Here is a 57,671-nt window from a genome sequence, read left to right on the forward strand (position 1 = left end):
AATACCCTTACAGGGTTAGTGCAAACTGCGCGTTGAACGCGCAGTTATGATTAGACGAAATAAAAAAGGTTCGCATTTTTTAAAATGCGAACCTTTGATCTTGTGGTAACAGGATTATTCCCCCTCGGGTACAACCGGGGGTTCCGGCACTGGTTCTGTCGGCTCGTCCGTCGGCCCCGGGTCGGGGGTTGTCGGCGGCAGCGTACTGGGCGTGCCGGGGAGCGCGGGCGTTGGCGTGGCAACCGGGAGATGCGGATCGGTACAGTATTGCGTCGGGTCTTCGGCGACGGAACCATCCTCGTTGAGCGTGGCGGAAACGCCGCCGCCCGAGCGCCAGCCATAGTAGGGCGAGCCCTCCGCAAAGGTGCGGTAACTGACAGGGTAGCTATATGCAAATTCTTCCGGGCACTTGCCCTCCACAAAACGCATATGCGATACGCCGCACATTTTGATGCTTTCGCTTGTCGAATACTGGCATACGTCGCATTCCTCGTTAAGGAGCGGGCTGTTCGCAGGCATGCGCGCCGTGACCGCTTCACAGGCGGAACTGGATACCCTCTTGTTTGAATATTTACATACTGTGACCTCAATAATCCCATAGTCCTCGTCGGTACCGGAAGCCGCCGCAATTTCCTTATCCTCGAGGTTTTCGTGGATTTTTTGCATATAAGCCTTCCAAAGCGGGGCGCTGATGCGCGACGCGGACGAGCCCATGGAGATGTTGTTGATATCATTGCCCACCCACAATGTGGAAGTATAATAGGGCGTATAACCGGCGAAATAAACGCCGTAGTTATCCGCGTTTGTCCCTGTTTTACCCGCCGTGGTCATGCCGTCGAGCCTTGCCCGGCTTCCGGTTCCGGATACCACGGCTTCCTCGAGGGCTTCGGTCAGCATATAGCAGGTCGCCGGCGTAAACGCTTCGTGGACCTCGCGGTCGGTTTCCGTATCGATCACAACATTGCCATCCGAATCGAGCACCTTGGTGAAGGAGACGGGCTGCTTATACTCGCCGCCGCGCGCGATGGTTGCGTAACCGCCCGCCATTTCGATGGGAGTGATGTTGGAACCGCCCATTGCAAGGCCGGAACCTGTCTTCGTGCTGTAGCCGGTTTCGGGATCGACAAGGCTTTCTTCCGAAACACCGAGCTTATACAGATAATTCACGGAATTATCGATACCTACATAGTTTGTGATCGTTTGCGCGGCAGCTACGTTCATCGAATGGACGATCGCATCCTTGATCGTTACCGGTTCGTCGCCGTAGGTGTGACTGGGACTGGAGTCTTCACCGTTCTTATCAAGCCAGCCATGAATGGGCATATCAATATTGGGAACATAGGAGGTAATCCCGTAACCGAGCTCGAACGCAGGACCATATACGGAAAGCGGCTTGATGGAAGAACCGACCTGCTTTTTCCCTTCATATGCGCGGTTAAACGTCAGCATCTGGTCGGGCGCTTCGCGCGAACCGATAATCGCCTTAAGCTGGCCGGAGGAATTCTCAATCACCACGGCGGCAGCCTGCGGCTGTGGGATACCGATGGTTTCACCGGCTGAATTGGTTTCCATTTTGTCTTCCATATCCGGATAATCATCCCAGGTAGCGAGGGTATCCTGCACGGTTTGCTGGATATTTGGATCGATCGTCGCATAAATTTGATATCCGCCCGACCGCAGTTCCTTATCCACCTTCTGGCGGTTTGCCTTGGTATGCTCAAGCCCTTCCTTATCCATCATGAAATTCTGGACGTCGTAAATCATATATTCAATAAAATGCGGATAAGGATACATAGAATTCGCCGGAGATTCCTCGAGAATGTTCATTTCCGCTTTCCACGTATCGAGATACCCGTCCCGAAGGACCATATCCGCGCCTTCCTTCAGCTTCCAGGCGCCGCTGCTGTCCTGCTCGAGGCATGAAGGCGCGAGGTATTTCTCGGCAGGAGTCACAACCCCTTCATACTGTTCCTTGGTCAGCTTGCCGTTCCAGTACATACGCTCGGCAATGATATTCATGCGGTTAATCAGGCCGGGCAGGTTTTCCGGCTTGGTATACGTCGCCCGCCGCGGGCTGTATTTCGTCGGATTCTGGGTGATGGCGGCAATGCAGATCATCTCCCGCAGGTTAAGCTGCGAAAGCTCTTTGCCAAAATAATCCTTTGCGGCAGCCTTCACGCCGTAAACCGTTCCCCCCAGGGGAATTGCGTTCAGGTATGCCTCGAGGATTTCATCCTTGCTGTACGCCTTCTCAAGCTCCGTAGCGAGGTAGGCTTCCTGCAGCTTGCGTTTATATGACCGCTCATTGGTCAGCAATTCGTTTTTCACGAGCTGCTGTGTGATCGTACTGCCGCCCTCTGTTTTGCTGGACGAAAGGTTGGAAACGAACGCGCCCAAAAGACGTCGGAAATCGACGCCGTTGTGATCGTAAAAACGAATATCTTCCACGGCGATAACCGCGTTCTGCAAATCCGTGGGAATTTCCTCGAGGTTGGCCCATTCCCGGTTTTCAAGGCCGGTGTAGGTTGCAAGCTCTACCTGGTTGGAATCATAAATTTTGGTATTTTCACTCTGGTTCTCAATTTTGGAAACGTCGAGCTCGGGCGTTGTCCCGAGATATGCGTTCGCAACGCCCATCACAGAGCCGAACACAATTGCGACGGCTACAACGATGGCGACAAAAGACATTTTAATTGTGGTAAGAATCACGCCGAGCGCAAAATTCGGTTTCTTTTCGCGCGGCTTGAAAATAGAACGTTTTCCCGCAACCGGAACCGGCTGTGTCAGTTCTTTTTTGGGAGTCGGCTTTTTGCCCTGCAGCGGCAAAGGCTTTTTCACCTTGTCAGGGGAAAACTGGCGGGTCATATCGTCCGTGAAAACAACGGTTTCCTCGGATGGCGCTTCCGCCGCCTTTTTCACAGGAGGTTGCTGCAGCGGCTTTCTTTTCGGCTTTTCCGTCGGCTGCTTCGGCTGCGCCGTTTTTTTCACAGGCTGCCCCGATTGTGCGGGCTGCAACGGTTTCTTTGCCGGTTGTTTCGGCGGCTTTGGCTGCTGCGGCTTTTTGTCCGGCTGTTCTGACGACGACTGCAGCGGTTTCTCTGCCGGCTGCTTTGGCTGCGGTGGTTTCTGCTTCTTGGCCTTTTTATCGTCAGGAACGGAAAGGATATTGATCGACTGTGTTTTTTCCCTGTCGGCGGCCTGTTTTACTTCCGGCTTTGATGCGGGACGAACAGGCCTGGTTTTTACAACGGGTGGTTTTTCCGCCTTTTTCTGCGCGCCGGATATACTGTCGCCCGTTTCTTTTTCGTCCAGCGCAAAGAAGCCCTTTATCTTCGAGCCGAACCCGCCGAGTTTTTTCCCGACAGATTTTACCGTATCTTTGGCTTTGCCGCCTAATTCTTTTGCTTTATCCTGAAACTCTTTTTTCGGAGCCATAAAATTTGTTACCTCCATAGCATGGGAAAATGCATGGGCCATGCCTATACATAAAAACATTTTAGCATAAAACAGGGTTTAAATAAATGATTTTCACAAATTATTCATAGATGCATGCGGCGCAACATTTACAAGAAACCGAAGTTATGGTACTATCATTAGGGTAATAAAAAGGGAGGTTTCCCTTATCAGATTATATTTGAGGTGAATTTTATGTCCGGACATTCCAAATGGTCAACGATCAAAAACAAGAAAGGCAAGGCCGACGCGGCGCGCGGCAAGGTCTTTACGAAAATAGGGAGGGAGCTTGCGGTAGCGGTTAAGCTGGGCGGGCCTGATCCTGCGAGCAATTCGCGGCTGCGTGATGTTATTGCCAAGGCAAAGGCAAACAATATGCCGAATGATAATGTGACGCGCTCGATAAAAAAGGCGTCGGGCGAGCTTGGCAACATCAATTATGAAGAGCTGACCTATGAGGGCTATGGGATCGGCGGAGTTGCGGTAATTGTTGAAACCATGACGGACAACAAAAACAGGACGGTTGGCGAGGTTCGGCATGCGTTCGATAAGTTTGGCGGGTCCCTTGGCACCAACGGAAGCGTATCGTTTATGTTTGATAAAAAAGGCGTGATTGTCATCGACGCGGAAGCGGGCGACGAGGATACCGTGATGGAAGCGGCGCTTGAAGCGGGTGCGGAGGATTTTTCGGCGGAAGACGGCGCGTATGAGATTACAACGGCTCCGGAGGATTTTTCGGCGGTTCGCGAAGCGCTCGAAGGACAGGGCTATGAATTCCTCTCGGCGGAGATCGATATGGTCCCGCAAACCACCACCGCGCTCAACGAAGAGCAGCAGGTGAAGTTTGAAAAGATGCTCGATATGCTCGAGGATAACGACGACGTGCAGAACGTTTACCACAATGCGGATTTGCCGGAGGAAGAGTAAAAACCGCACAGCCATGCGGGTTATAGCCGTATGATGCGCAAGTGGTACAGCGTGGGCTATGGTATACCGCCAACAGGCGGCGACGTGCGCCATGCGGTTGGGGCTTACTGAACTACGATGTGCAATAAAACCTTCTTAATATCTTGTGTGTCTGCAAGAAATGAGGAGGTTTTTTATTATGGATGCAAAAGCGGTATTGAAAGAGTTTATTCTGGATTGCGCTTATTTCATGGCGTCCCAAAGCGTCATGACCGAACTTGCGGGAAGGATTTTTGCAAAAAACAGGTGAAGCTTGTTGAAAATTCCGTATACGGAAAGCTCGCGGCCTTTCTGCGCATCCTTTAATGCCCGCGCGACAACATTTTGAGGCAGGGAGGGGAACAAGAAGTTCCGCACCGCGCCTGCGTCCGCATCTTTTTTGGCAACGTCAAAAAATTCGGTTTTTGTCCAGCCCGGGCACACCGCCGTTACAGTGACCCCGCGCTTGCCGATCTCGCGGTTCAGGGCGCGGGAATAGCTTAATACAAACGCTTTTGTGGCGGCGTATATATTCATATCGGGGAGCGGCTGGAATGCGGCTGTGGAAGCGATCTCGAGGATATGCCCGCCGGATTCCATATAGGGAACCGCGGCAAGGGTCATTTGTACAAGGGCGCGTACATTGAGGTCGATCATCGCGAGGGAGTCCGCTTCGCTTATTGCGTCGAAGGCTCCAAATTTGGCAAAGCCGGAGCAATTCGCAAGATAGCGGATATGCGGGCGTTCCGCAGAGAGCGCGGCTTTGACTTCGCCGATCCCGGCGGGCTGCGTCAGGTCGCATGCGAAAATACGCAGGGGCGTCCCGACCTCTCGGGCGAGCCCTTTCAAACGTTCTTCCCTGCGCGCGGCCACCCATATCTGGTCAAGGCCGCCCATGCCGGAAAGCTGTTTAACAAATTCCTTTCCCATGCCGGAAGACGCGCCCGTTACCATTGCGATTTCCAATGCCTGTCCCTCCATTGCTTTTAATTTATATTGTACTGATAAACAAAGCCCAAACGGAAAAACTTATTTTCCCTGTTTTCCTTTCTGGATACCGTATGCCATTTTCGCGACGACGCTGTCCGGCAAAAGCTTTGCGAAAAAGCGTGTCACCTTCATAACCGCGCCGGGGACGATGACCGTTTTCCCACTGAACATTTTTTTGACAGTGTATTCCGCGACATATTCCGGGGAAAGCCCGTGCATACCAAACTGCACGCCTGCCGTGTCGTTGAATTCCGTATTGACCGGACCGGGGCACAGGGCGCCGATATAGACGCTGCGGCCTGCTTTTTTAAGCTCTTCGCGGATTCCCTGGGTAAGGCGCAGGACGTATGCCTTGGAAGCGTAATAGGAAGCGAAAAGAGGGCCGGGCATAAAACCGGCCGAGGAGGCGACATTCAGGATATATCCGCTGTTTTTTTTAATAAAATCCTTCAGGAACAATTTGGTGAGGATATGCACGGAAAAAATATTGACGTCGAGCATACTGATTTCCTGCGCGAGCTCTGTCTCGTCAAACGCGCCGAATACGCCGTAGCCGGCATTGTTGACCAGAATATCGATATCCTCCCCGCGTGCCTCCTCATAAAGGCGCATGCATTCTTCCCGTCCGGATAAATCGGCGGTAATGATACGGACATCCGTTTTGATTTCTTCCCTGAGCGCAAGGAGGCGATCTTCCCGCCGTGCGCTGATAATCAAATCGTATCCCCGTTTGGAGAGCTCCCTGGCGATATCCCGCCCGATTCCCGAGCTTGCGCCCGTAATAAGTGCTTTCATTCAAAATACCATCCGATCCGTTTTTATTATAGTATAACATACTATAAAAGGCCTGTTTGCCCATGAAATAAAAGCCATTGCGAGCCCATTCAATCTAATGCGGACAACTACCGGTACAGACGCATCAATACCTGCCGGAAGGCATTTAGAATCATTTCCTCATCACGATGGTTTTGCCAGAGCATTTTTTTTGGATCGTCTTGTCGTGATCACTTGAGCCAGATTTTTTGTGAAAAGAGAAAGCCCGAATAAGTAGAATAACGACAGTAAAGGAACAAGGCCGATGCTATAGAATTTGAGAATCCAATCATCCATGCCGGCGCGCAGCCAGACAAATTCCGAGAACCAGGCGATTGAGAAGGCATACATGAAGCCAATGCCGAAGAGTACGAACATTGTAAGAACAGACCCGAGAAGCAAGTTGCAATCTGTCTTTTTCATTTTGTTCTTTTTTCTACGTATCAAACGGATTATAGCAGTAACGAAGCCGATAGCGGCAAGTACGAGAAGCAAAGGATTAAGAACAGAATATATTTTGAAAATGAGAGAAATGACCCGATTGGCAGTTTCCGTCTCCGCAACTTTGATCGTAGTGTCATTGAGCCACAAAAGGTTAGTATGAGTCAGCAACGTAGCATATTCGCAGGATGCAGGATCAGTATAGTCGCTCTCAGCTTTTCCGCCGGGTTCATAGGCGTTAAGGAAAACAGCGCTTTCGTATTCTCTCTTAATAGGCGTTTTGAGCTGCAGGATTTCATCGAAGGTTCTGCCGCCGCCGGAAGCGCTTATCTGGAAAGAATTGTCCTTTTGCAATTCACCATTTTCAAAAGCGGCCGCAAGTTCAGTATTCACTTTTGCAAAAAGATCATTCATCTGTTTTTCCGATTGCCAGATACCGGTATCCTTGAGGGCCGTACGCAATACCCATGTCAGGAAATCCCCGGGAATCGGGTCCTGGACAATATCGTTACTAAACCACGGTGTGTGCATAATCTGATCTTCCAAATCCGGGTATTCCTGCAAGGTTGGAGAAGCATCGAAGGCTTTTTGAATTGCGTCATAAGGAGCCCAAATTTGCGTCGTCCGTTTTTCGGATTCGATTTTATAAACATTGGAAACGAATTTCCCCAGTTCACCCTCCGTACGCGTATTAATTTCTGCAACGCCGAAATAGCGGAGATTAATTGCTTTGTAGAGTTCCGTTCCCGCAGAAAAAATAATTAACGGAACCAGAAAAGTGGCTGTCAGGCGGACAAAGCTATTTGTTCGCCGACTGCCTTTTTGTTTTTTTGCAAAGCGGATTACGGAGATCAATATAACAACAAATATTGCGAGACACAGGCAGGGCAGAAGCCAGATGCCATCTTCTTTTATATAATATGTAAAGAGAAAAAAGAACCCAAGAAAAATGGAAGGGCAAAGAATATCCTTGGCTGTTAAATTCTTATTTTGGATAGTTTTAAAAAGGATGATTAGCATTAACAAAAAGCAAATAAATACAAACGGGACGATGATTGCGTTGCGATAGAGCCGCGTTCCCGTCATCACATCGAACGCGGCCGGAGTGAACAAAATAAACAGGTAGGTAAATAGTAAAAACCATCTGTTCGAGTTGATTTGTCGAAAACAGTATACAGCCAATACGGCTGCAACGATCCAGAATATCGTAATAACCGTAGAATAAGTCATACCTGTCAGGTGAACAAAATCCAGAAAAAGAGGAAACGACATCGTTTTGACCAGAGACATAATATTGGGGGCGCCGAAGTGACCGGGAAGGATAGCATATTCTACCAGTAATCTGTCATCCTCGCCGGCGGAAGACGGGAACCAGATACCGGCCATATTAGCGAGAATGATCCTCAAAACAGTCGCAATTAAAATAATGATAACCTCTGGACGGCAAAAAAAACGAAGCAGTTCCTTCTTGATATCATTCACCATGAACGTTCCCCCGATATATGTAGATATAAGTCCTGTTTCTTAAAAATGATAACAGAAAAAATGAATAGGAGCAAGTGGAGGAAAAGGACTGGAAATACATAAGCGCGGCATTGTGTAATCGGCGAAGTGTGGCTATAATAACGATATACGAAAGGAATGTGAAGCAATGAGGAAAACCTGGATCATATTGATTTGTATGATATTATGCATGGGAATCGCCGCGTGCGCGGCCCAGCCGGAGGAAACGGCTCCGGTGCAGCCCGGTGCGGCGCAGACGGAGGCGCAAAAGACACAAACGCCGGAGGTCTCGCCTGCCCCTGCCCCTGTGCCGTCGCCTTCGCCTTCGCCGACCCCAACGCCCGATCCGACGCTTAAAAGCGGGATGGAAAGCGATGCGGTGAAGGCGCTGCAGCAGCGCCTGGGCGAGCTTGGGTATTTAAAGATCGGGGAATATACCACGAAGTTTGGCCCGGCGACCGAGCGAGCGGTTCGCCTTTTCCAGAGGCAGAACGGAATTGCCGAGGACGGTATTGCGGGAGAGGAGACGCTGGCGCGGGTTTATGCGGACGATGCAAAGGAATGTACCCTGCCGCTTTCGGGGGTGAAAATCGGGCTCGACCCGGGGCACCAGAGGAAGGGGAATTCAGGTCAGGAGGCCGCCGCTCCCGGCTCGTCGACAACAAAAAATAAGGTTACCTCGGGCGCGGACGGCAAAAATACCGGCACGCCGGAATACCAGGTGAATCTCGAAGTGGCGCTGAAGCTGCGCGACCTTTTGGAGGAAAACGGCGCGGAGGTTGTCATGACGCATGAGACGGCGGACGTCGATATTTCCAACCAGGAACGCGCCAAAATGATGAACGACGCAGGCGTGGACCTTGTGCTCCGGCTCCACTGCGACGGGGTGGACGATTCGTCGGTGCGCGGCGCGATGATGCTTGTCCCCACGGGGGAATATGCGGAGGGCTTTGAAGAACAGAGCCGGGCCGCGGGAGAGGCGATTTTCAGGGCCTACCTTGAAGCCACGGGCGCGCGCGACCGCGGGGTTGTCGCGCGGGACGACCAGACGGGCTTTAACTGGAGCACCGTTCCCGTGTGCAATATTGAAATGGGATGCCTCTCGAATGGCGACGAGGAGGCGCTGCTCGTTTCGGACGATTACCAGAATACGTGCGCGCAGGGGCTTTTGAACGGCATCGTCAACTATTTTGCGGGCTGAGGCAATGAACGTTAGTCTTGATTATTACAAAACCTTTTACTATGTGGCGAAGCTCGGCAGCATCACATTGGCGGCGGAGGCCCTCTATGTTTCCCAGCCCGCGGTGAGCCAGTCTGTCCGGCAGCTCGAGGAAGCGCTTGGATGCAGCCTGTTTTTTCGTACGCGGAGCGGCGTGCAGATGACGCCGGAGGGCAAGGCGCTGTATTTCCATGTGGAAAAGGGATATGAGCAAATCCTGCTGGGGGAAAAGAAGGTAGAAGGTATGCTCGACTTTGAAGCGGGCGAGGTTCGCATCGGGGCGTCCGATATGACACTCCAGTTCTATTTGCTGCCTTTTCTTGAAAAATTCCACAAAAAGCATCCTAAAATAAAAATCAGCGTGACCAATTCCTCCACTCCGGCAACGGTTTCCGCCCTGCGGGAAGGAAAGATTGACCTTGGCGTGGTGGGTTCGCCCGTGGAGAACTATAAAGACCTTTCCGTGCGTGAGGTCGCCGAAATCAGGGACATCTTCATTGCCGGGGACGAATTCCGCGCCCTGAAGGGAAAAACATTATCCTTAAAGGAGCTTAAGGAATACCCGATTGTGTGCCTTGGACGCGAAACGAGCACAAGGCGCTACCTCGATGAATTCTTCCATTCGCACGGCGCGCTGCTGGAACCCGATTTTGAGGTTGCGACCTCCGACCTTGTCGCGCCGTTTGTGGAACGCAATATGGGCATCGGAATCGTCGTGCGCTTTTTTGCGGAAGACAGTATCCGCAAGGGGCGTGCCTTTGAGGTCCAGACAGAGCATTCGATTCCCGCGCGCAGCATTTGCATTGTTTCGGGGAGCAGGGGCCAGATTTCACATGCGGCGCAGGAATTCCTGAACACATTAAAATAAGCAAAAATTATATACGATATAAATATTATTGAGTTTACTTATGCAAATTTCCGGCGTATCATAAACGATAGAGTTTATGACGGAAGGAAGTTGTTTTTTGAAAAAGGGCTGGATTTATATCGTTATTTCAACCATTCTTTTCAGCACGATGGAGATCGCGCTCAAGGAAATTGCGGGGGATTTCAACCCCATGCAGCTTACCATGACGCGTTTTTTGGTTGGCGGCGTGTTCCTTATTCCATTCGCGGCCAGTGCAATGAAAAAAAGAGGCGTGCATATAGAAGCAAAAGACCTTCGCTTTTTCGCACTGCTGGGCCTGCTTGGAATTGCGGTCAGCATGACGTTTTACCAGCTTGCCATTGCGGATACCAACGCGTCGGTGGTTGCGGTGCTCTTCTCCTGCAACCCCGCGTTTGTGATGCTGCTTGCGGCCCTGCTGCTGCATGAGCTGATCCGCCGCCGCAATGTAATCGCAATTATGCTCGAGGTCATCGGCATTATTGTCATCATCAATCCGTTCCATGTGCAGATCGGCGTTTCGGGAATTGTGCTGACCCTGCTTTCCGTGCTGACCTTTGCGCTTTACGGCGTCCTCGGGAAGAGGAAGTGCGCAAAGTACGGCGGCGTTGCCGTGACCTGCATGAGCTTCCTGTTCGGGTCGCTCGAGCTGGTTGCCTTCGCGGGCCTGAGCCACATTCCCGCCTTTGCCGGCGTGATGGCGGCAAACGGTCTCGGTGCGTTTGCCAATATTCCGTTCTTTACGGGCTACAGCCTGGAAAACCTTGGCTTCGTACTGTATATCTTTATCGGAATCACGGGCGCGGGCTTTGCCTCCTATTTCACGGCAATGGAAAAGACCTCCGCGAACAGCACCTCGCTGATCTTCTTTTTCAAACCGATGCTTGCCACCCTCCTTGCTTTCTTTGTGCTGCACGAGGTTATCCCGTATAATATGGTGCTGGGGATCGTGCTGATCCTGGCCGGCTCCCTGGCAAATATCCTGCCCGGGCTGGTAAAAGCGCGCCGGGAAAAAAGCAGGATACGTGACGCCGCAGAGGCGGAAGCATAGGCGCGGCGCTCCATATTCGGCTTCACCCGGAGAAACAGGGAACCATGGGAATCTGCTATGGTTCTTTTTTTGCAGGTTGACAAAAGAGGAAAAGAGGAATAGAATACATACCGTTGGTATGTATCGAGGAGAAAACAAATGGCGCGCAACAAATATCCGGAAGAAACGGTCCAGAAAATTTTAGATATAGCAGGCAGGCTGTTCATGGAAAAAGGTTATGACAGGACCTCCATACAGGATATTGTAAACGAGCTTGGCATGTCCAAAGGCGCAGTTTACCATCATTTCCAGAGCAAAGAGGAAATCTTCAACCGGATTTGCAGCGATTTTTACGACGACGGCTGCTGGTACGAGGAAATCAGGAAGGATAAAAGCCTGAACGGGCTGCAAAAGCTGCGCAAGCTGTTCCTGGATTCGCTTGGAAACGAAGCGAAGCTGAAAATGGACCGGGCGTTTCTTTTACCGATGCTCGAAAATCCCCGTATCGTCGTTGCGCAGCTGCGGGAATCCGTCTTTGAAACCGGCCCCATGGTCGCGCAGGTGATCGAAGAGGGAAACCGGGATGGTTCCATGAACGTATCGGACCCCTTGGAGGCGGCGGAGCTGTTGATGCTGCTCACGAATATTTGGGTAAATCCGGCGCTTTTTAACTGGAGCAGGGAAGAGTTCATGAACCGGGTGCGTTTCTCGAAGAGGCTGGCGGACGGGATTGGAATGCCGGTCATCGATGAAGAGGTGCTCGGGATATGCGAACATTATTATGACGCCGTAATGCAGGAGGGGGAATGACAAATTTTTTTGCATAAATACATACCAACGGTTGGTATGAAAACTGGAAATTAGGAATATGGCTACAGGAAAGGATTACGGCAGCATGAAAAATAAATTATTCAGCAGGGATTTTACAATTATGATTGCAGGGCAGATTATATCCCTGTTTGGAAACGCGATCCTGCGTTTTGCGCTTTCGTTATACGTGCTGGACCAAACCGGTTCGGCAACCGCCTTTGGAATCATCCTTGCAATTTCCATGATCCCGATGGTTGTGGGAGCGCCGTTCGGGGGCATCCTTGCCGACCGCGTAAGCCGCAAACGGATTATGGTCGCGCTCGATTATATTACGGCGGCGGTGATCGGCGTCCTGGGGCTTTTGATTCAAGCGGGCGGCGTTACGGTTATTGCCGCATTGATGTTTGTCATGGTGTTGATACAGGCCTTTTACCAACCGGCCGTGCAGGCAAGCGTGCCGCTGCTGGCGAGCGGGGAGAACCTGGTGCGGGCCAATGGGGTCGTGGTCCAGGTGAACGCGCTTGCCAACCTTTTAGGGCCGATCATCGGGGGCTTCCTGTATGGTTTTTTCGGGCTGTGGCCGATCCTTGCGGTTGGCTTCGGATGCTTTCTGGCTTCGGCAACCATGGAGCTGTTTTTGCATATCCCGTTTATGCCCAGGAAAAGGGAGCAGGGAATTATGGATATGATTAAAAGCGATACGGGCGGCGCGATGCGTTTCCTGCTGCGTGAAAATCCCTCCATGCTAAAGCTCCTGCTGCTTGTGGCGGCGCTCAATTTATTTATGTCGGCGATGTTCACCGTGGGCCTGCCTTATCTCGTCAAAATATTTCTGGGGCTCAGCAACCAGCTTTACGGGTTTGTGGAAGGCGCGATGGCGGTCGGGTCCATCATGGGGGGCGTCCTTGCGGGAGCGGTGGTGAAACGCGTGCGTTTTACCGCCGCCAGCAGGTTTTTGTTCGGCGCCACGCTGTGCCTCGTGCCGCTCGGCTTTGCCGTTGCCGGGAACGGGATGCCGCTTATGTCCTATGGAGTAATTATTGCTTCCGTGGTGATCTGCCTGTGCTGCACGACGCTCTTTTCGGTCATCGCGCAAGCCTTTATCCAACAGATTACGCCCAATGAAATGCTGGGGAAGGTGATGTCGTTTGTGACGATGTTCTGCACCTGCGCCTACCCGCTCGGGCAGGCAATGTACGGCTTCCTGTTCGGCATAGACAGCCTCGCGCCGGCAGTCGTTGTGGGAATGGCGGGCGTCGCCAGCCTTTTGATTGCATTTGCCGCCGGAAAGACGCTGAAACGCTTTGCAGAAAATGAAGGGGACGGCATAGCGCCCGAAGGCCTCGCCGAACCCGCGAAGCTCGGTTGACACTGTTTGGGGAATCTCTTACAATTATGTTATGGAAAGGGAACAATTCAGGGTCGTAATCGTGGATAACGATCCGATGGTATCGTATATCAGCCGGGAATACCTGGCGCGTGACCGCCGCTTTGCGGTGGCGGGCGAATTTGCGGACGGACGGGAAGCCCTGCGCTTCCTGCGCGGCGGCGGGGCGGACCTTGTGCTGCTCGAGCTTCGGATGCCCGGATATTCCGGGGAAGAGCTGATGAAGGATTTACTTGAAAACGATATCCATGCGGACGTGATCCCGGTGACGGCCGAACGGAGCGGGGAGAGCCTTGGAAGGGCGCTCCGCCTCGGCGCGGCGGATTACCTGATTAAGCCCTTTACCTACGAACGCTTCCGGCAGTGCCTCGAGCGGTACGCGCAGCGTGCGCGGATTGCGGCGGGCCTCAAAACCGCGGACCAGGAAGCGGTGGACCACCTGCTTCATATGGCGCAGGCCGCCGCGCCGCCCGCGGACGCGGGCAGCGGCCGGGAACAGCGCATTATGGATTGCTTCCGGGAAACGCCGGGACGCAGCCTTACCGTGCGCGAGGTCGCGCAGGCGCTGAAGCTTTCGGATGTTACGGTGCGGCGCTACCTGAAACGGCTTGTGGACGCCGGGCGGATTGTAAGCGATATCGATTATAACACGGGCGGTCATCCCCGTATCCTTTATAAGCTACCGTGAATCGGTTTATCCCAGGGAGGGGTTTATGAAAAAAAGGGTTCCGGCCTATTATGAAAAGGGCAGCGCGACGGATATCATGTCGGACATTTCCAGGGCGAAAAGCATCCTTGACGTGGTGATCGGCGGTTCGTACGACGGCATCTATATTACCGACGGCAGCGCGAACACGATTATGGTCAATGAATCTTACGAGATTATTTCCGGCCTGAAACGCGAGGATGTGCTCGGGAAAAATATGCGCGACCTTGTAAAGGACGATATTATCAACGTCTCGGGAACCCTGATGGCAATCGAATCGCGCGAACCCGTAACCCTGGAGCAGGAATTCCAGACGGGCAAGCGCGCGGTCATTACCAGCACCCCGACCCTCGACGAGTCGGGCGAGGTTGTGCTGGTGATTACCAATGTGCGCGACGTAACCGAGCTGTACGAATTGAAAAACAAGCTTCGCCAGAATGAAAAAATGTCGGAAAAAAACGTGTCGGAGCTGGAAGCCATGCGGCGGCAGATCATCGGCGACGGCGAGCTTGTTGTCCATGATCCGGCCATGCTGTCCGTGATGCGAATGCTGGGCCGTGTGAGCAGGCTCGACACGACGGTGCTCCTGACGGGGGAAACGGGCACGGGCAAGGACAGGATCGCTTCTTATATCTACCGGAACAGCAGCCGGAGCGACGAACGCTTTATCAAGGTGAACTGCGGCGCGATCCCGGCCCCGCTGATCGAAAGCGAGTTGTTTGGCTATGAACGCGGCGCTTTTACGGGCGCAAACCGGGAAGGGAAAATGGGCCTTTTCGAGGTTGCGGACAAGGGAACGATTTTCCTTGACGAGGTGGGGGAGCTTCCGCTCGATATGCAGGTCAAGCTGCTGCGCGTTTTGCAGGAACAGGAGATCGAACGGATCGGCTCAAACAGGCCAATTAAGGTGGATGTGCGCGTTATCGCGGCGACCAACCGGAATTTGCAGGACATGCTGCGGGAAAAAACCTTCCGCGCGGACCTTTACTACCGCCTCAATGTGTTTCCCGTCACGATCCCGCCCCTGCGGGAGCGGAAGAAGGACATTATTCCCCTCGCGGAACGTTTTCTGGACGAACTGAACCGCCGGTACAACATGAACAAGTACCTGACCTCGTCCGGACAGGATGCGCTGCTTGAATACCGCTGGCCGGGTAATGTGCGCGAGCTGAAAAATGTGGTAGAGCGGGCGATGGTCATGAGCAGCACCGAGGATATCTCCGCCGGGAATTTTTTCCTGCATACGCCGCCCGCGGCGGGGCTTCCGCAGGAATACGGGGAAGTGAACCTCAAGGCAGTAACCGAGCGCCTCGAGCTCGATTACATTGAACGCGCCTATGGAAAAGCGGGCAATGTGCGCGATGCGGCGAAAAGCCTTGGCATGGACGCCGCGACCTTTGTGCGCAAACGGAAAAAGTACCGGGAAAAATACGGCACGTTGCAAAAATGAAACACGTTGCAGAAATGAAACAAGAACTGGAAAAGAGCGCCTTCACGGCGCTTTTTCTTATATGCAATTTTAGTGCCAACCAAAGCTTGTTGCGAAAATGCAACGGAACTGGAAATTGCCGGGGGATGCGGGCGTTTGGGAAAAAAATACAAATGGAAAATCGGGATGGAATTCACAATTTTTTTGAGGGAAAGCCGCACTTTTTGTTGAAAACCTGCCTTCGCACCGGAAAAAAATATTTTTTTACAAAAAATTGATAAAAAAATCACATTTTCCTATCGCTTGGCACGATAATTGCATGTATAATAGTAGAGGAATCAACCGGCGCAAGCCGGAGGGGTAATAGGAAAGAATGGAAAGGGAGACAAAATTATGGCACTTATGACAGGCGAAGAATACATCGAGAGTATTCGCAAAATCAACATGGAAGTATATATGTTCGGCAAGAAGATCGACAGCCCGGTGGACGATCCGATCCTCCGTCCGTCGCTTAATTCGGTCCGCATGACGTATGACCTGGCGCAGATGCCGGAATATGAAGACCTGATGACGGTTACGCTCGAGGATGGAAGGAAAATCAACCGTTTTACAAACATCCACCGCAACACGGACGACCTGATTAAGAAGGTAAAAATGCAAAGGCTGCTCGGCCAGCAGACGGCGGCCTGCTTCCAGCGCTGCGTCGGCATGGACGCGTTCAACGCCATTTACAGCACGACCTATGAAACGGATAAAGCGTGCGGCACGAATTACCATGAAAACTTTTTGAAATTTATGCGTTACTGCCAGGATAACGACCTCACGGTGGACGGCGCGATGACAGACCCGAAGGGCGACCGCTCTTTGGCCCCGCACGCGCAGCCCGACCCGGATATGTACCTGCGCGTGGTGGAACGCCGCCCGAACGGCATCGTTGTCCGCGGCGCGAAAGCCCACCAGACGGGCATGCTCAATTCCCACGAGGTAATCGTTATGCCTACGGTTTCCATGAAGCCGGAGGATAAGGATTATGCGGTTTCCTTTGCGGTGCCGCTCGACGCGCCCGGCCTGTTCATGATTATCGGCCGCCAGTCCTGCGATACGCGCAAGCTGGAAGGCACGGAAATGGATGTCGGGAACGCGGAATTCGGCGGCGTGGAAGCACTGACGATCTTTGACGACGTGTTCGTTCCGAACGACCGTATTTTCCTCGATGGGGAAACGGAATTCGCGGGCATGCTCGTAGAGCGTTTCGCGGGCTATCACCGCCAGAGCTACGGCGGCTGCAAGGTCGGCGTGGGCGACGTGCTGATCGGCGCGGCTGCGGTTGCCGCGGACTACAACGGCGCGGCGCGCGCTTCGCATATCAAGGATAAGCTGATTGAGATGACACACCTTAACGAAACGCTGTATGCGTGCGGCATCGCGTGCTCGGCGGAGGGGCATCCGACGGAATCGGGCAACTACATCATCGACCTGCTGCTGGCAAACGTATGCAAGCAGAACGTCACGCGTTTCCCGTATGAAATCGTGCGCCTTGCCGAAGATATCGCGGGCGGCATCATGGTTACGGCCCCGTCCGAAAAGGACTTCCGCGACCCGAAGCTCGGCAAATACGTTGAGAAATACCTGAAAGGCGTGGAGGGCGTTTCCACGGAAAACCGCCTGAGAATCCTGCGCCTGATCGAAAACCTTGCGCTTGGCACGGCGGCGGTCGGCTACCGTACGGAATCCATGCACGGAGCGGGCAGCCCGCAGGCACAGCGCATCATGATCGCGCGCCAGGGCAACCTCGGTATGAAAAAGGAGCTGGCGAAGAAGATCGCCCACATTTCTGAGTAGGGCGGGCACGCCTTTTGGCGCATCTTGAATTTTTCCACAGCACGCGCAGACCTCGATGAACCTAAGCGTTCTATCTCGCCCTGCGCAGCTTTGAAAAATTCAACCTGCATCCAAAAATCGCACCCTGGGCACCATATCTTAGGGTGCAAGGAATGGGAACATCCTACGGCTGCATCCATCCTGTGCACGCTTGAAATGGAGCAAGGCACCCGAATGCGGCGCAGACCGGCGGGCACGCCTATTTACGGAACAAGCAGAAATCGGCTTTCATAGGGGGCGGCATACCGTGCCGCCCGCCTGCGGAGGCCGGGTCATGAAGAAGGGAACCTTATGTCCAAGGAATTGCTCAAAAAAATTGAACGGGTGCTGGAAGAAAAGGTGCGCCCGGAGCTTGGCGGCCATGAAGGCGATATCGAGGCCGTCTCCTTTGAAGACGGCGTTCTGAAGGTGCGTTTCCTCGGGAAGTGCAGCAATTGTCCTTCCGCCACGCTGACGCTTGAATCGGTCGTCGCGTCGGCGGTAAGGGAAGCGGCGCCGGAAGTAAGGGAAGTCGTGCTCGTAACGGGCGTGAGCGACGAGACCTGGAGCATGGCAAAGGAAATATTGAAACAGAGAAGAGAGCAGCGTGAGAATCGGGATTAAATACTGCGGGGGGTGTAACCCGCGCTACGACAGGACGAATATTGCACAGCGGCTCCGGGAGGATTTTCCGGAGGACGAGGTGGTGCCCGCCGCATCCGGCCCCGATATGGATTATGTGGTGGTGGTATGCGGCTGCAAAAGCGCGTGCGCCCTCGTGGACGGCCTGACGGGAAAATATGGCAGGACGGTCCTCACGGAATCGGACGCTTATGACGGACTTCTGAAAACATTGAAAGAATTACAAAGGAGATAGGGCCAGATGGGTTGGAAAGAGATTTATAAATCGAGACTTACGACCGCGGAAGAAGCGGTGAAAAAGATTAAGTCGGGCGACCGTGTCGTTATCGCGCATGCGACGGGCGAGCCGGTGCATGTGACGGACGCGATGGTCGCAAATGCGGACGCGTATGAAAACGTGGAGATCATCCACATGGTATCCATGGGCAAATCCGCCTATTGCGCGCCGGGAATGGAAAAGCATTTCCGCCACAACGCGTTTTTCCTCGGCGGGACGACGCGCGCGGCCTGCGCGGAAGGGCGCGCGGATATCACGCCGGTCTATTTTTCCAAGGAGCCGGAGCTCCTGCGCACCAATTGCAAGCCGGACGTGGCCCTCGTGCAGGTTACGCCGCCGGACGAACATGGCTACGTGAGCCTCGGCATTTCGGTGGACTACACGATGGAAGCGGTGAAGCAGGCGGAAACGGTGATTGCCCAGGTGAACAAATATATGCCGCGCATCCACGGCGATTCCTTTGTGCATATGAGCGAGATCAGCGATTTTGTGGAATTTGACGAACCGATCCTCGAGCTGCCGAACCCGAAAATTACCGACGTGGAGGAAGCGATCGGCCGCAACTGCGCGTCACTCATCCATGACGGCGACTGCCTCCAGCTTGGCATCGGCGCAATCCCGGATGCGGTGCTGCTGTTCCTCAAGGATAAAAAAGACCTCGGCATCCACAGCGAAATGATTTCGGACGGCGTGGTGGAGCTTGTGGAAGCCGGTGTGATTACCAATAAGAAAAAGACGCTGCATCCCGGCAAGAGCATCCTGACGTTTGCCATGGGGACGCGCCGCCTGTACGATTACCTCGACGATAATCCGGCGGTGGGAATTTATCCCGTGGACTATGTCAACGACCCGGTTGTGATTGCGCAGAACGACAACATGGTATCCATTAACTCCTGCGTGCAGGTGGACCTGATGGGCCAGGTGGTTTCCACCTCTGTCGGCCACAAACAAATTTCGGGCGTGGGCGGCCAGGTCGATTTTGTGCGCGGCGCGGCAATGAGCAGGGGCGGCAGGAGCATTATTGCAATGCCTTCCACGGCGGCAAAGGGCAGGGTTTCTAAGGTCGTCAGCATCATCGACGAGGGCGCGGCGGTCACTACGTCGCGCTACGACGTCCAGTATGTGGTGACGGAGTACGGCATTGCGGATTTGCGGGGCATTACGCTGCGGGAACGCGCGGTGCGCCTGATCCGGATTGCGCACCCGGATTTCCGGCCGCAGCTGATCGAATTTTTCGAGAATAAATTCAAATGCAAATATGAGGACCAGGACTAATAAGGAGAAAAACCATGAAAGAACTTTCAATCAAACCGGAAATATTTTCGTTTGACACCTGCAAGGAGTTTTGCGAGGAATATAAAATCGGAGAGGGCGACCTCATCATCACCAACGAATATATCTTCAACCCGTATTTTACGGACCTTGGCATCAAAGCGGATGTGCTGTACCAGGAAAAATATGGCGCGGGAGAGCCGTCGGACGAGATGGCGGAAGCGATGTATGCCGACATGAAGGGCGATTATAAGCGCATTATCGCCATCGGCGGGGGAACAATCATCGATATTTCCAAGATTTTCGCGCTGAAAAATGTGAGCCCCATCCTGGACCTTTACGACAGGAAGGTGGATATCGTGAAGGATAAGGAGCTGGTGCTCGTCCCCACGACCTGCGGAACGGGCAGCGAGGTCACGAACATTGCCATCCTCGAATTAAAGAGCCGCCACACCAAGCTTGGCCTTGCGGTTGACGAGATGTATGCGGACAGCGCGGTGCTGATTCCCGAGCTTTTGCGGGGCCTGCCCTTCAAGTTTTTTGCGACAAGCTCCATCGACGCGCTGATCCATGCGCTCGAGTCGAGCCTTTCGCCCAAAGCGACGCCCTATACGGAAATGTTCGGCTATAAGGCAATCGAGATGATCCTCAGGGGCTATCAGGAAATTGCGAAAAACGGCGAGGACGCGCGCATCCCGCTCCTGAAGGATTTCCTTTTCGCCAGCAACTATGCGGGCATCGCGTTTGGCAACGCGGGTTGCGCGGCTGTGCACGCCATGAGCTATCCGCTCGGCGGAACGTACCACGTGCCGCACGGCGAAGCGAATTACTGCCTGCTGGTCGGCGTGTTCAAGGCATATATGGAAATTGACCCGAACGGCAAAATCAGGAAGCTGAACAAGTTTATCGCGGATATCCTTGGATGCGGCGAAGATGTGGTATATGACGAGCTCGAAAAGCTCCTGAACCGGATCATCCAGTGTAAGCCCCTGCATGAATACGGCGTAAAAGAGGAAGAGCTTGAAACCTTTACCGACAACGTTATGGAGAAGCAGGGACGCCTCATGGCCAACAACTATGTGGAGCTTCCGCGGGAAAGGGTTTACGGCATCTATAAGAAATTGTATTGATTGGCTTTGCCGTGCAGGGAAACGTATCGGCGGGAACGGCGTTTGAGGAGAGGTAATATGTATCGTATGACGGTTTTAAAACAGGGCCTTACGAGGCTGCATACACCGATGACGGACACGATCAAGGGATGCGAGTTCACCACGGAAATGATTCCGCTTGAAGAGGGGATTTCCGCAGGATATTTTGTGGCCCACCCGGTGGATTTGCTTCTAATCGACCTGTGCAAGAATCCGCGGCTCGGCCTTTCGCTCCTGAAACAGCTGCGGATATTGGGCGCGCAGGGCGAGGCAGTCGCCTATATCGCGCGCGACGACTGCGACACCCTCCGCAGTGTGCTCCGCCTCGGCGTGGTAGACTGCCTTGTCGATCCCTTCGATACAAACCGTTTCGAGCAGGCTGTGGAGCGCTTTTTGCGGAGGAAACGCCTGTTTGCGCGGGAGGCGGTCACGCAGGAGCAGGCGGACGGGCTTTACCATGGGCTGGAAGCGCTGCCCGAGCTTCCCAAGGGCTTGCAGAAAAAAACCCTCAATACGATTCGCGCGGTTCTCTCGAGCAGGCCGGACACCAGCTTTTCCTGCGAGGACATTGTGGGCACCGTCAATCTCTCGCGCATTACGGTGCAGCGTTACCTTTCCTACCTCCGGCAGGCCGGAGAGGTTACCGAGGCGGTGAATTACCGCACCGGCGGCAGGCCGTGCTCGTTATACCGCTGTAATCCGGGCGTATTTGCCTGAACGGCTGTACGCAGAAACGGCGTGGAATTTTGGTTCCATGCCGTTTTTTTGTACCGCGAAAACCTGCGCCCCGGTGTCGCCGGAGACGCGGCCGCAGCAGGGCGGCCCAAAAGAAAAAAGGGAAATGCTATACGAAAAATAAGGCGTATCGCATTTTTTAACAGAAAAATTGCAAATTTCGTGAGAAAATATTACCCGAGGGGTTGGGGATGGTTCGTTCGCAATGCAAGGCTTCCATAGGCCGGGACAACGATGCAAGCAAACGCGGGCGGACCATATCCGGATCAGCAATCCGGCATATCTATGGAAGCGGCCGCAAAGCCAAATACAACAGATGATTGGAGATGAAGGAAATGGCGATCTATGGATATATGCGGGTATCGACACGGGAACAAAACGAGCAGCGCCAGCGGGATGCGCTCGCAGCATACGGAATCCCCCCAAAAAACCTGTATATAGACAAACAATCCGGGAAGGACTTTGTCCGGCCCGCGTACAAGCGCCTGCTGTGGCGCATAAGGGAAGGCGACCTCCTGGTCGTAAAGAGCATCGACAGGCTGGGCAGGAATTACAGGGACGTAATGGAGCAATGGCGCGTCATCACGAAAGAGAAGGGCGCGGACATCAAGGTGCTGGATATGCCACTGCTCGATACGACCCAGGCAAAGGACCTGCTGGGAACGTTTATCGCGGACATGGTTTTACAGCTGCTGTCCTTTGTGGCGGAAAACGAGCGGGACGCGATCCGCCAGCGGCAGGCGGAGGGCATCGCCTCGGCGAAAGCGCGGGGCGTAAAGTTTGGCCGCCCGGCGCGTCCGCTGCCGGAAAATTTTGAAAAAATATGCGAAAGGTGGCTGCGCGGCGGGATTTCCCTGCAGGATGCCGCCTATGCGGCGGGCATGCCGCGGAGCACGTTTTACCGCAAAATGCGCGAACAAAAAAAAGCGGGGTCCGCAGACGCCGCAAGCAATTCTTTTTAAATTTTAACATTTCCCTAAAAGTATAAGTTATGGGAACCGGAAACAATTCTCATATATCTATATATTACTCAAGAAGAATTAAAAAATCAACCCCTTTTTTTGCAAAAAACCGTTTCTCTAAAAATATACTTTTAGAAAATGCCAACAGGCAAAAGGAGGACTCAATGAAGAAGTTTAGGAAAAGGATGGGTGCATTGGTGATCGTCGTATTGATGATCGTCAGCCTGATTCCTGTTGCAGCACTTGCGGCTACTCCGGCTGAGGTGACGGCCGATCCGGTAAATGCAACAGTAAATGTGGGCGACAAGGTCACGTTTACAGTGACAGGCAGCAGCTTTGCATGGAACGTGGATAAGCATGACGGCAATGGCTTCGTGACGGCCGACAGCAGCGCGGTAACAGGCGCGTCGGGCGAAACGACAGGCACGCTCACGATTAACGCTGCGGAAGCGGGAATGAACGGCTGGGATTTCATGTGCACGACCGATGGCGGAGACAGCGAGATCAAGACGCTTACGGTGAACACAAACACCACGCCGCAGATAAATGCGCAGCCGACGTCCAGCGCGAGCAGCCCCGTGGAGGAAGGAACGAAAGTAACCTTCACAGTGACCATGAAAGCCAATGGGAATATTGAAAACATGCTGTACCAGTGGCAGGTTAAAAAAGCCGGGACGGACGCATGGGTGAATTCAACGGACAAGGGCTGCCTGACCACGGAGCTGGTGGTTTATCCGGTCTATGCGGACAACGGCAACCAATATCGCGTGGTGGCGACGAACGGCGATACGGATGAATCGGTTATTTCCGATTCGGTAGCGCTCGAGGTAAAGGCGCCCAAGGAGGGCCCCGAGGTTCCCGTGGTAACGGTTGCAGTAGACCCTGCTTCGGTCAAGATCGGCGAAGCGGCGACACTGACCGCAGACGTTGAAGTAAAAGAGGGAAGCGAGCTTGCCTACCAGTGGTACTTCATGAAAGCCGGGGAGAAGAACACCTTCGCAGCCCCGGTAAAGATTGCGGGAGCCACATCTAAAACGTATGAAATTTCTGCGGCAACGGCGGACGACGCAGGCAAGTATTACTGTGACGTGACGAACAAGACCTATGAAAACCAGGTGGGCACGTCGAAGGCTGGCGCGGTTGAGTTGACCGTAAATGAACCGGATGGCACGGTCACGATAACGGCGGACCCGGTTGCGGCGACGGTGTTTGCAGGCGGAAATGCGACGTTTACAGTGGCGGCGAAAGCCGATAACGGCGCCGCGCTTACCTATCAGTGGCAGCAAAAGCGGGCCGGTTACGCCAACTGGACGGATTTGGAAGGACAGACGGACGCATCGCTTACCATCAGCAACGCGGCGCTGGCAATGAACGGTTACAGCTACCAGTGCGTCGTTACGAACGAAGCGGACGGCAAGGATGCAACCTCCGCTGCCGCAGTCCTCACGGTTAAAGTAAAATCCTCTGCGCCTGTGATCGGCAAGGATATCCCGAAAGACGTACAGGTGTTCGTGGGCGAGAAAAAGACCCTCGAGGTCGTTGCGTCCGCAGAAAACGGCGATCCGCTTACATACCAGTGGTTCGTACAAGTCCCGGGCAGCAGCAGCGCTGTGGAAATGGCGGGAGAGACGAAATCCTCCTACACAATCCCGGCGGTTACCCTGGCAGACAAAGGCAAAAAATACCAGTGCGAGATAACGAACCCCAAGACCGATGAGACGGTATCGTCTGAGACGGCAACGCTCGACGTATGGGTGGCGGACGCGGTGCCGCAGATCACAGCACAGCCACAGGATGCGGATGTTGAAGCGGGAACGGACGTCGAGTTCGTAACGGCGGTTAAGCCGGTCGACGGGAAAACGTTTGAGTACAAATGGGAAGTAAGCAGCGACAGCGGAAAGACCTGGAGCGACGTAACAACAAGCACCGGCTCGACTGATGCAATTGCGAGCGTCACGGACGCCAAGCTGACGATCACAAAGACGACCGACGCAAGCGACGGGCTGTACCGCTGCGAAATTAAAGTAAACGGCAACAGCGGAAACGAAGCGGCTTATACGAACCCTGCTTCGCTCAAGGTATGGACGGCAAACAAGCCCTATCTGGTGAAGGGCCTCGAAGCGACGACGGCAGCCTTTGAAGGCAGGACGGCAACGCTCAGCGTGGAAGCGAAGGTTAACCCCAACGCGGCGCTTTCGTATGAATGGTCTGTTTCTGCGGACGGCAGCGTCTGGGAAACAATTGCGGGCGCGACGGGCGCAAGCTATACGACGGACGTGCTGACGGCTGCGGACAACGACAAGCAGATCAAGTGCACGGTGTGGAACAACGCTTATAATACGTCGATCGATACCACGACGAAGCTGAGCGTGACACAGTCAACGGACATTCCGTCCTTTGACGACAACACGGAGCTCGATATCGACCGTGTAACGGGCTTTGTATCGGGCATCACGGCAGGAAAAACCGCGGCGGCGGCTCCCAAAGCTTCCAATGTGACGGCAATGTTCAACGTCCCGGCAGGATACAGCGTGGCTGTAATAGGCGCGGACGGAAAAGAGCTTTCCGGAAACGATACGGTTGGCACAGGCTGCATGGTGAAGCTCCTTGCGGCGGACGGCTCGGAAGCGGATAGCCTCACGGTTATCGTTGCGGGCGACGTAGAAGGCAAAGGCTTCGTAAGCATCAGTTCGCTGGTGGCGCAGTCCTTCCACATGACGGGCAGCAAGCCCTTAAGCGGCCCCTACATGGCGGCAGGCGATATGAACGGAGACGGCAACATCACGATCAGCGATATCGTTGCGGCTTCCAAACTCATGCTGTAAAAACCACAAAATATTTGGAGGATAAGAAGAAATGAATGGAAAGAAAAAGATCGTGATGGCAATCGCGATGGCGGTTGTGCTCATAATGGCAATGTCTGTGACGGCCCTGGCTGCGGCCCCGGCGGTAAGCATCAGCAATTCTGCCCCGAAGGCGGGCGATACGGTAACCTTTACGGTCAACTGCTCTTCCGACGTCGCGGGAATCTCTGCGGATATCGCGACAAGCGGCCTGCAGTATGTCAGCAAATCGTCCGTATTGGGCGACGAAAACATGCTCATCGCCCTCGGAAACTCGGCCTCCTATACCTATAAGGTAACGGCGGCGGCAGGGGAAAAGGTCAGCTTTGCGCTGTCGAACGTCGTGACCTCCGATGGAGACCTGAATGAAACGACGGAGACAGGTACGTTTGCGGCTTCCGCAACGGTAGCGGGGGCGGTTAATCCGGGCCCCGATCCGAGCAAGCCGGTCAACCCCGATCCTGAACCGAGCAAACCGGCCGACCAGCCGGAAAACCCGGACCAGCCCGCGAACCCGGATCAGCCGGCAAACCCGGACCCGTCCGAAAACCCGGGAACGGACAATGGTTCCACGGACAATAACCTGGACGACGTACCGAAAACAGGCGACGCCACCACAGATGTGTGGAGCCTCACGGTGCTCGCGCTTGCGGCGGCCGGAACAGTTGGAATTGTAGCATGCAAAAAAGCATTTTCTAAATCTAAATAAGTGCGATCAAAAAGCACGACCCGATTCACAAGCCAACCCACGCTAAGTGAATCAAACGCACAGGGCGGGAATTTCCCGCTCTGTGTATTTTTACGGAACAAATGAAATCGGAGTATAGGCTTATGGGCAAAACAAAAAAAGATAAAAAATTATCCGAAAACAAAAAGGGTTCGGGCGCTCCCGGATTCGCGAAAAACTGGAAATGGCTGATCGTCGCGGCGGCAGCGGCGGCAGCGGCGGTGTGCATCATCGTATGCGTGATGCTTCCGATGACGAAGGAGCCGGAGCCAGTCGCAACGCCCGCTCCCACAAAAAGCGCGGCTCCCACGGCAAGCGCAAGCCCGGACGCAACCCCGACGCCGGGGAAAACGATCCTGCCGGAATTGAAGGAATTGTACGAAAAAAACAGCGACCTTGCGGGGTGGATCAAAATAGACGGGACAAAGGTCGATTATCCTGTAATGTACACGCCGCAGGATGGCGAATTCTACCTGTACCGCACCTTTGAAAAGCAGGACGACCCAACAAAAGAGGGCTGCCTTTTCATCGACAAGAACTGCACCATAGACCCGCGCAGCACAAATTTGCTGATCCACGGGCACAACATGAAGAACGGGACGATGTTCCATACGCTGCTGGAATACGAAAAAGAGGAGTTTTACAAGGAGCATCCCGTCATCAGCTATAGCTCGCTGTACAGCGCGGACGAATACGAGATTGCGGCGGTGTTCCTGTCCAAAATCTATAACAAGGACGAGGATGTGTTCAAATTTTACAAGTTCTACGATGCGAAAACGGCGGACGAATTCGATGCATTTGTAGAGAACATCAAGGAAATGGAGCTATACGAAACGGGCGTGACCCCCGAATTCGGCGACGAACTCATTACGCTGTCCACCTGTGAATATTCGCAGGATAACGGACGGATCGTGGTGGTCGCCCGCAAGGTGACGGACGTATCGACGGTTTCGGGCGAAGTGGTTTTGTAAAGCGCGAATAGAAAAAGACGCGGGCGGTTTGCCCGTGTCTTTTTTGTTCCGGCCGGTTTCAGTCCTTGCCGAGGAGGCCGTTGGCCTCGCGGATAATCTCCGGGTCAAACCCCATATATTCCAAAAGCCGCACGGCATTTGTTGTGGTGGAAGGCCCGGGCTTCAGCTGATAGTCGAAGGTGATGCGGTTGCCTTCCATCGTTTCGCAGAAATGATACAGGTCAAAGGTTTCCTTTAAAATTTCTGTCAGTTCGATATCGTGCGACGCGGCGATGCACAGCGAACCCGTCCGGTGCAGGGCGCGAAGTACGGCGGTGGAAGCGGCAATGCGTTCCGGCGTATTCGTTCCGCGCAGGATTTCGTCTATGAAAACAGTGCAATAACGTTCCCGGCAATCGTCAAGGATACGCTTTAATGACTTCACCTCCGTAACAAAATAGCTGTCCCCGGATACGATGTCGTCGCGCAGCGCCATAGAGGTCGCCACATAGCAGGGCCGCAGGGTGTATTCCTTTGCGCAGCAGGTTCCAATTGTCTGCGCGAGGATATTATTTACCGCGAGCGCCTTGATAAAGGTCGATTTGCCGGAGGCGTTCGAGCCGGTAATGATGCAGTCGTTCCCGATGGCCCCGTCGTTTGTTACCGGGTGGCGGAGAAGCGGATGGTACATCCCGCGGAATGAAATTCCGCTATGCGCGGTGAAAGACGGCCTGCACCAGCAGGACAGGCTTTCGCGGAAGGAGAGGATGCTCATGGAAACGTCGAATTGGCCGATGATCTGGTACAGGAGGGAAAATTCCTCCGGATGCGCCAGGACCTTTTCAATCGTCCGGTCATAGGAAATCAGGTCGGTCAGGAAAATTGATTTCAAAAGGATCGAAAACGCTTCCAGTTCCGCGAGGTTTTGCTGCGTGCTCCCGGAAACGAGGCCGCCCGTATGCCGGAAAGGATGGAGCGCGCCCTCGAGGTCGTAACCGAATTGCGCAAAGACAGGGCCAAACCGTTTTTCAATTTTTTTCGCCGCCCAGAGCATCGAGGAGAAGCAGCGCATGCTTTCAAGCCCGGTTTCGAGTTCAAGGCGGTTGTAGTAATAAATAATGATATTTACGGCCACAGAGCAGATGGTGAAAAGGACCCCGGCCGGGAGGAAAAAAGGCATCAGGCAGAAGCCGGCGAGGGGAAGCGCGGCGAGGAGGAGGAACAGCCACGAATGCCCGATCCGTTCCGCATCCGCATGGAACAGGTAGTAACTCAGGCGGCCCGTGCTGCGCCTGCCCAGCCCGCGTAAAATTTTGAGCAGGGCGAGGCGGTCCTGCGGATGGTTTTCGAGCCAGCAAATAAGCTGCTCCTGTTTTCCGTTGTGGTCCGATTCGTCCAGTTCATGGAGTATGTGGTACAAATACTCCTCGCCCACGTCGGAGGAACAGGTATTGACCCGCCTGAAAATGTCGTCCATCGAAAGATCGTTCCAGGTGGTCGCGTCTATCCTGCTGCCGGAGGGAAGCGCGGAGGCGTATTTATGGTAAGAAGCAATATTGCCGATTTCGTAATCCGTATCCCCGGGAGGACGCCCGAACGCCTGCATGAGCAGCGCGTCCTTTTTCCTGCCTGCCTTTTTTACCAAAACAACGGCAAGGACGGCCACAGCCGCCGCGGCAGGAAGGAAAACGGCCAATAATGGAATCAATGAGAAAGCGTCGCCAGCCAATGTTTTTCTCCTTTACAGGTTGTAATGAAATTATAACACAAACAAAAAAGGAAACAAAAAAAGCGCCGGAGCGCTTTTTTATATGTGTTGGTTATTTCCCCTGGAAAACCTCGTTCAAAAGCTGCGGCGTATGCTTATGCGCACACTGCGCGCACGCGCGGTCCAGGTAGTCGTGCAGCATGGGCCGGAAATCCGGATGCGCGCAGGTATCGATGATCTTCCGCGCGCGTTCCCTGGGCGTGGTGGCCCGCAGGTCGGCATAACCATATTCCGTTACGAGGAAGTGGATATCGTGCTCCGTATGGTCGACATGCGTGATGAACGGGACAATGCACGAGAGCGTGCCGTTTTTCGCGGTGGAGGGCGTCATAAAAATGGAAAGCCCGGCGTTCTGCGCAAAATCGCCGCTGCCGCCGATTCCGTTCATGATGCGCGTTCCGTTGATGTGCGACGAATTGACGTTCCCATAGATATCCGCCTCGATTGCCGTATTCATGGCGATGATTCCAAGGCGGCGGATCACCTCGGGATGGTTGCTGATTTCCTGCGGACGCAGCATGATCTTATCCCGGTAATTCTCGAAATTCGCTTTATAATGTTCTTCAAAGTCCGGGGACACCGTGAGCGACGTGCCGGACGCAAACGAAATTTTCCCGGCGTCGATCAGGTCGAACACCGCATCCTGGAGCACCTCGGAATAGACCTTGAGGTCTGTAAAATCCGATTTTTTAAGGCCCGCAAGCACCGCGTTGGCAACGCCGCCCACCCCTGACTGGAGGGGAGGGAGCGGCACGGGCAGGCGCCCGGCTTCCGTTTCCTTTGTAATCAGTTCGACGATATTATCCGCGATTTTCTGGGAAATATCGTCCACCGGCTGGACGGCGCGGCCCTTGTCCGGGATATCCGAATAGACGATCGCCGCAATTTTATCGAAGTCGCACGGGTAATAGTCGGTGCCCACGCGGTCGTCGGCCCGGATGATCGGGATGGGTTTGCTGTTCGGAACGCGTTCCACGGTGTATACGTCATGGATGCCGCGCAGCGATTCGGGCTGCGTGGTGTTGACTTCCAGAATAACGTGTTTTGCACATTCAATATAGGTGTTCGCCGCACCGATGGAGGTGGAAGGGATCAGGTGTCCTTCCTCGTCAATGCCGATAATTTCAACGATGGCAAAGTCGATCTCGCCGAAGAACCCGTTTTTTGCCCACACGGCCACCTGGCTCAAATGGATATCGAAATAATCGATCTCGCCCGCGTTAATGGCATTGCGGACGGTGGAATTCGTCTGGTAGGGCGTACGGCGTACCATCGCGCCGCTGCGCGTGAGCGCGCCGTCAATTTCGTCGCCCACCGAAGCGCCGGTCATGACCGTGAGGTTCAGCTTTTCGCCCGTTGCCTCCGCGCGCCTTGCAATCGCAAGCGGCACAGCCTTGGCGTGGCCCGCGGGCGTGAAACCGCTCATCCCGATGGTTGCGTTCGGATAAATAAGCTTTGCCGCATCGTCGGCGCTCATGACCTTGCCGAGATATTTTTCACACTTGATTCTGTCGTTCATACCGTTCCCTCCATATGCGCCGCAGCACTGCGGCCTTTATTCCTATTATCACAATTCTATATTATACACTGCGGGGAAGAATTTTGCATCCCGAAAATCCGTTTCCAAACTTAAGAATCGAATGATGGCGGCAGAAGTTTTTTTTAGTTACATAACTTTGCTTCCCGCTGTAAAACCACTATAATAATATAGGTAAAACTGTATATAAATTTAATGAAATATTTTATTAGGAGGATTTTGAAAATGGCAACAGTTGCGGAAATCTTTGAGCGTGCGCATAAAGCGCAGGCGGAATATGAGAAGAATGCAAGCCAGGAGCAGGTGGACGCGGCGGTAAGGGCGATCGGCAAGGTGGTTTACGACCGTGCCGAAGAGCTTGGCAAGCGCGCGGTGGAAGAGTCCGGCATGGGCGTTGTGGAAGACAAGATCGCCAAGTGCCAGGGCAAATCCAAATGCATCTGGAACAGCATGAAGGGCAAGAAGTCCTATGGCATCATCGAGGAAAACAAGGAAACGGGCATCATCAAGGTAGCGAAGCCCAAGGGCGTCGTGGGCGCGGTAACGCCTGTCACCAACCCGGTGGTTACCCCTATGTGCAACGCGATGTTTGCCTTGAAGGGCAAAAACGCAATTGTAATCGCGCCGCATCCACGCACAAGCGACCTCAACAAATACGTTGTGGACCTGTTCCGCGCAGAGCTTAAAAAGCTCGGCCTGCCGGAAGACCTGATCCAGACGATCGAGCATCCTTCGCTCGATATGACGCAGGAAGTTATGAAAACGGCCGACGTCGTTGTGGCGACGGGCGGTGCGGGCATGGTGAAATCCGCTTATTCGAGCGGGAAACCGGCCCTCGGCGTAGGCCCCGGGAACGTGCAGGTTATCATCGACCGCGGCATAGACTATGACGAGGCGGCCTCCATGATTATTGCGGGCCGTAAGTTTGACAACGGCATCATCTGCTCGGGCGAGCAGTGCGTAATGATTCCGGATGACGAATACGACACGGTAATCAAGGCGTTTGAAAAGAACGGCGCTTACTACATTGACGATGCGGAAACGGTGGAAAAATTTGCCAAGACAATTTTCCCGGACGGCGTAATCAACAAGGACGTAGTCGGCCAGAGCGTACAGAAGATTGCTTCCCTTGCGGGCGTCGAAGTCCCGGAGGGGACGAAGGTCGTCCTGTTGAAGGCGCGCGGCCGCGGCAAGGCGGACCTGCTGTGCAAGGAAAAAATGTGCCCCTTCATGATCGCCATTCCTTACGATACGTTTGACGACGCGATGAGCGCGGCATATGAAAACCTTTGCTACGAAGGCAAAGGCCACACCTGCTCCATTCATTCAAACGACCAGGAGCACGTGCGCATGGTCGGCGAATATATGCCGGTGAGCCGTATTGTTGTGAACCAGCCTTCCTCCACGACGGCGGGCGGCGCGCTCACGAACGGCTTTTCGCCCACGACGACGCTGGGCTGCGGTTCCTGGGGCAACAACAGCATTTCCGAGAACCTCAACTATACGCACCTGATTAACGTTTCGCAGATCGGCCTTTACAACAAGGACAAGAAAATCCCGACGGACGAAGAAATCTGGGCGTAAGCAATGTGCTTCCAAAAGGTATGAAGCTCTCGGTCGAACAAAAACAGGTACAGTCGCAGGTTGCGTCCCAACAGATGCAGCAAGCGCTGTTCCTGCTTTCAAAAAACGCATGGGAGCTGAACGAATATGTACGGGAACAGGCGGTGGAAAACCCCGTCCTCGAAGTAAAAGAGCCGGAATGGCAGGAGCGGGATTTGGCTTCCGGCGCGGTTCCGTATTACGGGGAGGCCTATGAAAAGGCCGCGACTGAAACGCTTGCGCAAAGCCTCCTGGGCCAGCTTGACCTCAAGGGCCTCGGCAGGGAAGAACTCCGCGCGGCCAGGGAAATCATCGGCGCGCTCGATTCCCGGGGGTATTTTATGGAGCGGCTCGCCGATGTGGCGGGCCTGTGCAAGGTCAGCACGGCGCAGGCAAAACGCGCGCTTGCCGCGGTGCAGTCGCTTGACCCCGCCGGGGTCGGGGCGCGCAGCCTTTCCGAATGCCTGTGCCTGCAGCTTTACCGCATGGGGGAAAAAGAGGAAGCGCCATACCGGATTGCCCGGGATTACCTCGGGGAGCTTGCCCGGGAAAATTATGCGGGGATTGCCGCCGCGCTTGGCATTTCAACCGCGAAGAGCCGCGCATATGGCGCGCTGCTCCGTTCGCTTAGGCCGGGCGTTTCCAACACCGCGCCGGAGGAGGCCGCGCAGTATGTTTTTCCCGAAATTCTTGTGGAAAAGGACGGGGATACGCTCCGCGTGCTTCTCGACGAACGGAAGATCATCCGTCCGTATGTAAGCGATACATATGAGCGGGACGGCCTTGACAGCGAGGCAAAGGCGTATCTGCGGGAACGCCGGGCGATGGCAAAGCGCATTGTGCAGTCCGTAGACCTGTGGAAATCGATGCTGCGGCGGGTGGCGGAAAAAATCGTCCTAGCGCAGCAGGGATTTTTCCTTGCCGGGGAGGCGCTTCGCCCCCTCAGGATGGCGGACGTTGCGGATGGGCTCGGCGTACATCCGTCCACGGTCAGCAGGGCGGTGGCGGGAAAATACCTGATGTCGGGCGCGGGCGTGTTTCCCTTGAAAAGCTTCTTTTCACGCAGCATTCCCGAAGGGGAAAAAAGCGTAAGCGGGGATTATATCAAAAGAAGCATACGGGAAGTGCTCGCGCATGAACCTGCGCTCACAGACAGCGCGGTGACCGAACGCCTGCGCAGCCGGGGCACAAAAATTGCCCGGCGGACGGTTGCAAAATACCGCAGGGAAATGGGGATTGCATCCTCGTACCGCAGGAATAAATAGGAAACTGTACCGCGCCGTGCCCCGTGCACGCGCCGTATACACTGCATCCGGGATTCCGAATGGAGCCCGAATCGAACGATTAGGAGAACGATATGGATTTCACATTAAGCAAGGAACATCAGATGCTCAGGACCCTGTTTCGGGACTTTGCTGAAAATGAAGTGAAACCGCTCGCGGAGGAACTGGACGAAGAAGAACGTTTCCCGGTCGAGACGGTGGAAAAAATGAAAAAATATGGCTTTTTGGGCATACCCTTCCCCAAGGAATACGGCGGGCAGGGCTGTGACACGCTTGCATATATCATGTGTGTGGAAGAGCTTTCCCGTGTATGCGCGACGACAGGCGTAATCGTGTCCGCGCATACGTCGCTTGGCTCAAACCCCATTAAGCAGTTTGGTACGGAGGAACAGAAGCAGAAATACCTCGTGCCGCTTGCAAAGGGCGAAAAGCTCGGCGCGTTCGGCCTTACAGAGGCGGGCGCGGGCACGGACGCTTCCGGCCAGCAGACCAAGGCGCTGCTGGAAGGGGACCATTACGTCCTGAACGGCACAAAGATATTTATTACGAACGCGGGCTATGCGGATACGTACATCATTTTTGCAATGACGGACAAGGCCAAAGGGAACCACGGCATTTCGGCGTTCATTGTCGAAAAGGATTTCCCGGGGTTCTCGGTCGGCAAAAAGGAACGCAAAATGGGTATCCGCGGAAGCGCGACGGCAGAGCTGATTATGGAAAACTGCATCGTGCCCAAGGAAAACCTGCTTGGAAAAGAAGGGCAGGGCTTTAAAATCGCCATGGCCACGCTGGACGGCGGGCGCATCGGCATTGCGGCGCAGGCGCTCGGCATTGCGGAAGGCGCGTTCAGCGAGACGGTAGCCTATGTAAAGGAGCGTAAGCAGTTTGGCAAACCGCTTGCAAAGTTCCAGAATACGCAGTTCGTGCTTGCCGACCTCAAGGCGCGGATCGACGCGGCGCAGCTTCTTGTTTACCGCGCGGCCATCGCGAAAGACACGCAGGAGCGTTTCTCGGTCGAATCGGCGACCGCCAAGCTTGTCGCGGCGGAGACGGCGATGGAAGTAACCACCAAATGCGTACAGCTGATGGGCGGTTATGGATATACGCGGGAATATCCGGTAGAACGCATGATGCGCGACGCAAAGATTACCGAAATTTACGAAGGCACCAGCGAAGTGCAGCGCATGGTTATCTCCGGCGCGGTTTTGAAGTAAAGCAGGAGGGATAATACAGTGAATATAGTTGTTTGCATCAAACAGGTACCGGATACGAACGAAGTGAAGCTCGATCCCAAAACGGGCACACTCATTCGCGAGGGCGTTCCCTCCATTATTAATCCGGACGATAAAGCGGGCCTTGAAGCGGCCCTGAGGCTCAAGGATTCCATGGGCGCGAAAGTCAGCGTGCTTTCCATGGGGCCGCCGCAGGCGGACGTTGCCCTGCGGGAAGCGCTCGCGATGGGCGCGGACGAGGCGATCCTCATTACGGACAGGGCGTTCGGCGGCGCGGATACGTGGGCCACGTCCTCCACGCTTGCTTCGGCGGTGAAGAAGCTGCCGTTTGACCTGATTATTACCGGGCGGCAGGCAATTGACGGCGATACGGCGCAGGTTGGCCCGCAGATCGCGGAGCACCTCCACCTGCCCAATATCAGCTATGCGGAAGAAATCAAGGTCGAGGGAGACAGCATCATCGTAAAACGGCAGTATGAAGACCGGTATCACATTATCAAAGCAAAGATGCCGTGCCTCATAACGGCGCTTGCGGAACTGAACGAACCCCGCTATATGACCCCGATGGGCATCTGGGACGCGTACCACGAGAAGGAAGTTAAAATCTGGACGCTGGAAGACCTTGATGTGGACCGTGCAAATATCGGCCTGAAAGGGTCGCCGACGCGTGTGTGGAAGTCGTTCACCAAGCCTTTAAAGGCCGCGGGAACGGTTGTAAACACGGACGTTCAGGATTCGGTCGAATTCCTGATGGACTCGCTCCGCAGTAAATTCGTACTGTGACGGAAAGTGGTGATACAATGAATATACAGGACTATAAAGGCGTATTCGTATTCGCACAGCAGGAAGATAATAAACTTGCGGGCGTGTCGCTCGAGCTGGTCGGCAAGGCGAAGGAACTCGCAAAGGACCTCGGGACGGAAGTGACGGCGGTTGTCCTTGGCTCAGGGATCGAAGATATGGCGAAAAAGCTTGGACGCTATGGCGCGGATAACGTAATCCTGGCGGACGACCCGGGCCTTAAGGTATATATGACGGAGCCTTACGCGCATGTTTTAACGCAGGTTATCGAGGCCAAAAAGCCGGAAATCGTGCTTTACGGCGCGACGGCCATCGGCCGCGACCTTGCGCCGAGGGTATCGGCGCGCGTGCACACCGGCCTCACGGCGGACTGCACGGGGCTTGAAGTAGACCCGGAAACAAAAAACCTGCGCATGACGCGCCCGGCTTTCGGCGGGAACATCATGGCGACGATTATCTGCCCGGAATTCCGGCCGCAGATGGCGACGGTCCGCCCGGGCGTGATGCAGCGCATCCATCCGGCGGCGGAATCTTCCGCGAAGGTGGAGCATTACAAGGTAGAGCTTCCGCAGGAAAGCTTTAATGTGGAAGTCCTCGACATTGTTAAAAAGGTCAGCGACAGGATGGATATCCAGGATGCGAAAATCCTTGTGTCCGGCGGCCGCGGAATGGGATGCCCGGAGAATTTCCAGCTTTTGGAAGACCTCGCGGCGGCATTCGGGAACGGTGCGACCGTAAGCTCCTCGCGCGCGTGCGTGGATGCGGGCTGGGTAGAGAAGGACCGCCAGGTCGGGCAGACAGGCAAGACGGTTCGCCCGAACCTTTACATTGCGTGCGGCATTTCGGGCGCCATCCAGCACCTTGCGGGCATGGAGGATTCCGACCTTATTATTGCGATCAATAAAGACGAATATGCGCCGATTTTTGAAGTTGCGGACTATGGCGTTGTGGGCGATGTGACGAAGATATTGCCCGCCTTTACCGAACAGGTGAAGCGCGCCATTGCAGAGAAAAACGAATCATAACGGAAAAAAGCGGGGCTGTCTCATATCGGGTGAAACAGCCCCCTTTTGCATTCCGGGAAAGAAAAGGCAAAATGTGTCATAAAAAGGTGGTTCATTACGCGGGAAATGTTAAATTGTGAAAAAAAAGGCAATAGCGCGTTAAAAAATCATGAACTTTATGCCTTTTAGGTCGCGGAAGTATTTACAAGAACGTTATAATTTGTTAAAATATACACAAACTTTGTTTTTGGTGAACGATACGTATGGGGAGCGTGCCACAGGATGACTGCAGAGAGGCAAACAGTATGGCTTAGAGGCAGCCTGGAGCGTAGGAAAAAGAAGCGCTTTGGGCTCTGTGTAGTCCCGGAATATCCGGCATGCGAAAAAGTATCACAGTCAAAAAGAGAGGGCGTACGCACCGCAGATCGTGAGCGGCGCGGAATGCCTGCTTTTTTTGAAGGGGAAAGTTATGAAAAGGCGATAAGCCTATATGTTTGCAAACGCAACAATATTTAGGAGGATGCAGTAATGAGCAGGAAAGTAACGATCATTGGCGCTGGAAGCGTCGGTTCCACGATCACGTACACGATGGCGGTAAACGGACTCGCTTCCGAGATCGTAATGATCGACGTCAATACCGAGAAGGCCCTTGGAGAGGCGATGGATATTCGCCAGGGTACGCCGTTTTGCTCCCCGATCCAGATTTACGCGGGGACATATGAGGATGCAAAGGGCTCCGACGTCGTGGTCATCACGTCGGGCATGCCGCGGAAGGCGGGCCAGTCCCGGATTGACCTTGCGCAGACCAACGTGGACGTGATCCGCGAGATTGCGCCCGAGATCGTGAAGCATGCGCCGGATGCAATCTACATCCTGGTCAGCAACCCGGTGGACGTGCTTACCTATACATTCTGCAAGGTGTCCGGCCTGCCGGAAAACCGGATTATCGGTTCCGGGACGATCCTCGACACCGCGCGCCTGCGCAGCCGCCTCGCGGAATACCTCAGCATCAGCCAGAAGAGCATCCATGCTTATGTAATGGGCGAACACGGCGACAGCTCGTTCGTCCCGTGGTCCACGGCGCGCGTGGGCAGCGTCGAGATTCTCGACGACAAGGGCGGGTTTAACTTCACGGGCCGCATCAAGGCCAAGCTCAACCCGGAGGAAATCGAACAGTATATCCGCACGTCGGGCGGCAAGATTATCGAGCGCAAGGGCGCGACGTTTTATGCGATCGCAATCTCCGTGTGCCACATCGTGGACTGCCTGTTCGGCAGCTCGAACCGTGTAATGACGGTATCCTCCATGCTGCACGGGGAATACGGCATCGACGACGTATGCCTCTCGATTCCGTTCATCTTCGGGCCGCAGGGCATCTGCGGGAACGTGCTTCCGGCAATGACGGAGCAGGAACTTGAAAAGCTCCAGCACAGCGCGGACGTCCTTAAGAAAGTTATCAAACAGGTTAATATCTGATCGGAGGGAGCCATATGGAATACCGTATCGAACGGGACTCGATGGGGGAAATGAAAGTCCCGGCAGATAAATACTGGGCGGCGCAGACACAGCGCAGCCTGCAAAACTTTGAAATTGGCGGCGAGGTAATGCCGCGCGAAATTACGCACGCGTTCGGGATACTGAAGAAGGCCGCGGCAATTGCGAATTTTAACCTTGGCAAAATCAGCGGGGAGAAGAAAAACGCGATTGCGGCGGCGTGCGACGAGGTAATCGCGGGAAAGCTCAACGATCATTTTCCGCTCGTAGTGTGGCAGACGGGTAGCGGTACGCAGTCCAATATGAACGCGAACGAGGTAATCGCCAACCGCGGGAATGAAATTGCGGGCGAAAAGCTGCTCCACCCGAACGACGATGTGAACAAATCACAGAGCTCGAACGATACGTTCCCCACGGCGATGCACATTGCCGCGGTGCTCGGGATTGAAGACAACCTGATCCCGCAGATGGATGTGTTCATCGAAACGCTGAAGCGCCTCGAACAGGAAAACGAAGGCATTGTGAAGAGCGGGCGCACCCATTTGCAGGATGCGACGCCCATTGCCTTTTCACAGGAAATCAGCGGCTGGCGCAACATGCTCGAAAAGACGAAGGGAATGCTTATGGCGGCGCTGCCGGGCCTCAAAGAGCTTGCGCTCGGCGGTACGGCGGTCGGGACGGGGCTCAATGCGCCCGAAGGCTTTGCGGAGGAAATCGCGAAGCAGGTAGGGATTTTGACCGGAAAAGAGTTTGTGACGGCGGAAAACAAGTTCCATGCCTTAACGTCCAAGGACGACCTCGTATTTGCGCACGGCGCCCTGAAAGCGCTCGCCGCAAACATGATGAAGATTGCCAACGATGTGCGGTGGCTCGCAAGCGGCCCGCGCTGCGGCCTTGGGGAAATATTCATCCCGGAAAACGAGCCGGGCAGCTCGATCATGCCGGGTAAGGTGAACCCCACCCAGTGCGAAGCAATGACGATGGTTGCCGTGCAGGTAATGGCGAACGATGTTGCGGTCGGCATGGCGGCTTCCCAGGGGAATTTTGAGCTGAACGTATTCATGCCGGTATTGATCTATAATTTCCTGCAATCCGTGCGGCTTCTGGCGGACGGGATCGCGTCCTTTAACAAGAACTGTGCGGCGGGGATCAGGGCAAACAGGGAAAAAATGGCGCACAACCTGCATAATTCACTGATGCTGGTGACGGCGCTCAACCCGTATATCGGCTATGATAACGCCGCGAAAACGGCCAAAAAGGCCTATAAGGAGAATATCTCGCTCAAAGAGGCATGCGTGGAGCTCGGGTTCCTTACGCCCGAGAAGTTTGACGAGGTGTTCCATCCGGAAGAGATGATATAAGGGCAATGAATAAGTAACAGGTAATAATGAATAATGAATGATGAAGGAATGCGCTTCGCGCATCAATCATATCATCGGCATAGCCGACTCCATCATCAATGATTCATTTTATACGGTCCATTTGTCGGATCGTGATATGGAAGGAGAGCGGATTCGATTGGAATCGAACATAAAATTCAGTTATTATCCGGGCTGCACCTTGAAAACAAAGGCAAAAGACCTGGACAGATACGCGCGGGAATCCGCGGCGGCGCTCGGCGTGGAGCTCTGCGAGCTGCCCGAGTGGCAGTGCTGCGGTGCGGTCTATCCGATGGCGAGCGACGAAATCGCGACGAAGCTTTCGGCAGTGCGCGCGCTCGCGGATGCCAAAGCGGCAGGGAGCGAGCTCATTACGCTGTGCTCCGCCTGCCATCACGTAATCAAGCGTGTGAACGGCGATATGGAATCGAACGGCGACATGCGCATGAAGGTAAACAACTACCTGAAGCTCGATGAGGATTACGCGGGAGAGACGACCGTACTGCATTATCTTGAAATGCTGCGGGACCGCGTCGGGTGGGACGAACTGAAAAAGAAAGTGGTACGTCCGCTCAAGGGCAGGAAAATCGGGGCCTACTACGGCTGCCTTCTGCTTCGTCCCGCAAAAGAAATGCAGTTTGACAACCCGGAAAACCCGTCGATTATCGAGGATTTTATTGCGGCAATCGGCGCTACGCCGGTGAAATATCCGTACCGCAACGAATGCTGCGGCGGGTATGTGGTGGTAGAAGATAAGGAAGCGCCGAAGAAAATGAGCGGGAAGGTTCTGAATTCGGCGGCGAAGCATGGCGCGGAGGCCGTTGTGACGGCATGCCCGCTGTGCAAATATAATTTGGAGGAAAACAGTGCGGGAACGGGCGTTTCGGTCTGGTATTTTACGGAATTGCTCGCAGAGGCGCTGGGACTTAAGGAAGGGGGCGATGCGCAGTGACGGACGCACAAAAGGACCGCAAGGAGCTGGTGCTGCGGATGAGCGGCGTCGATCCCGGGAAATGTATGACGTGCGGGAAATGCTCGGGGACATGCCCGGCCTATGACGAGATGGAATATCATCCGCACCAGTTTGTTTCGATGGTCAAAAAGGGAAATATCGAACCGTTGATGCGGTCAGAATCCCTGTGGCAATGCCTTTCCTGTTTTGCGTGTATGGAGCGCTGCCCGCGCGGGGTGGAGCCGGCCAAGCTGATCGAGGCGGTGCGCCTGCTTGTGATCCGCGAGAAAGGCGGAAACCATTTAAACGCACAGGAAATTCCTGGAAAGCTGGATGAAAATATGCCGCAGCAGGCAATCACCAGCGCCTTCCGGAAGTATGGAAAGTGACAAAGCCAAAGCAAGTAATAGGTAATAAAAAGGAGTGCGCTGCGCGCACGAAGCTTTGACAATAGGGAAGAGCAGGAGCAAGGAATACCTATCTGGGACGCCAAGAGCGAAAGCGATTGGGTAACCGAAGCTATGCAAAGCTCAGAGCGAACTTTGCTCCGACAATTAACAGCACATAGAATGGGGCCCCCGATGAACTCGAACGAAGTGAGTTCATAGGGGTAGAGGAGCAGCCGCCCAAAAAGCGAAGAGTCGCACGATAGGGCGACTCGAGCAAAAGGGCGTGTACAGAGGCATGGGGCCCCCGATGAACTCGAACGAAGTGAGTTCATAGGGGTAGAGGAGCAGCCGCCCAAAAAGCGAAGAGTCGCACGATAGGGCGACTCGAGCAAAAGGGCGTGCTGCGACGAGAGGAGTGAATTTTTCTTGCAGAGAATAGGAGTTTTCGTCTGTTGGTGCGGAAGCAACATTGCGGCCACGGTGGACGTTTCGGCGGTTGCCGAAGCGGTCAAAAGCGAGCCGGGGGTTGTTCTCGCCACAGATTACCAGTATATGTGCTCCGAGGTGGGGCAAGCGAAGATCAAGGACGCGATCAAAGAGCATGGGCTCACGGGCGTTGTGATCTGCTCGTGTTCACCGCGGATGCACGAGGCGACCTTCCGCAAGACGGCGGCCGCCGCGGGCCTCAATCCGTATATGGTAGAGATCGCGAACATCCGCGAGCAATGCTCGTGGATTCATAAGGAGAAAGACGAGGGAACGGAAAAGGCAATCATACTCGCAAAAGCGGCGATTGCCAAGCTGAACCTTAACGCCCCGCTGACCGCGGGGGAAAGCCCGGTTACAAAGCGTGCGCTCGTGATCGGCGGGGGCATTGCGGGCATCCAGACGGCGCTTGACATCGCGGATGCGGGCTATGAAGTGGATATCGTTGAAAAGTCGCCGACCATCGGCGGCAAGATGGCGCAGCTTGACAAGACGTTTCCCACGCTCGACTGCGCGGCATGCATCCTGACGCCAAAGATGGTGGACGCGGCGCAGCATGAGAAAATACACCTGTATACCTACAGCGAAGTGGAAAAGGTTTCCGGCTTTGTCGGCAACTTTACGGTGGATATCCGCAAGAAGGCGCGGAACGTGAAGGAAGACCTGTGCACGGGCTGCGGCGTGTGTATGGAAAAATGCCCGTCCAAAAAAGCGAAAAGCGAGTTCAATATGGGGCTCAATACCCGCAGCGCCGTTTATGTGCCGTTTGCGCAGGCTGTACCGAATGTGCCGGTGATCGACCATGACGCATGCATTCATTACAAAACGGGGAAATGCGGCCTGTGTGAAAAAAGCTGTCCGTCGAACGCCATCGATTTTGAACAGCAGGACGAGATCATTACGCGGGAATACGGCGCGATTATCGCGGCGACAGGCTTTAATCCGATTCCCATGGATGATTTTGACGAATACGGATATTCGCAAAACCCGGACGTGGTCACCTCGCTTGAATTTGAGCGGCTGATGAACGCGGCGGGGCCGACGAAGGGCGTTTTGCTTCGCCCGTCGGACGGCAAGCATCCGAAAACGCTGGTGTTCGTACAGTGCGTCGGCTCGCGCGACACTACGGAGTGCGGCAAACCGTATTGCTCGAAAATATGCTGTATGTATACCGCGAAGCACGCAATGCTTGTGCGGGAAAAATACCCGGATACGGAGGTTTATGTGTTCTATATCGACGTGCGGACGCCGGGTAAGAATTTCGACGAGTTCCAGCGCCGCGCGGTTGAGCAGTATGGCGTGAATTACGTCAAAGGAATGGTTGGCAAGGTCGCGGAGGAAGACGGCGTGCTCCATGTGCAGGCGTCCGACCTCATCAGCGGCACGCAAATGCACATCGATGCGGATATGGTGGTCCTCGCGGCGGCAATCGAGCCGGACAAGAGCGCCCGGCCCCTCGCCACGATGCTCACGGCCAGTATGGACACCAACGACTTTTTTACGGAAGCGCATCCCAAGCTGCGGCCGGTGGAAAGCCCGACGGCGGGCGTATTCCTTTCGGGGATATGCCAGGGGCCGAAGGATATCCCGGAAACGGTCGCGCAGGCAGGGGCCGCCGCGTCAAAGGTTATCGGGCTCCTGGCCAAAGACAAGCTCACATGCAATCCGTGTGTCGCGGGCAGCGACGAGCTTTTGTGCAACGGCTGTTCGGCATGCCAGAATGTGTGCCCGTACGGAGCCATCGAATATGTGGAAAAGGAAATTAACGACCACGGCGTGCGCGAAATGCGCAGGGTCGCCGAGGTCAACGAAGCCGTTTGCCAGGGCTGCGGCGCGTGCACGGTGACGTGCCCGTCCGGGGCAATGGACCTCAAGGGCTTTACAAATAAACAGATTATGGCGGAGGTGGATGCGATATGCCGGAACTGAACGAACAAAAAAGCAGCAGCGAATTCAAGCCGCTGATCGTCGCATTCTGCTGTAACTGGTGCAGCTATGCGGGCGCGGACCTTGCGGGTACAAGCCGCCTTAATTATCCGGCCAACGTAAAGATTATCCGCGTGCCCTGCTCGTGCAGGGTGAATCCGATGTTTATTTTGCGGGCTTTCCAGCGCGGGGCGGACGGTGTGATTATCAACGGGTGCCACCCGGGCGACTGCCACTATTCAACGGGAAATTATTACGCGCGCCGGCGGATGGCGCTCCTGTTCAGCATGCTTGAATACCTTGGCATTGAAAAAGGAAGGACCCGCGTCGAGTGGGTGTCGGCGGCCGAAGGCCAGCGCTTCGCGCAGGTAATGAACGAATTTGCAGAAACCATCCATAATCTGGGTGAGAACAAGAGACTGGAGGACCTGAGATGCAAGCGGTAGAAAAAGCAATCAAGGAAAAAGCGCGCGCGCTGCTTGCAGACGGCACGGTAGACCGGGTGCTCGGCTGGGAAAAGGGCGAATATTGCTACGATAATACGCCCGCGGTTTTCACGGCGGAAAATCTCGGGAACCTTGTATACAACAGTTTCTGCGGCGCGAATTTAAGTAAATATCTCATTGCGGAAAGCAAAAAAGAGGGCAGGGTGCTTGCGCTTCTAAAGCCCTGTGATACGTACAGCTTCAACCAGCTCGTAAAAGAGCACCGGATTGACCGGGAAAAGGTCTATGTGCTGGGAATCCCGTGCCACGGGATTGCAGACGTGGAAAAGCTGAATGTAAAAGGCGTGAAGGGAATCGAACGTATCGCGGAGGACGGCGGCACGCTGACCGCGCAGACGCTGTACGGCGAAAAGACGTGCGAAATAAACGATGTTTTGCTCGAACGGTGTATGGCGTGCAAGGGGCCGGAGCATATGGCCGCGGACGACGTGATCGAAGACACGGCGCCGGTGGAACTGAGGAAGCACGACCGCTTCGGCATGGTGGAGAAGCTCGAACAGATGACGCCGGATGAGCGCTTTGAATTCTGGCGCAGCGAGCTTTCAAAGTGCATCCGCTGCAATGCCTGCCGGAATGTATGCCCCGCGTGCTCGTGCCTGAAATGCGTGTTCGACAACGACGCGTCGGGCGTCGCTGCCAAGGCGAATGTAGATACGTTTGAAGAAAATATGTTCCATATCATCCGTGCGTTCCACGTAGCCGGACGATGCACGGACTGCGGCGAGTGCAGCCGGGTATGCCCACAGGGTATTCCGCTGCATCTTTTGAACCGCAAGTTCATTCAGGACATCAATAAGAATTATGGCGAATACCAGGCGGGAGCGGACGACAGCTCCGCGTGGCCGCTTGTGGATTACACGCAGGAAGACGTGGAACCGGGCGCCATCGAAGGAGGGAAGAACTGATGCAGAAAATAGCGATGGACCGCATTTCGGAGTTTTTTTCCGCGATTGCGGCGGAGCGGGCATTGTACCTTCCCTTAAAGAAAAAAGGCGCGGTCAATTTCGGGAAATGGGAGGAAGGCGCGGATGTGGATTTGGATGCCCTTCACACCGTGAAATCCCCGAAGGGCCTGTTTTTTCCGCAGAGCGAGGACCTTGTTTCCTTCAAAATGCAGGGAAAGGAAATTTCTATTGACGCGCCGGATGCGCCGGACGAAAAATTTGCGGTTTTCGGCGTGCGCGCATGCGACGCAAGGGGGATGGATATCCTCGACAGGGTGTTCCTTTCCGATCCGGTAGACACCTATTATGCGGCGCGGCGGGAAAATGGAATCGTGGTTACGCTTTCGTGCTCCGCACCGGAGGAAACCTGCTTTTGTTCGGTGTTCGGGATCGATCCGGCACGGCCGGGCGGGGATGTTTCCGCGTGGATCGCGGGTGGCTTCCTCTATGTAAAGGCGCTGACCGAAAAGGGCGAGGCCCTTCTTTCCGGGCTTTCACTGCTCGAAGCGGCAGACGAGGCGGAGATCGGCCCGGCGGTGGAGCAAGTGAAAGCGGTCATGGAGAAGCTTCCCTTAAAAGACCTCGACCTGACGGGAATCGATGGAAGCGCGACCGAAAAGCTGTTCGCGTCCGAAAAATGGGCGGAGCTTTCCCGCGCATGCCTTGGCTGCGGGACGTGCACCTATGTGTGCCCGACCTGCCAGTGCTATGACATCCGTGATTTCGATACGGGCAAAGAAATCCGGCGTTACCGCTGCTGGGATTCATGTATGTATTCCGATTTTACGCGCATGGCGCACGGCAACCCGCGCAAGAGCCAGGTAGAGCGTTTCCGCCAGCGGTTCATGCACAAGCTCGTGTATTTCCCGGCGAACAACGACGGGATGTATTCGTGCGTAGGTTGCGGCCGCTGCGTCGCAAAATGCCCGATCTCCATGAACATTGTGAAGGTCGCAAAAGCTTTGGGAGCGGAGGCGAAGGAATAAGATATGAGTATGAGACAGGATACGCTGATCCCCCAAATAGGGGTCATTACGGATATCAGGAAGGATACGCCGGATGTAAAAACGTTCCGCGCGGTGTCGCCCGAAGGAGGCGTGGTTTTCAAACATATGCCGGGGCAGTGCGCCATGCTTTCCATACCGGGGGTCGGGGAAGCGATGTTTTCCATCACCTCGTCGCCCACAAATACGGAATTTATGGAATTCAGCATCAAAAAATGCGGATGCCTGACCGACTGGCTGCACCAGATGGACGTGGGGCAGCAGATCACGATCCGCGGGCCGTATGGCAATGCGTTCCCGGTGGAGACGGAGCTGCGCGGCAAGGATTTGCTGTTTATTGCGGGCGGCATCGGCCTTGCGCCGCTGCGTTCAGTGATTAACTATGTGCTGCATTACCGTGAAAATTACGGGAAGATCGATATCGTTTACGGGTCGCGTTCCAAGGACGACCTTGTGGATTTTAACGAGATCAGGGACGAATGGTCGCATGCTGAAAATGTAAATGTGTATCTCACGATCGACCGTAAACAGGAAGACTGGGACGGCCATGTGGGCTTTGTTCCCAATTATGTGAAAGAACTCGGTTTTTCCACGGATAAGACGGCGCTCGTATGCGGGCCGCCGATCATGATTAAATTCGTTCTGGGCGCGCTTTCTGAGCTCGGTTTCGATAAGAAGCAGGTTTATACGACAATGGAACTGCGGATGAAGTGCGGGGTCGGCAAGTGCGGACGCTGCAACATCGGTTCCAAATATGTATGCAAGGACGGCCCGGTTTTCCGCTGCGATGAGCTTGAAGAACTGCCGGACGAATACTGATTGAGAGGAGAGACAGAGAGGGTTATGGAGAAAATGGTAAATGTCTTCCTGTTTGGAAAGAAATATAGCGTACCGGCGGGCCTCACCATTATGGGGGCGATGGAATACGCGGGGTATAAGCTCGTGCGCGGGTGCGGGTGCCGCAACGGTTTCTGCGGAGCCTGCACGACAATCTACCGCATCGCGGGCGATAATACGCTGAAATTCTGCCTCGCGTGCCAGACCACGGTGGAGGACAACATGTATGTTGCGACCCTGCCGTATTTCCCGATCGTAAAACCGCTTTACGATATCGAGGAGGTGCGCCCGGACGAGCAGATTATGATGCAGCTTTACCCGGAAATTTATAAGTGCATCGGCTGTAACGCATGCACCAAGGCATGCACGCAGGATTTGAAGGTTATGCAATATATCGCGCACGCACAGCGCGGTGAATACGATAAATGCGCGGAACTTTCGTTCGACTGCGTAATGTGCGGGGCGTGCTCCGCGCGCTGCCCCGCCGAGATTTCGCATCCGCAGGTTGCGGTTCTCGCGCGCAGGCTTACCGGAAAATATATCGCGCCCGAGGCAAAACACCTTACGCAGCGCGTGAAGGACATTGAACACGGCGATTTCACCCAGCTCCTCGAGGATGTGGCGGCAAAGCCCATCGAAGAGCTTAAGGAGCTTTATAACCACAGGGAAATCGAGAGCGATCAGACAGCACCGACAGATGAGGATTAAGGAGGCGGGAAATATGTTTACACCGGAAATGCTTGCTTCGGCGAAGAAGGTCGAGGCGACAAGGGCTTCAAGGATCGGTATGGAGCCGAAAAGGATGACCGCCGAAGAAAAACACAATCTGCTGCGGGAATTTCATCCGGATTATAAAACGGATGGTTTTGAAAATTTGAAAATAGGTCCCAACAAAGGGGAAAAGGTGCCGAAGGAACTGGCGGCGCTTTTGCAGGCAAACAGCCGCGTGAAAGGGCTTGACCTCGATCTTGGTCGGCTTGCGTACGATGTGGATGTGCTCATCATCGGCGGCGGCGGCGCGGGCGCTTCCGCGGCAATCGAGGCGCATAACGGAGGCGCGAACGTGATGGTCGTGACCAAACTGCGGATGGGCGACGCGAACACCATGATGGCGGAGGGCGGCATCCAGGCCGCCGATAAGGCGAACGACTCCCCGGCGATTCATTACCTCGACGCGCTCGGCGGGGGGCATTACGCAAACAAGCCGGACCTCCTGAAAAAGCTTGTGACCGAAGGGCCGGGGGCCGTCAAGTGGCTTAACGACCTCGGCGTGATGTTTGATAAGGCGCCGGACGGCACGATGATTACAACGCACGGGGGCGGCACGTCCCGCAAGCGTATGCATGCCGCGCGGGATTATTCGGGCGCGGAGATTATGCGCGTGCTGCGCGACGAGGTGTGGAACCGGAAAATCCCGGTTGTGGATTTCACGGCTGCGGTGGAATTGATTCTTGATGAAAACGGCCGTGCGGCAGGCGCCGTGCTGCAAAATATGGAGACGGGCGAATACCTTGTGGCCCGTGCAAAAACGGTGATCCTCGCGACGGGCGGCGCGGGCAGGTTGCATTACCAGGGCTTCCCGACCTCCAACCACTATGGCGCGACAGCGGACGGACTTATCCTCGCGTACCGCGCGGGGGCGAAGCTGCTATACCAGGATACGCTGCAATACCATCCGACAGGCGCGGCGTTCCCGGAACAGATTTTCGGCGCGCTTGTGACGGAAAAGGTGCGTTCGCTCGGGGCAATGCTCATCAACTCGGAAGGCGAAGCATTCATGCATCCGCTGGAAACGCGCGATGTTGCGGCGGCCTCCATTATCCGCGAATGCAAGGCGCGGAATAAAGGGATTCCAACGCCCGAGGGCTGCGGCGTGTGGCTCGATACGCCTATGATCGATATGATCCACGGCGAGGGCACGCTCGAAAAGCGTATCCCGGCGATGCTGCGGATGTATATGAAATACGATATCGATATGCGTGAGGTGCCGATTCTCGTTTACCCGACGCTGCACTACCAGAACGGCGGAATCGATATTTCGGTGGACGGCCAGAGCGGCGTCGAGAACCTGTTTATCGCCGGTGAAGCGGTAGGAGGAATCCACGGGAGGAACCGCCTGATGGGCAACTCCCTCCTCGACATCATCGTGTTCGGGCGCAACGCCGGGAAGAGCGCGTCGGCGAAGGCGAAGGATGTAAAGAACGGAAAGCTGACGCTTGGGCATGTGGACGCGTACGCGCAGGAAATGGCGGATGCCGGGATCGTTACGGACAAGGTATCGCCGCTGCTGCTTCCAACCTATACGCACGGCCGCGAAAAATGGCAGGCGGAAAAATAAAGAAATCTAAAAAACCGTCCGCAAGGGCGGTTTTTTGGTTATAGTAACAGAGGGAAAATTTATGGAGGGAAGGGCCTATGCAAGCGCGGATTACCTATCTTGACAACAGTGGTTTCGCAGTGAAAACAGAGCGCAATTTTTTGATTTTTGATTGCTGGAATAAGCATCCGACGGGCGGAAAGCAAGGGCTTGCGGGCGGCGTGATCGATCCGGAAGAGCTTGCGGACGAGCATGTTACCGTGTTTGTCTCGCATGCCCATGGCGATCATTATAACCCAATGATTTTCAAATGGGCGGAGAAAATTCCGGATATCCGCTACGTATTATCCGACGATATCCGCCCGCATCCCGGCGCGCTGGCGGCCGCCCCAAGCCGGGACTACAGCCTCGGCGGCATGGACATCAAAACTTTTCGCTCAACGGACGAAGGCGTGGCGTTTCTCGTGGATGTGGACGGGCTTGCGGTTTATCATGCGGGCGACCTCAACTGGTGGCATTGGGAAGGGGAAGACCCGGCGTGGAACGCACAGATGGCGCGTGATTACAAAAACGAGATCAACCGCATGGCGGGCAGCAGGATCGACCTTGCCTTCCTGCCCGTCGATCCCCGTCTTGGCGGCAGCATGCTGCTTGGCATCGAATATTTTATGGAACATGTGGGCGCAAAGCGGGCCGTTCCCATGCATTATGGCGGCGCGGGCGCAAAGGCGGCGCACGCCCTGCGCGCCTCGAGGGTGCTCGCGCCCTTCCGCAGCCGGATCGTGATGCCTATGGAGCGCGGCGAAAGCATCCTGCTGTAAGGCATAATTGTAATTCTTAAAACGGAATGGTATACTAAAAAAAACGGCAAAGGAGTGTTCTCCATGGGTAAGGTAATACAGGTAGCGGAAGCGGCAAAAGCGGCAAAATCCGCAATGAACCGCCTGAATACAATTGAGAAAAACAGGATTCTTGAAGCGATGGCCGCGGGCCTTCTGTCCCACACGGAAGAGATTATGAAGCAAAATGCGCTCGATGTGGAAGCGGCGCGCGAAAAAGGCCGTACGCCCGCGCTGATCGACCGTCTTGCGCTCGATAAGAAACGAATCCAGGCGATGGCGCAGGGGCTTCGCGACGTAGCGGAGTTGCCCGATCCGATTGGTGAAATCGTCCATGCGACAAAGCGCCCGAACGGCCTTTTGATCGCCAAGCAGCGCGTACCCATGGGGGTAATCGGCATTATTTACGAAGCGCGTCCGAATGTTACGGCGGATGCGGTCGGCCTGTGCCTTAAAACATCGAACGCTGTGGTCTTGAAGGGCGGCAGCGAGGCAATTCACTCCAACATCGCGATTGCGGACGTGCTGATCCGTGCGGGAGAGGCGGCCGGTATGCCCAAGGGCGCGGTGGGCCTCATAACCGATACGTCCCGCGAGGCAGTGGCGGAAATGATGAAGCTCAACGATTTGATCGATGTGCTCATTCCGCGAGGCGGCGGCGGGCTCATTCGGTCCGTGGTACAGAACGCGACGATTCCGGTCATCCAGACGGGCGTCGGAAATTGTCATATCTATGTGGATAAAACGGCGGATTTTGAAATGGCGACGGCAATTACGGTCAATGCGAAGACCTCCCGCCCGGCGGTTTGCAACGCGGCGGAAAGCCTGCTCGTGCACCGCGGTGTTGCCACGGAATTCCTGCCCAAGGTTTTCCGGGCGCTGAAGGAAAAAAATGTGGAAATCCGCGGGGATGCGGTATGCCAGAAGTATGGCGCCATTCCGGCCACCGGGGAGGATTACGACACGGAATTCCTCGATTATATTATCTCCGTAAAGGTGGTGGACGACGTGGAGGAAGCCATCGACCATATCAATCGGCACGGCACAGGTCACTCCGAGGCGATCATTACCAACGACTACCGAAACGCGGAGCGGTTCAAAGCGGATGTGGACGCGGCGGCGGTGTACGTCAACGCCTCCACGCGGTTTACGGACGGCTTTGAATTCGGTTATGGCGCGGAGATCGGGATTTCCACGCAAAAGCTTCACGCACGCGGGCCGATGGGCCTTACAGAGCTTACGACTACAAAATTCGTCATAGACGGCGACGGACAAATACGCTAGGAGGAAGGCACAATGGATAACGAAAACTTGATCCCGGATATGGAACCGGAAGCGGAGGAACTGTTAATCAAGCGGGTGAAACAGCATAAGATTATGGGCTGCATCATAGCGGTCTGTATGGCCGTGCTTGGCGCCCTGTTGCTTGTGATGCCTGCGGGCGTCGGCTTTGCGGTCAATTATGCGGTTGCGGTCGGCATACTTTTAATGGGCGTATACGAATTGATCGCATTTTTCAGGACGGAGCCTTCCTATCGAAACGAGGGTACTCTTGCCAGCGGCGTAATACTTGCGCTTATGGGCATTGTAATCATTATACTTTCCATTGGCGACCCTGCGAACCAGATTACCATGATGGGGATTTTCACCACGGTGCTTGGCTTTTTCGCATTATACCGCGGAATCATGGAATTCTTCTCCTACAGCCGCTTTAAGCAGCTCGACACCAAGGATACCGCCTGGCTGATGATGAGCGGGATACTGAACCTTATTATTGGCGTTTTGATGGTGATCCTGCCTTTTACCGGCCTTATCTCGGTCGCGCTTGTACTTGGCATTTACCTGATTGTTGCGGGAATTGCGCTTTTTGCCGAGGCAATATCGGGCAAGATTGCAAGAAAACGCTAAGCCGGGAGAGATTGATTCTATGGGGGTACAATCGTCGAAGCAGGAACAGAAACCGGCCTTTATACGGAGTTGCTTTCGTTCCTGCGCAGGTACAAATGGGCGTTGATTTCTTCGTTTTTTTATAAAAAGCGGGGCCGCATAGCGGCCCTTTTCGTTTAAAACCATTTATGCTTTTTAAAGTAAACGATTCCCACGACCGCCACGAGAATACAAATTACAATGACAACAGGATAAGCCGCCGCAAAGCCATATTCGGGCATGCGCAGATTCATCCCGTACCATCCCACGATCAGCGTCAGCGGCATGAAAATAATCGTCACAATAGTCAGGATTTTCATAATGTTGTTGGTGCGGATATCAACCTCGGCCTGGTAAGCCTCGCGAATTTCGGAGACGTATTCACGGAGGTTTTTGGCCTTATCGTACAGCCGCTGCGTTTTGCCGTGAATGATATTCAAAAAACGGATAGAACGGCTGCTGAAAACATGCTTTTCATTCATGGCCACGTATTCAAGGATGCTCAGCAATCCTTCATAATAACGCATGATTGCCATCAGGCGTTTGCGCTCGTGTATGATTTCCTTGGTGAAATTTTCCTGCCGGTCCGTCAGGACCCGGTCTTCCAGATCAGCGATTTGTTTTTCGATATTGTCTAATTCGGCGAGGTCGTCGTCAAGCTGGTATTCAAAAAACGCGCATAATAACCTGCCCATTCCGGCCGCTCCGGCATTGTTTTTTGCAAAACGCTCGAGCATGGAAGCAAGGTTTTTACATTCATCGCAAATAAGGTACATCATATTTTTTTGGATAAGCACAAAGACGGAGGGGCTATGGGCAAGGTCGCGGAAAGAACGGAACAGCGGAAGGCACAACAGGTCAAACTGCTCATGGTTTTCAAACCGCATGGAGGGATTTTCAAAGATGTGCCTTGCCAGCGCTTCCGGAAGCATTCCCGATAAATAGTTGAGCGCTTCCGGAACCGTAATAACGGAAATATAGGAGTAGCCGTCCTTTTGAATCATTTCACCCGCAGGGGACATATTCCCCTCATAAATCTGGTACAGCATATTCCATCCCCCTTCTCGTGCATCATTGTAGCACCAAACCACGGCAAATGCAAAAAAGTATTTTTCATGGTATAATATGCATAAACAACTGGTTGGGGGAAAAACCGGAAGGAGATAATTGTGCGAAAGAAAAAGATCATTTTAATCATTGTTGCCGTGCTGGTCGTGGCTATGTTCGCGACGGGATGCATGGGCAACACAAATGCAATGCTGATGAGCCGCCTGAGCAGCCTCGAATCGGAGGTTGACAGCCTTTGGCAGGAAATTTACGATTTGCAGGATGAAGTGTATTATGGAAGCTGGGAAGAGCCGGGATTTCCGGAGGATTCGGCAGAGCCGTCTATAGGACCGCTGCCAACGCCGTCTCAAACGCTTTCCGGCGATGACTATGCAGATGCTGTTGCGGCGCTCGGAACAGAGGTGCAGGCTGCGGCCGACAAGGCTGCGGGGGTTACGGTGCCGGCGACCTATGAGGAAAGCCTGAGTCTTTATTTTGAGATGAAGTCGGAGTTTAAGGCGCTCGAATACGAAATCGATGCGCTGGACAGCCGGATGGAACTGGATTACCTGTCGGGGATGCTTGCGGGGGAAGATTACCGTGCGTATGAGTACCAGCTCGAACAGATGGACGACCAGCTCGACGCGGCAAAGGACCAGCTGGAAATCAGGCTCGGGATAGACGATTAAAAATACGTGAAAAAGACAGCGTAGCGCTGTCTTTTTTTGTGTTATAATAGATAATATACAGAAAAATAGTAGGAGTAATGATTGATGTCGAAATTATGGGGCGGACGGTTCGAGGAAAATACGGATGAGTTTGCGGAGGGCTTTCAGTCCTCTATCGGCTTTGACAGCCGCATGTACCGCGAGGATATCGCGGGAAGCATTGCGCATGCGCATATGCTCGGCGCACAGGGCATTATTCCGCAGGGAGATGCGGACAGGATTGTGGAAGGACTGGAATCGATCCTGGACGATATCGATGCGGGCAGGGTGGAGTTCTCCGTGCACGATGAAGACATTCATATGAATATTGAGCGGCTGCTGACCGAACGGATCGGCGATACGGGCAAAAAGCTGCATACGGGGCGCAGCCGCAACGACCAGGTCGCGACGGATTTTCGGCTTTATATGAAGCGCATGGCGGATGAGACCGTGGAATACCTGACGGCGCTCTGCGGTACGCTTGTGGATATCGCCGAGGAAAACATCGATACCATCATGACGGCGTACACCCATCTGCAAAAAGCGCAGCCCACGACGCTCGGGCATTATATGATGGCCTATTTTGAAATGTTCTACCGCGATATCCAGCGGTTCATGGACTGCAAAAAGCGGACGGACGTCCTGCCGCTCGGGGCGGGGGCGCTGTGTGCGACGACCTATCCGATCGACCGGGAGATGGTGGCGGAAGAGCTTCACATGTCGGGCATAACGCGCAACAGCCTCGATTCGGTTTCAGACCGGGACTTTGCGCTTGAATACCTTGCGGCGGCCTCGGTGTGCATGATGCATCTTTCGCGCCTGTGCGAGGAGATTATTCTCTTTTCCACCAACGAATATGGAACGCTCCGGCTTTCGGATGCCTACTCTACCGGGTCAAGCATTATGCCGCAAAAGAAAAACCCCGATATGGCGGAGCTGATCCGCGGTAAAACGGGAAGGGTCTACGGCGATCTTATGGCGATGCTCACGGTGATGAAGGGGCTGCCGCTCGCCTATAATAAGGATATGCAGGAAGACAAGGAGAGCGCCTTTGACGCGGCAGATACGCTTATGGCCTGTTTGAGGGTTATGAACGGGATGCTGAAGACGGCGGAATGGAAGAAGGACCGGCTGCGGGCCGGGGCGGGCCTCGGTTTTACGAACGCCACGGACGCGGCGGATTATTTCGTCAAAAACGGAATGGCGTTCCGCGACGCGCACGCGGTGGTAGGGCACCTGGTGCTGTACTGCGAGCAGCATGGAAAAGCGCTCGACGACCTGACGCTGGAGGAAATCCGGCAGTTTGCGCCGGAAGCCGGGGAAGATATTTTTGACGCAATCAGCCTCGAAACGTGTGTACATACACGGAATGTGCCCGGCGGTCCTGCGCCTGAAATGGTGCAGGAGCATATCCGGCAGGCAAAAAGGCTGCTCGGCGAATTGTAATTGACATATCAGGCGGGGGAAAGGATTGAAAATGGATTTCAAGAAGGCGGGCTGTTTTATCATTGCGCTCATGCTCTGCGTGGGCATGGGCTTTGGATGCGCAAAGGAAGAACCGGAGCCTGCGGCAAGCGAAACGCCGGTACAAACGGCTTCGGCTGAGCCGACGCCTTCTCCTTCTCCTTCGCCGGAAGCATATACGGTGCTCAGCGAAAGCGCGCAGGGGCCGGAAGTAAAAGCCTTGCAGGAAGAGCTGATGAAGCTTGGATATCTTGTGCAGGATAAGGCGACGGATTATTACGGCTCCATGACGAGGCTGGCGGTTGCGGCTTTCCAGAAGCAGAATGCCCTGCAAGCGGACGGAATTGCCGGGGAGAAAACCCAGAAGCTCCTTTATTCGGGAAACGCGAAGGAATGCGACCCGTTCTCTAAAGTTGCGCCCACCGTGGACATGACGTTTGAGGAGCTGGTGATGAGCGACGACGGGACCCGCGACCAATATCCGGAGGGATTTCCGGCAGCGGACACCTATAAGATTATTGTGGATATCGAGCACCAGGTGACGATGGTCTATTCCAGGGACGAAAACGGCGATTATACGGTTCCCGTACGCTATATGCTGTGTTCCACCGGAAAGGACGACTGCACGCCCAAGGGAACGTTTAAAATGGACAATTACCATGTGCGGTTCAGCCAATTTGCCCGCGATAAGACATATGGACAATATTGGACGCAAATAGAAGGGGCGATTTATTTCCATACGATCCTGTATAAAGAGTTCGATACGTCGACCTATATTGACGAGGTATGGGAAAAGATGGGAACCGCCGATTCACACGGATGTATCCGCCTTACCGTACCGGATGCGAAGTGGATGTGGTTCAATATTGCACCGGGAACGACGTGCGTGATCCGCGACGGGGATGCGGACGACGAAGAGACTGCCGCAATCCGCAGGCAGCTTGTGCTCGCCGGCTTGCCGGAGGAACGCCCCGACGTCGACCCGCAAAATATTCCCAGCACGGATAACTGGAGCGTCTCCGACGTGGCGCACGACGTGCCGTTTGTGCAGGGATCACAGGATTGAACAAAAAGAGGCTGCCTCGGGGCAGCTTCTTTTATACTTATATGCTATGTTTTTTCGTATCCGCATATGATCCGCCGCGTACCGCGGCACAATCATTATTAACTATTACTTATTACTTATCCATTGCCCTTTGCGCTATTTTACGGCGGTGAAAAAGAAGCGCGGGAAACGGAAAATGATTTTACCGTTTTTTTGCGCTGGATAACTTTCGCCGAGAAGCCTGCGGATATCCCCTTCAAATGAATCTTTTTCATCGGGGCCCAATTGTTCAAGATAAGGCCGCAGGCCCGTTCCACGATACCAGTCGAGTATATCCTCCACGGAATCCATAATGTGGTAATAGGTAGTCTGCCAGAGGGAAACGTTTGATGAAATTCCGGACAGGAGGGCGTAGTATTCCTCGGGCGCAAGCGTATGGAAGATGCGCTTTTCGGAAAAGGAACCGTTCCATTTTGCGGAGTGGACCACTGCCTCGATAATCCGGTGAACCGGCTCGTGGAAATTCATGGGAACCTGCACGGCGAGCATTCCGCCCGGCCTTATGAGTTCCATCATGGCGGGAACCAGGGTATGATGGCTTGGAATCCACTGGATACAGGCGTTTGAAAATACAACGTCAAAATCATGGGGCAGCCGCCGGAAGCCATCGGGGGCCTTGCATACCTGCCAGTTTTCCTGCGGATATGTTTGCCGTGCGCGGCCGACCATATCCTCGGAGCCGTCCACCCCCAAAACATATGCGCCGGGATAATGCCTGCGCAGCACATGCGTACTGTTTCCGGGACCGCAGCCGACATCAAGGACGCGTGCAACGCCTTTTTGGGGAAGGCGCGCCGCGAGGTCGCGGGAGGGCTGGGTACGTTCCTGCTCATATTTCAGGTAGAGTGCAGAATCCCATTGCGTCATAAATTCACCTCATCCGGTATTAAAAGAATTGTCAGGGCCATCCGGGTACGCTGCTTTTATTGCGGTATGCGCAAAACACAGGAAAATCCCGGAAGGCGGGCCGTAACGCCGCACCAATAAAATCGTACCAAAGCCAATCCGCAAAGTCAATCAATTGGATTTGATTGCCGGGGACTGCGGACGGTGCCGTTTGAAAAACGATACGACAAACGCGATGCAGCAGGCAAAGGTCAGCAACTCGGCGAGGGGGACGGTCATCCATACGCCGTTGAGGCCGAATATTCCCGGCAGCAGGAGCAGCCCGGGGATAATGAGCGCAAACCCGCGCAGCACGGAAAGCAGGAACGAAGGCCTGGGCCGCGCAATGGAGGCAAAAAACGAGGTCGTCACCACATTGATTCCCGCGAAGAGGAAACCGAGGAAATAAACTGACAGTCCGTCCCGTGTGAGCGCTTGCAGCTGCCCATTTCCCTCACTGTTGAAAATGGAGGCGATCTGGTCCGGGAAAAACAGGGCGGCGAGGTAAAACAGGCCACCGAGTACAAATGCGAGCGCCGCTCCGAGGAGATAGGTCCGCAGCACATTGCCTATGCGCCCCGCACCGTAATTTACGCTGACCACAGGCTGAATTCCCTGGCCAACGCCCGTGAATATTGCAATGCACACAAGCGCAAGGTTGGCGACAATGCCGTATGCGGCCACGCCGATATCCCCGGCGATTCCGATGATTGTCATATTAAACAGGAAAATGATTATACCGGAGGAAAACTCGGTGACAAAAGAAGGGATACCCGTAAAGATGGAATGTGCGAGTTCCTTGCGGTTTATGCGGGTCCGAATAAGCCGGAAGTGGTTCTTTTTACGGGAAAAATGCGCCGACAGGATGACCAGGCTCAGAATAGGGGCAACCCCGGTTGCAAGCGCCGCGCCGAAGATGCCGAGCTGCAGCGGAAAGACAAAGATATAATCGAACACGATATTGAAAAGGCAGCTGCCAAGCATGCCGAACATCGCGAGGCGGGGATTTCCGTCGTTGCGCACAAACGCGACAAGCAGGTTATTGATGATAAACGCGCAGGAAAATGTCATCAGAAGCTTTAGGTAGGTGGCGGTCATGGAGATAATGTGCTCGTCGTTTGCGCCGAGCATTACCGCGATAGGACGGTTCCAAAAAAGCCCGCACAGCGTGAGGATAACGCCGACGACAGCCGCTAAAATAAAGGATTG

49 protein-coding genes (1 of these 49 running past the window's edge) are annotated in these 57,671 nt (G+C 54.4%); 40 read left to right on the forward strand and 9 right to left on the reverse strand.

From position 1 onward, the window contains the following. Nucleotides 1–114 precede the first annotated feature (114 nt). Nucleotides 115–3,435: a transglycosylase domain-containing protein gene (locus BBD38_RS08930; protein WP_066687070.1), complete on the reverse strand. Its 3,321-nt coding sequence runs from the start codon at nucleotides 3,433–3,435 to the stop codon at nucleotides 115–117. Between the two features lie 213 nt (nucleotides 3,436–3,648). Here BBD38_RS08930 and BBD38_RS08935 point away from each other — a divergent pair, with 213 nt between their 5' ends. Further along, nucleotides 3,649–4,380, forward strand: coding sequence for a YebC/PmpR family DNA-binding transcriptional regulator (locus BBD38_RS08935; RefSeq protein ID WP_066687073.1), 732 nt, complete (start codon nucleotides 3,649–3,651; stop codon nucleotides 4,378–4,380). A 222-nt stretch (nucleotides 4,381–4,602) separates the two neighbouring features. Here the strand turns inward: BBD38_RS08935 and BBD38_RS08940 are convergent, their stop codons facing one another. The 3 genes from BBD38_RS08940 to BBD38_RS08950 all read right to left on the reverse strand — a co-directional run bounded on the left by BBD38_RS08940 (nucleotide 4,603) and on the right by BBD38_RS08950 (nucleotide 8,127). Beyond that, nucleotides 4,603–5,364, reverse strand: a complete 762-nt coding sequence (locus BBD38_RS08940) for an SDR family NAD(P)-dependent oxidoreductase (RefSeq protein WP_066687076.1) — start codon at nucleotides 5,362–5,364, stop codon at nucleotides 4,603–4,605. Between the two features lie 63 nt (nucleotides 5,365–5,427). Next, the gene (locus tag BBD38_RS08945) at nucleotides 5,428–6,183 is read right to left on the reverse strand and encodes an SDR family NAD(P)-dependent oxidoreductase (protein ID WP_066687079.1); all 756 of its coding nucleotides are present in this window, start codon (nucleotides 6,181–6,183) and stop codon (nucleotides 5,428–5,430) included. 162 nt (nucleotides 6,184–6,345) lie between these two features. Continuing rightward, nucleotides 6,346–8,127, reverse strand: a complete 1,782-nt coding sequence (locus BBD38_RS08950) for a hypothetical protein (protein WP_066687082.1) — start codon at nucleotides 8,125–8,127, stop codon at nucleotides 6,346–6,348. Between the two features lie 166 nt (nucleotides 8,128–8,293). Between BBD38_RS08950 and BBD38_RS14300 the strand changes: the two genes are divergently transcribed. The 17 genes from BBD38_RS14300 to BBD38_RS09040 all read left to right on the forward strand — a co-directional run bounded on the left by BBD38_RS14300 (nucleotide 8,294) and on the right by BBD38_RS09040 (nucleotide 27,049). After that, complete coding sequence (locus tag BBD38_RS14300) at nucleotides 8,294–9,346, forward strand: N-acetylmuramoyl-L-alanine amidase (protein WP_082989582.1); 1,053 nt, start codon at nucleotides 8,294–8,296, stop codon at nucleotides 9,344–9,346. Nucleotides 9,347–9,350: 4 nt separating this feature from the next. Beyond that, the gene (locus BBD38_RS08960; RefSeq protein ID WP_066687084.1) at nucleotides 9,351–10,232 is read left to right on the forward strand and encodes a LysR family transcriptional regulator; all 882 of its coding nucleotides are present in this window, start codon (nucleotides 9,351–9,353) and stop codon (nucleotides 10,230–10,232) included. Nucleotides 10,233–10,329: 97 nt separating this feature from the next. Beyond that, complete coding sequence (locus tag BBD38_RS08965) at nucleotides 10,330–11,301, forward strand: DMT family transporter (RefSeq protein WP_066687085.1); 972 nt, start codon at nucleotides 10,330–10,332, stop codon at nucleotides 11,299–11,301. 138 nt (nucleotides 11,302–11,439) lie between these two features. Beyond that, nucleotides 11,440–12,090, forward strand: coding sequence for a TetR/AcrR family transcriptional regulator (locus tag BBD38_RS08970; protein WP_066687086.1), 651 nt, complete (start codon nucleotides 11,440–11,442; stop codon nucleotides 12,088–12,090). Nucleotides 12,091–12,148: 58 nt separating this feature from the next. After that, complete coding sequence (locus BBD38_RS08975; RefSeq protein ID WP_235829121.1) at nucleotides 12,149–13,459, forward strand: MFS transporter; 1,311 nt, start codon at nucleotides 12,149–12,151, stop codon at nucleotides 13,457–13,459. Nucleotides 13,460–13,490: 31 nt separating this feature from the next. After that, the gene (locus BBD38_RS08980) at nucleotides 13,491–14,165 is read left to right on the forward strand and encodes a response regulator (protein WP_066687088.1); all 675 of its coding nucleotides are present in this window, start codon (nucleotides 13,491–13,493) and stop codon (nucleotides 14,163–14,165) included. A gap of 25 nt (nucleotides 14,166–14,190) precedes the next feature. Continuing rightward, the gene (locus tag BBD38_RS08985) at nucleotides 14,191–15,633 is read left to right on the forward strand and encodes a sigma-54 interaction domain-containing protein (RefSeq protein WP_066687090.1); all 1,443 of its coding nucleotides are present in this window, start codon (nucleotides 14,191–14,193) and stop codon (nucleotides 15,631–15,633) included. Between the two features lie 372 nt (nucleotides 15,634–16,005). Continuing rightward, entirely contained in the window at nucleotides 16,006–17,454 is a 1,449-nt protein-coding gene (locus BBD38_RS08995; protein ID WP_066687094.1) for a 4-hydroxyphenylacetate 3-hydroxylase family protein, read from the forward strand. A gap of 330 nt (nucleotides 17,455–17,784) precedes the next feature. Beyond that, complete coding sequence (locus BBD38_RS09000; RefSeq protein WP_066687102.1) at nucleotides 17,785–18,096, forward strand: NifU family protein; 312 nt, start codon at nucleotides 17,785–17,787, stop codon at nucleotides 18,094–18,096. Then, a complete protein-coding gene (locus BBD38_RS09005; RefSeq protein WP_066687104.1) occupies nucleotides 18,080–18,349 on the forward strand; it encodes a hypothetical protein in 270 nt (89 codons plus the stop codon). The genes BBD38_RS09000 and BBD38_RS09005 overlap by 17 nt, the downstream gene beginning before the upstream one ends. 6 nt (nucleotides 18,350–18,355) lie before the next feature. Continuing rightward, a complete protein-coding gene (locus tag BBD38_RS09010; protein ID WP_066687106.1) occupies nucleotides 18,356–19,666 on the forward strand; it encodes an acetyl-CoA hydrolase/transferase family protein in 1,311 nt (436 codons plus the stop codon). Between the two features lie 14 nt (nucleotides 19,667–19,680). Further along, nucleotides 19,681–20,793, forward strand: coding sequence for a 4-hydroxybutyrate dehydrogenase (locus BBD38_RS09015; protein ID WP_066687108.1), 1,113 nt, complete (start codon nucleotides 19,681–19,683; stop codon nucleotides 20,791–20,793). Nucleotides 20,794–20,850: 57 nt separating this feature from the next. Then, nucleotides 20,851–21,528: a response regulator gene (locus BBD38_RS09020; protein WP_066687110.1), complete on the forward strand. Its 678-nt coding sequence runs from the start codon at nucleotides 20,851–20,853 to the stop codon at nucleotides 21,526–21,528. 353 nt (nucleotides 21,529–21,881) lie between these two features. After that, nucleotides 21,882–22,508, forward strand: coding sequence for a recombinase family protein (locus tag BBD38_RS09025; RefSeq protein WP_066687611.1), 627 nt, complete (start codon nucleotides 21,882–21,884; stop codon nucleotides 22,506–22,508). A gap of 164 nt (nucleotides 22,509–22,672) precedes the next feature. Next, the gene (locus tag BBD38_RS09030; protein WP_066687112.1) at nucleotides 22,673–25,333 is read left to right on the forward strand and encodes an immunoglobulin domain-containing protein; all 2,661 of its coding nucleotides are present in this window, start codon (nucleotides 22,673–22,675) and stop codon (nucleotides 25,331–25,333) included. A gap of 31 nt (nucleotides 25,334–25,364) precedes the next feature. Beyond that, entirely contained in the window at nucleotides 25,365–26,060 is a 696-nt protein-coding gene (locus BBD38_RS15035) for a hypothetical protein (RefSeq protein ID WP_066687121.1), read from the forward strand. 122 nt (nucleotides 26,061–26,182) lie between these two features. Continuing rightward, nucleotides 26,183–27,049 (forward strand): class B sortase, encoded by an 867-nt coding sequence (locus BBD38_RS09040; protein ID WP_066687127.1) that lies wholly within the window; start codon nucleotides 26,183–26,185, stop codon nucleotides 27,047–27,049. A 58-nt stretch (nucleotides 27,050–27,107) separates the two neighbouring features. Here the strand turns inward: BBD38_RS09040 and BBD38_RS09045 are convergent, their stop codons facing one another. Both BBD38_RS09045 and BBD38_RS09050 read right to left on the reverse strand, forming a co-directional pair. Further along, the gene (locus tag BBD38_RS09045) at nucleotides 27,108–28,757 is read right to left on the reverse strand and encodes a MutS-related protein (RefSeq protein ID WP_066687147.1); all 1,650 of its coding nucleotides are present in this window, start codon (nucleotides 28,755–28,757) and stop codon (nucleotides 27,108–27,110) included. Between the two features lie 91 nt (nucleotides 28,758–28,848). After that, the gene (locus BBD38_RS09050) at nucleotides 28,849–30,315 is read right to left on the reverse strand and encodes a succinate CoA transferase (protein WP_066687149.1); all 1,467 of its coding nucleotides are present in this window, start codon (nucleotides 30,313–30,315) and stop codon (nucleotides 28,849–28,851) included. Nucleotides 30,316–30,549: 234 nt separating this feature from the next. On the opposite strand from BBD38_RS09050, the gene BBD38_RS09055 reads away from it, so the two are divergent. From BBD38_RS09055 to BBD38_RS09145, 19 genes are all read left to right on the forward strand, one after another. Beyond that, complete coding sequence (locus BBD38_RS09055) at nucleotides 30,550–31,917, forward strand: aldehyde dehydrogenase family protein (RefSeq protein WP_407919650.1); 1,368 nt, start codon at nucleotides 30,550–30,552, stop codon at nucleotides 31,915–31,917. Between the two features lie 20 nt (nucleotides 31,918–31,937). After that, a complete protein-coding gene (rpoN, locus tag BBD38_RS09060; protein ID WP_066687155.1) occupies nucleotides 31,938–33,200 on the forward strand; it encodes an RNA polymerase factor sigma-54 in 1,263 nt (420 codons plus the stop codon). A 92-nt stretch (nucleotides 33,201–33,292) separates the two neighbouring features. Further along, the gene (locus BBD38_RS09065; protein WP_066687158.1) at nucleotides 33,293–34,432 is read left to right on the forward strand and encodes an acyl-CoA dehydrogenase; all 1,140 of its coding nucleotides are present in this window, start codon (nucleotides 33,293–33,295) and stop codon (nucleotides 34,430–34,432) included. 18 nt (nucleotides 34,433–34,450) lie between these two features. Continuing rightward, nucleotides 34,451–35,233 (forward strand): electron transfer flavoprotein subunit beta/FixA family protein, encoded by a 783-nt coding sequence (locus tag BBD38_RS09070; RefSeq protein ID WP_066687161.1) that lies wholly within the window; start codon nucleotides 34,451–34,453, stop codon nucleotides 35,231–35,233. A 17-nt stretch (nucleotides 35,234–35,250) separates the two neighbouring features. Beyond that, a complete protein-coding gene (locus BBD38_RS09075; protein ID WP_066687164.1) occupies nucleotides 35,251–36,276 on the forward strand; it encodes an electron transfer flavoprotein subunit alpha/FixB family protein in 1,026 nt (341 codons plus the stop codon). A gap of 507 nt (nucleotides 36,277–36,783) precedes the next feature. Then, entirely contained in the window at nucleotides 36,784–37,731 is a 948-nt protein-coding gene (locus tag BBD38_RS09080; protein WP_066687167.1) for an L-lactate dehydrogenase, read from the forward strand. A 14-nt stretch (nucleotides 37,732–37,745) separates the two neighbouring features. Next, nucleotides 37,746–39,110 carry a class II fumarate hydratase gene (gene fumC, locus BBD38_RS09085; RefSeq protein ID WP_066687171.1) on the forward strand — a complete coding sequence of 455 codons (1,365 nt, stop codon included), beginning with the start codon at nucleotides 37,746–37,748 and terminating at the stop codon, nucleotides 39,108–39,110. 169 nt (nucleotides 39,111–39,279) lie between these two features. Next, on the forward strand, nucleotides 39,280–40,080 hold the full coding sequence (locus tag BBD38_RS09090; protein WP_066687612.1) for a CoB--CoM heterodisulfide reductase iron-sulfur subunit B family protein: 801 nt from the start codon (nucleotides 39,280–39,282) through the stop codon (nucleotides 40,078–40,080). Between the two features lie 38 nt (nucleotides 40,081–40,118). After that, nucleotides 40,119–40,469, forward strand: coding sequence for a 4Fe-4S dicluster domain-containing protein (locus BBD38_RS09095; RefSeq protein WP_066687614.1), 351 nt, complete (start codon nucleotides 40,119–40,121; stop codon nucleotides 40,467–40,469). 426 nt (nucleotides 40,470–40,895) lie between these two features. Continuing rightward, entirely contained in the window at nucleotides 40,896–42,884 is a 1,989-nt protein-coding gene (locus BBD38_RS09100; RefSeq protein WP_066687173.1) for a CoB--CoM heterodisulfide reductase iron-sulfur subunit A family protein, read from the forward strand. Beyond that, nucleotides 42,872–43,327 (forward strand): hydrogenase iron-sulfur subunit, encoded by a 456-nt coding sequence (locus BBD38_RS09105; protein ID WP_066687175.1) that lies wholly within the window; start codon nucleotides 42,872–42,874, stop codon nucleotides 43,325–43,327. Before BBD38_RS09100 ends, BBD38_RS09105 begins: the two co-directional genes overlap by 13 nt. After that, nucleotides 43,315–44,292, forward strand: coding sequence for a 4Fe-4S dicluster domain-containing protein (locus BBD38_RS09110; protein ID WP_066687177.1), 978 nt, complete (start codon nucleotides 43,315–43,317; stop codon nucleotides 44,290–44,292). The genes BBD38_RS09105 and BBD38_RS09110 overlap by 13 nt, the downstream gene beginning before the upstream one ends. Continuing rightward, the gene (locus BBD38_RS09115) at nucleotides 44,292–45,317 is read left to right on the forward strand and encodes a 4Fe-4S dicluster domain-containing protein (RefSeq protein ID WP_066687180.1); all 1,026 of its coding nucleotides are present in this window, start codon (nucleotides 44,292–44,294) and stop codon (nucleotides 45,315–45,317) included. Before BBD38_RS09110 ends, BBD38_RS09115 begins: the two co-directional genes overlap by 1 nt. Nucleotides 45,318–45,326: 9 nt before the next feature. After that, complete coding sequence (locus BBD38_RS09120) at nucleotides 45,327–46,154, forward strand: FAD/NAD(P)-binding protein (RefSeq protein ID WP_066687183.1); 828 nt, start codon at nucleotides 45,327–45,329, stop codon at nucleotides 46,152–46,154. Nucleotides 46,155–46,178: 24 nt separating this feature from the next. Then, entirely contained in the window at nucleotides 46,179–46,880 is a 702-nt protein-coding gene (locus BBD38_RS09125; RefSeq protein ID WP_066687193.1) for a 4Fe-4S dicluster domain-containing protein, read from the forward strand. Between the two features lie 13 nt (nucleotides 46,881–46,893). Then, nucleotides 46,894–48,510 carry an FAD-binding protein gene (locus BBD38_RS09130; RefSeq protein WP_066687196.1) on the forward strand — a complete coding sequence of 539 codons (1,617 nt, stop codon included), beginning with the start codon at nucleotides 46,894–46,896 and terminating at the stop codon, nucleotides 48,508–48,510. Between the two features lie 77 nt (nucleotides 48,511–48,587). Continuing rightward, nucleotides 48,588–49,310, forward strand: coding sequence for an MBL fold metallo-hydrolase (locus BBD38_RS09135; RefSeq protein WP_066687200.1), 723 nt, complete (start codon nucleotides 48,588–48,590; stop codon nucleotides 49,308–49,310). Between the two features lie 63 nt (nucleotides 49,311–49,373). After that, entirely contained in the window at nucleotides 49,374–50,612 is a 1,239-nt protein-coding gene (locus BBD38_RS09140) for a glutamate-5-semialdehyde dehydrogenase (protein ID WP_066687206.1), read from the forward strand. A 12-nt stretch (nucleotides 50,613–50,624) separates the two neighbouring features. Continuing rightward, nucleotides 50,625–51,236 carry an HdeD family acid-resistance protein gene (locus tag BBD38_RS09145; RefSeq protein WP_066687209.1) on the forward strand — a complete coding sequence of 204 codons (612 nt, stop codon included), beginning with the start codon at nucleotides 50,625–50,627 and terminating at the stop codon, nucleotides 51,234–51,236. A 155-nt stretch (nucleotides 51,237–51,391) separates the two neighbouring features. Here the strand turns inward: BBD38_RS09145 and BBD38_RS09150 are convergent, their stop codons facing one another. Next, a complete protein-coding gene (locus BBD38_RS09150) occupies nucleotides 51,392–52,303 on the reverse strand; it encodes a magnesium transporter CorA family protein (protein WP_066687215.1) in 912 nt (303 codons plus the stop codon). A gap of 120 nt (nucleotides 52,304–52,423) precedes the next feature. Here BBD38_RS09150 and BBD38_RS09155 point away from each other — a divergent pair, with 120 nt between their 5' ends. The 3 genes from BBD38_RS09155 (at nucleotide 52,424) to BBD38_RS09165 (ending at nucleotide 55,538) form a co-directional block, all read left to right on the forward strand. Beyond that, a complete protein-coding gene (locus BBD38_RS09155; RefSeq protein ID WP_066687217.1) occupies nucleotides 52,424–52,990 on the forward strand; it encodes a hypothetical protein in 567 nt (188 codons plus the stop codon). Between the two features lie 84 nt (nucleotides 52,991–53,074). Next, nucleotides 53,075–54,454 carry an argininosuccinate lyase gene (gene argH / locus BBD38_RS09160; protein WP_066687219.1) on the forward strand — a complete coding sequence of 460 codons (1,380 nt, stop codon included), beginning with the start codon at nucleotides 53,075–53,077 and terminating at the stop codon, nucleotides 54,452–54,454. 31 nt (nucleotides 54,455–54,485) lie between these two features. Beyond that, nucleotides 54,486–55,538, forward strand: coding sequence for a L,D-transpeptidase family protein (locus BBD38_RS09165; RefSeq protein WP_147568131.1), 1,053 nt, complete (start codon nucleotides 54,486–54,488; stop codon nucleotides 55,536–55,538). Nucleotides 55,539–55,673: 135 nt separating this feature from the next. On the opposite strand, the gene BBD38_RS09170 is transcribed toward BBD38_RS09165, so the two are convergent. Continuing rightward, nucleotides 55,674–56,444: a methyltransferase domain-containing protein gene (locus tag BBD38_RS09170; protein ID WP_066687223.1), complete on the reverse strand. Its 771-nt coding sequence runs from the start codon at nucleotides 56,442–56,444 to the stop codon at nucleotides 55,674–55,676. 150 nt (nucleotides 56,445–56,594) lie between these two features. Next, on the reverse strand, nucleotides 56,595–57,671 hold the 3' portion of the coding sequence (locus tag BBD38_RS09175) for an MATE family efflux transporter (protein WP_066687226.1). It continues 282 nt past the right edge of the window; the window shows 1,077 of its 1,359 coding nt (coding positions 283–1,359); the start codon falls outside the window, past its right edge; the stop codon is at nucleotides 56,595–56,597.

Source organism: Christensenella intestinihominis (assembly GCF_001678845.1).
GTDB lineage: Bacteria > Bacillota > Clostridia > Christensenellales > Christensenellaceae > Christensenella > Christensenella intestinihominis.

Bases quoted from the DNA above. Each gene is read 5' to 3' on its own strand.
- BBD38_RS08930 (WP_066687070.1), bottom strand. From the start codon at position 3,435: ATGGCTCCGAAAAAAGAGTTTCAGGATAAAGCAAAAGAATTAGGCGGC.
- BBD38_RS08935 (WP_066687073.1), top strand. From the start codon at position 3,649: ATGTCCGGACATTCCAAATGGTCAACGATCAAAAACAAGAAAGGCAAG.
- BBD38_RS08945 (WP_066687079.1), bottom strand. From the start codon at position 6,183: ATGAAAGCACTTATTACGGGCGCAAGCTCGGGAATCGGGCGGGATATC.
- BBD38_RS08950 (WP_066687082.1), bottom strand. From the start codon at position 8,127: ATGGTGAATGATATCAAGAAGGAACTGCTTCGTTTTTTTTGCCGTCCA.
- BBD38_RS14300 (WP_082989582.1), top strand. From the start codon at position 8,294: ATGAGGAAAACCTGGATCATATTGATTTGTATGATATTATGCATGGGA.
- BBD38_RS08960 (WP_066687084.1), top strand. From the start codon at position 9,351: ATGAACGTTAGTCTTGATTATTACAAAACCTTTTACTATGTGGCGAAG.
- BBD38_RS08970 (WP_066687086.1), top strand. From the start codon at position 11,440: ATGGCGCGCAACAAATATCCGGAAGAAACGGTCCAGAAAATTTTAGAT.
- BBD38_RS08975 (WP_235829121.1), top strand. From the start codon at position 12,149: ATGGCTACAGGAAAGGATTACGGCAGCATGAAAAATAAATTATTCAGC.
- BBD38_RS08980 (WP_066687088.1), top strand. From the start codon at position 13,491: ATGGAAAGGGAACAATTCAGGGTCGTAATCGTGGATAACGATCCGATG.
- BBD38_RS08985 (WP_066687090.1), top strand. From the start codon at position 14,191: ATGAAAAAAAGGGTTCCGGCCTATTATGAAAAGGGCAGCGCGACGGAT.
- BBD38_RS08995 (WP_066687094.1), top strand. From the start codon at position 16,006: ATGGCACTTATGACAGGCGAAGAATACATCGAGAGTATTCGCAAAATC.
- BBD38_RS09000 (WP_066687102.1), top strand. From the start codon at position 17,785: ATGTCCAAGGAATTGCTCAAAAAAATTGAACGGGTGCTGGAAGAAAAG.
- BBD38_RS09010 (WP_066687106.1), top strand. From the start codon at position 18,356: ATGGGTTGGAAAGAGATTTATAAATCGAGACTTACGACCGCGGAAGAA.
- BBD38_RS09015 (WP_066687108.1), top strand. From the start codon at position 19,681: ATGAAAGAACTTTCAATCAAACCGGAAATATTTTCGTTTGACACCTGC.
- BBD38_RS09020 (WP_066687110.1), top strand. From the start codon at position 20,851: ATGTATCGTATGACGGTTTTAAAACAGGGCCTTACGAGGCTGCATACA.
- BBD38_RS09025 (WP_066687611.1), top strand. From the start codon at position 21,882: ATGGCGATCTATGGATATATGCGGGTATCGACACGGGAACAAAACGAG.
- BBD38_RS09030 (WP_066687112.1), top strand. From the start codon at position 22,673: ATGAAGAAGTTTAGGAAAAGGATGGGTGCATTGGTGATCGTCGTATTG.
- BBD38_RS15035 (WP_066687121.1), top strand. From the start codon at position 25,365: ATGAATGGAAAGAAAAAGATCGTGATGGCAATCGCGATGGCGGTTGTG.
- BBD38_RS09040 (WP_066687127.1), top strand. From the start codon at position 26,183: ATGGGCAAAACAAAAAAAGATAAAAAATTATCCGAAAACAAAAAGGGT.
- BBD38_RS09050 (WP_066687149.1), bottom strand. From the start codon at position 30,315: ATGAACGACAGAATCAAGTGTGAAAAATATCTCGGCAAGGTCATGAGC.
- rpoN (WP_066687155.1), top strand. From the start codon at position 31,938: ATGAAGCTCTCGGTCGAACAAAAACAGGTACAGTCGCAGGTTGCGTCC.
- BBD38_RS09065 (WP_066687158.1), top strand. From the start codon at position 33,293: ATGGATTTCACATTAAGCAAGGAACATCAGATGCTCAGGACCCTGTTT.
- BBD38_RS09075 (WP_066687164.1), top strand. From the start codon at position 35,251: ATGAATATACAGGACTATAAAGGCGTATTCGTATTCGCACAGCAGGAA.
- BBD38_RS09080 (WP_066687167.1), top strand. From the start codon at position 36,784: ATGAGCAGGAAAGTAACGATCATTGGCGCTGGAAGCGTCGGTTCCACG.
- fumC (WP_066687171.1), top strand. From the start codon at position 37,746: ATGGAATACCGTATCGAACGGGACTCGATGGGGGAAATGAAAGTCCCG.
- BBD38_RS09095 (WP_066687614.1), top strand. From the start codon at position 40,119: ATGAGCGGCGTCGATCCCGGGAAATGTATGACGTGCGGGAAATGCTCG.
- BBD38_RS09105 (WP_066687175.1), top strand. From the start codon at position 42,872: ATGCCGGAACTGAACGAACAAAAAAGCAGCAGCGAATTCAAGCCGCTG.
- BBD38_RS09110 (WP_066687177.1), top strand. From the start codon at position 43,315: ATGCAAGCGGTAGAAAAAGCAATCAAGGAAAAAGCGCGCGCGCTGCTT.
- BBD38_RS09115 (WP_066687180.1), top strand. From the start codon at position 44,292: ATGCAGAAAATAGCGATGGACCGCATTTCGGAGTTTTTTTCCGCGATT.
- BBD38_RS09120 (WP_066687183.1), top strand. From the start codon at position 45,327: ATGAGACAGGATACGCTGATCCCCCAAATAGGGGTCATTACGGATATC.
- BBD38_RS09125 (WP_066687193.1), top strand. From the start codon at position 46,179: ATGGAGAAAATGGTAAATGTCTTCCTGTTTGGAAAGAAATATAGCGTA.
- BBD38_RS09130 (WP_066687196.1), top strand. From the start codon at position 46,894: ATGTTTACACCGGAAATGCTTGCTTCGGCGAAGAAGGTCGAGGCGACA.
- BBD38_RS09135 (WP_066687200.1), top strand. From the start codon at position 48,588: ATGCAAGCGCGGATTACCTATCTTGACAACAGTGGTTTCGCAGTGAAA.
- BBD38_RS09140 (WP_066687206.1), top strand. From the start codon at position 49,374: ATGGGTAAGGTAATACAGGTAGCGGAAGCGGCAAAAGCGGCAAAATCC.
- BBD38_RS09145 (WP_066687209.1), top strand. From the start codon at position 50,625: ATGGATAACGAAAACTTGATCCCGGATATGGAACCGGAAGCGGAGGAA.
- BBD38_RS09150 (WP_066687215.1), bottom strand. From the start codon at position 52,303: ATGCTGTACCAGATTTATGAGGGGAATATGTCCCCTGCGGGTGAAATG.
- argH (WP_066687219.1), top strand. From the start codon at position 53,075: ATGTCGAAATTATGGGGCGGACGGTTCGAGGAAAATACGGATGAGTTT.
- BBD38_RS09165 (WP_147568131.1), top strand. From the start codon at position 54,486: ATGGATTTCAAGAAGGCGGGCTGTTTTATCATTGCGCTCATGCTCTGC.
- BBD38_RS09170 (WP_066687223.1), bottom strand. From the start codon at position 56,444: ATGACGCAATGGGATTCTGCACTCTACCTGAAATATGAGCAGGAACGT.